Raw genomic sequence first — 57,671 nt, 5'->3', positions numbered from 1 at the left:
TTGGATTGTATGGCCATTCTGGATACTCTGACTCTATTTCAAATGTAGCACCAACTAATTCAGCAATATATTTGATTTCTTCTGCAACATGTTGTTTTAAACTACTTACAGAACTTCGCACTTCGTTACGTAATTTAATTTCATCTTGCAACGTTTCAATAACGCCTAAATTTGTTGAGCTTTCTACAAGACCTTTAATATCCATGCTCATACTTTGAATGCCATTTGGAATTAAGAATAATGATGAAATAAGCTGCTTTTGTGTCTCTTTAGCAAATACTTTTTCAACTGTTTCATCCAATTTTGTCAGTGTAACATGAACATCTGGATCAACAGCACGCATTTCTTCTTGTAATACACGTGTCCATGATTCTAGTTTTTCTTCTACTTGTCCTACATCTTCTGTACGAATTAAAATTGTAGCTACACTTTCACGCGGAATTGCATTCGTTTTTAATCCGCCGTGAACTTCACTTATGTTAAACTCCGTATGTGCTGATAAATCACGTAATACTCGTCCTAATACTTTGTTCGCATTACCGCGTTGTTTATCAATTTCCATACCAGAATGTCCGCCTTTTAGACCACCAACATATAGACGGTATGCATCCATATTCGCTGGCGTTTCATCCCAAATTACGGGAATTGTTTCAACAGCTTTCGCACCACCTGCACTACTTACAAGTAATTTATGATCTTCTTCAGAATCAATATTTATAAATATCTTTCCTTCAAAATGATTTGGATCAATAGCAAAAGCCCCATCCATTGTCGTTTCTTCTTCAGTAGTGATAACGACTTCAAGTGCTGGATGCGGAATTTCTTTTGAATCTAATAACGCTAATGCATACGCAACTGCAATACCATTATCAGCACCTAGAGTTGTTTGATTTGCATATAACATGTCCCCAATGATTCGTAATTCAATTGGATCTTTTTCAAAATCATGTACTGTTGCTTGATTTTTTTCGCAAACCATATCCATATGACCTTGAATAATAATAGCTGGTACATTTTCATAACCAGCTGTTGCTTCTTTTTTAATAATGACATTTAATGCTTCATCTTGAATGACTTCTAAGTTACGCTCTTTTGCAAAGCCCACTAAATAATCACTAATTTCCTTTTCATTACCTGATCCTCTAGGAATCTTTGAAATTTCTGCAAAATGAAAAAATACAGGGTGCTTTGTTAATTGTTCTAAAGTAGAATACATTTTTCAAGCTCCTCTCAAAATGAAAAAATAATATGTAAGTCTCATATCATTATACCATGATTCATTATTTTATCTTTCTTTTAACTTTTATTGTTCATTTTATGTACAACACTCTTACAACATTGTAAGGGCGTTTAATCTACATCGATTTTTCTCATTTAATAATAGTCGTATACTTTTTAAAGAAACACATTAAAGGAGATAAAGAAAATGAAAAAGTTTTTAGCAATTATTACACTATGTTTATTATTTTTTAGTTTTACTATTGGCTGTGAGAGAGCGTCACTAAATAGAATTGGTAAAGATGTATATTACATGCAGATAAAAGGCGAAGGAACTATCGAAAAAGTAGATCATAGAAACTTACGAAACTATACGCTGTCCGCATTTGATGAAGATGGCGTCAAAAAACAAATTACATTTAGAAGTACAAAAAAAGAAAACAATCATAAATTAAATGAAGACGCGTTTTTACGCCTTTATGTAGATCAAGATGATAATAGCAACAATGAAATATCATCAATTGAAGTAAAGTCCTATGAAGAGATTCAGAAAACAGATTTACCTAAAAAAGTAAAAGATAAGTTTACTATTAAATAAAAAACAAAAGAAAATGCTCTATGCATTTTCTTTTGTTCTTTTCACCTGTATATATTTTGAACTACTATTATTCATCAGTTTCTCTAACCGATTTATATTCTCCGTTAATGCACCTTTCACAAGAGAGAAATCTGTATTGGATTCTTCTTTTTTTTCTTTAAAAAACGAAGACTTTTGTACATTGACTTCAGCCATCTCTTCTCCCCCTTTTCAAAAAGATACAACCTTTTATTTATATTATATAGCAAATGTAGAAAGAGTGTACACTTATGATTTTCTTTTTAATTCTTCTTCTAATTCTTCTACTTGCTGCAACGTATCCCCTTTTATTAAAGAGAAATCTGTTGTATCTTCGTTATCTTCTTTAAAAAAATCATTGTCATAATCTTTTACCACTACAATCACCTCTACATGCTAGTGTAGGAATGATTGTCCAATTTTATTCAACTTTGTCGGATTTTGTTTTTAATTTATGTATAGAAGAAAAGGACAGAAAAAGATTCTGTCCTTATTTACTAAAATAACTATGATGTATTGTTAAATTATATACATTTTCAAAATCCCGATCTTGCAGGTTATTTTTCTTTCCATCAATAACAATGAAAACGTCACTTACTATTTTTGCTGGTATAATCCCGACATTTTCCACTTGCACCGCTTTCTGCTCATTCAATTGCTCGATATGTTCTAACGGGACGATAATACTAAATTGTGAGCGAATACCACGAAAGTTTGTATTTAATTCCTTCGCAGCTTCAAAAACAACAATTTTCGCGCCAATCTTTTCCCCATATGAATCTAAAAATGCATTTAAGCTCTTTGTATATTCCTCTTCCGTATGCCATTCCATCGTACCGAATACTGCTGGATTAACATTTTGAATAATTGTCGTGTATATTTCTCCTCTTGCTTTAGATGCAATTAATGATCGTTTTATGGATTGAACTGTCTTGCCAATATCGCTAAATTTTGCACCCCATATTTCTGAAATATTAGGCGTTAAAATGAACGCAATATCAACAAAAATAATCATTGCAGTAAACATTAAAAGATTTTTCCAGAGGGTTAAATCGATTCCTTTTATCATGAAATACACGGTGACAGATATGATAAACAAACCATACCAAGTCTTTCTAATACGTTGCTTTTTCTCCTCGTACAACTCCTCATTTTTCCAATAAAAGAAAACAAGGACTACAAAGACAATCGCTAAAACAAATAAGCCAATTCGAATGTTAGAGATCATTAATCACATCACCCTCCATTCAAAAACTACTCACGATATCATTACATGCGCAAGCTGCTCTCTTTATGACAAAAGACGTGGACAAGCTTCTAAAATTAGCTACATCGCATATATATTAGAAAGTACCACGTCTTTTATCCTGTTATTTGTGGGAAATAAGACCCCCACTGATTAAAATTTCACTTTACCATGAGTCTATATTGTATATGTAGACAAGCATTCATTTCAAATTTTCGTATTAAAAAGAAATATGTTTCGGAATTTCCCCTTCAGGTACTTCTCCATCCATACTTAAATAATAATGACGAATCGGACGTAAGTTTTCGTCTAATTCATAAACAAGCGGAATGCTAGTGGGAATATTTAATGAAACTACACCATCACTTGAAAGGTTGTCTAAATATTTTACTAGCGAGCGAATTGTGTTACCGTGTGATGAAATAATTACTTTATTACCACTTTTTAATGTCGGCGCAATTTCTGAATGCCAATAAGCAAGTACTCTCTTCTCCGTATCCTCTAAACATTCAGTTAATGGAAATTCACCTTTTTTGAGTGTTTTATATCTTGGATCGATCGCTTCATATCGAGGATCGTCTTCAGTAAGGGCCGGTGGTCTTACATCAACACTTCTTCTCCAAATATGAACTTGCTCCTCACCATATTTTTGTGCAGTTTCATCTTTATTCAGCCCTTGCAATGCACCATAATGTCTTTCATTTAGCTTCCAAGATTTATGTATTGGAACCCAAGTAAGATCCATCTCATGAAGTACAATCCATAACGTCCGAATTGCGCGTTTTAATACTGATGTATAAGCCACATCAAAAGTATATCCGTTTTTCTTTAATATTGCTCCTGCTTCTCTCGCTTCACTTAATCCATTCTCTGATAGATCAACATCTGTCCATCCAGTAAAGCGATTTTCAAGATTCCATAAGCTTTGTCCGTGACGAATAAGTACAAGTTTTATCATTATAATTCCCCTTTCGGAAATGTGAATTTTATTGTTCCATTGCGTACACGTATAAAGTATCTAGTAATGTATCTTTTTATCCATTCACTCTATGACCAAATCATAGTTGCCAAATGTATGGATAAAATTTGTTCTTTTTCAAACGATAAAAACAGAAGTTTTTTCATTATTTTTGATCGACTGGTATTTCACGTTTCGATATCCAAGCATCAAAACCTGATCGGCTATTTGCCATTTCATTCATAACTTGGTGCCAATTGTCCTCACATGATTCACCAAATTTTGAAAAAATAGCACCCATTTGTTGTCTTTGTACATCACTCAGTTTTTTCTCTAAATCTGCACCTTTTTCTGTTAAAGACAACTGTTTTACACGTCGATCATGCATAGCTTCATTACTCTCAATTAAGCCCTTTTCCACAAGTTGACGTAGCGGTCCGTGGAGAGCTTGTTTACTTATTTCTAATAGTGATAGTAACTCATTTACACTTATCCCTGGAAAACGTGCAATAAAAAATAAAATTCGATGATGTACTCGTTGAATGCCATATTCTTTTATAATTTCATCTGGCTTTTCAGTAAATGTTTTATATGCAAAATAAAATAATGCTAATGCCTCATTCATCTGTTCTTCTTTATGTTGTGTCATCTACTTTCCCCCTGTATGTAAATTATACCACAATCTAGTAATGAATATTTTAATCAACGCATTAGAACTTATTTAGTCTATTGAAACATTCATTGCATAATTAGGAGATGATTCATTTGAAAAAACAATATACTATAAGTGCATATTTATTGGATAGACTACACGAATTAGGAATTGAACATATATTTGGCGTTCCTGGTGATTATAATCTTGCCTTTTTAGATGATGTAGTAGCACATGAAAATTTAAAGTGGATTGGAAATTGTAATGAATTAAATGCTGCATATGCAGCAGATGGGTACGCTCGCATAAAAGGAATCGCTGCTCTTATTACTACTTTCGGTGTTGGAGAATTAAGTGCTATTAACGGTATTGCTGGCTCATATGCGGAAAACGTGCCAGTTATAAAAATTACGGGTACGCCACCAACAAAAGTAATGGAAAATGGAGCAATCGTCCATCATACGTTAGGAGATGGAAAGTTCGATCACTTTTCCAATATGTATCGAGAAATCACTATAGCACAAACAAATGTAACACCTGAGCATGCTGCTGAGGAAATTGACCGTGTTTTACGTGCATGTTGGAATGAAAAACGCCCGGTTCATATTAATTTGCCAATTGATGTGTATAATAAACCAATTAATAAACCGACAGAACCTATTATAAATAAACCTATTTTAAGTAATAAAGAAGCATTAAATAAAATGCTTCTACATGCCATTTCAAAAATAAATAGTGCCAAAAAACCTGTTATTTTAGCTGATTTTGAAGTAGATCGATTTCACGCTAAAGAAAATTTACATCAATTCGTAGAAAAAACTGGGTTTCCCATCGCGACGTTAAGTATGGGAAAAGGAATATTCCCAGAAAAACAGCCTCAATTTATAGGGGTTTATACTGGTGATGTAAGTTCTCCGTACTTGCGAAAAAGAATTGATGAATCTGATTGTATTATTAGTATTGGTGTGAAGTTAACTGATACTATTACAGGCGGCTTCACACAAGGTTTTACAAAAGAACAAGTTATAGAAATCCATCCCTACACTGTGAAAATTATAGATAAAAAATACGGTCCAGTTGTAATGCAGGATGTTTTACAACATTTAAGTGATTCAATTGAGCATCGTAATAAAGATACCCTTGACGTTAAGCCATTTATTTTAGAATCATCACCTTTTACTGAAGAGTTCATTCCAAAAGCACAAATGGTCACACAAAAACGTTTTTGGCAGCAAATGTACCATTTCTTACAAGAAAACGACGTCTTAATTGTAGAGCAAGGAACACCTTTCTTTGGTAGTGCTGCTATCCCTCTACCTAATAACACTGCATATGTAGGACAACCGTTATGGGGATCTATCGGCTACACACTGCCTGCTCTACTTGGTACACAGCTCGCCAATTTATCACGGCGCAACATTTTAATTATTGGTGACGGTTCTTTCCAAGTAACTGCCCAAGAGTTATCAACTGTACTACGTCATAATTTAAAACCGATTATATTTTTAATCAATAACAACGGATACACTGTTGAACGTGCCATTCACGGCCAAAACCAACCTTATAATGATATACAAATGTGGGATTACAATAAACTATCAATGGTATTTGGGGCAGAAGAAAAAAGTCTAACATTTAAAGTAGAAAATGAATCAGAATTAGCAGAAGTCTTAACAAATATAACTTTTAATAAGAATCAACTTATCTTTATTGAAGTTATAATGAGCCAAAGCGATCAACCTGAATTGTTAGCTAAACTCGGGAAAAGATTTGGTCAGCAAAATTCTTAATATAAAAGCATAACCTAATTATACAATTGGTAGTGTAAAACTTGTTTTGAGAATAGTTTCGACACTCAAAATACATAAGGAAAAGGATGGAAAGCACCATCCTTTTCTATTTTAAGAGCGTTCTTCGACTAACGCCCCGTGCGACAAGCAAAAATTCTTAATCCATCTTTAACTTTATAGCTTTTGTCGCAATAAATGTTTTAATATGCTTATCTACTATCCTTGTTCCACCAAAATCATCCTCATAAAAACCTGTTATAGCAAAACCAGCTTCAATTTGACCTTGGATTTGGTCTTCTAAAGTATGCGCATATTCTATTGTTTGATTTGAATCGATGTAATCTTGAACTTCATCCTCTGGTAAATAATCCAATGTTGATGAAGGAATTGAATGTTTAACATCAAGAATACCTTTTGCTCTTGGTTATCATCAAAAATCCATAGTAACGGATTTGTAAATCCAGCAATAAGAACACCTTTATTCTTTAAAACCCTAGAAACTTCATTCCATACAAGATGAACATCTTTTACAAACAAATAAGCTACGCTTTTTCTTTTTTATTCAGCAAGAGTTAACTGCCAAGATACACCATACTTATCATTTAACCAGCCAAACTTTTTACTAAACGGATAAGAACCTAAAGGCATAAGAATTGCTCCATCCTGCGCTAGTTTATGAAAGACCGTATCAATTTCTTCTTCTGTCTCACAAGTTACATAAAGAGACATAGCTGGAGTGAATGTAAAATTATGATTTACATAACTATCAATACACATAAACTCTTGGCCATTTAGCGTAAAAGTTGCATGAATTACAGTTCCCTCTTTACCAGGTCCATTTTCATCATAGCGAGAAATACTTACAATTTCTGATTGATCAAATAGCGACGTATAAAAATTCATTGCTTCCTCAGCTTTGCCCTCAAACATTAAAAACGTAGTAATTTTTTGATTTGCGTTACTCATATGGAGACAGCCCCTTGTTATGTATTTATGTAAAACATACGTCACTCAAAAACCGAACGTATATTCCTATGAATATATTGTCTATAAAAACGATGAGTTTGTCAATTATCTACTTTATTATTTCTTCTTAAATAATGCTGTCCAAAGAAATGATTCTCCAAACATTTCATTCGGTTGTTTCATTTGTTTCATCCTTCTAATCTCAATTACCTCTAATTCTTTAAATATCTCTCTTAACTTTTCTTCCGAGTATGCAAGACCACCTTGTAGACTCCATTCTCTATATACGTCCCAATCTGTTATTTCTGATCCATTTCGCTCATCTAAATCGCCTGCTGCAAAACATGTTAATCCGAAATAACCACCCGATTTTAATGAGTTTTTAATTAAATCCACATAATTTATTCTTCTATGCGGTGGAATGTGATGCAAACAGCCCGAATCATATACAAAATCAAATTCGTTTTGAACCTCTAAATTAAAAATTGAATCACAAATAAAATGAATTTCTACCCCTTTTGCCAATGCCCTTTCTTTTGCCCAGTTAATGCCTTCTACAGATAAATCCACTGCTGTTACATCAAATCCTTCATTCGCTAGATAAATTGCATTTCTACCCGGACCACATCCAAGTTCTAATACTTTCCCTTTTAAAACTCTCTCTTTTTGTATATAAGAAACTAGATTCTCATCTGGAACATTTTCAAAAAACGGAACATCCTTTTCTCTATTCTCATAAAACTCATTCCAAAATGGTTCAGCAGGTCTTAATAATGAATCAAGCATTTTTAAAATATCTTCTTGTGTGTGTAACATTTCAGTTTTCATTAATACCCCTCCATAAATTAATAGTCAGAAAATTATTATATATCTTTTCGAACTTTCAAACAAAGAAAAAACTCCTATATTCAATAGGAGTTTTTGTCTTTAAAATCCGAGTACAGCTAACCATTTTAACAATTTCTCTTCTCGCGCTTTTAAATCATCATCCCTAAACTTGCCTAGTTGTATTTCACTAACAACTTCTCCGTCCTCCATAAAAAGAACTCTTTCTGTTTTCTCTGCTACCTATACAACATGAGTCACTTAAGAAGGTTACTTTGCTGAAAAATAAAGCCGATTTCGTTAAGGGATATTTTTGCTAACGCCTCTTCTTTCATACATGTTATTTCATACAATCATACTTTTCTAATAAAATAACGCTTTTGTTCACTTTTTTGATACATTTACGAAACATTCATGTGTTACCTTCATTAAGTTCTTTTCTTTTTATAATGTCGTGTGAGATATACCAACAGAGGAAGCCCTAGATCCCCTAATCCTAGGGCTTTTTTATAAGAATTTTATACATTTTATTATTTCCACTAACTCTTTAAATTGTATATACATAATATAAAATTTTCATGTTGTTATATTTTTTGATGGCCTCTTATCTTTCCTTAAAAGGCTTTTTTCAAATAACGCTTTTATTTAATTTATATTTAAAAAGTTCCTATTCATAAAGACTTCCCTTATATGCTATACTCATTCTTAAATAATTGTATAAGGAATGTTAAAAATGGATGATAGATCGTCAAGACAATGGAAATTGCGACAAAAGTTAAGAGCACTGAAAACCAAAAACAACAATGACACAAACCCTTTGTTTAGTGAATGCCTTGAATCCCTAGGAAACGAAACTCTCATTTTCTCCCAAGAAAAAAGCCAGCAGATTGCTATTATTTTAATGAATTCATTTCCTATAACTGTCTCGGGAAGAATAGATTGGGAACAGATAGATAACCAATTCATAGCTTCGAACAAAGAACAACTAATTTCCCTTATTAGAGCAAACCAACTAGATTTTGACGAACAGATTTTTATAATATGGGATAACTATGAAATCCCTGTAGTAAGTACAAATCTTGATAAAGTATTCCAATCACTAGTTGACGTTGATGCAGTCAGTTTTTATTACTGGATATTAGACAAAGAATATAGATTCGTAATTGAAATAAATGATAAAGAATTGATTAGGATTGGGTTTCGCTAATACTCTAAGCATATTTCCTCATTCTACTGATCTGCAAAATTTAAATTGTATTATTTATCAAAGACTTAAAATATACGAATGTCACGTAAACCGATTGGTGTTAATCATGTTTATGTTTATAATTACGTTGATTTGGATAACTTGCATTTATAAAATGTAAATGTTTTACAAATTAAAGTTAAACAAACATTGTTATATCAAGGTTTGTTTGACCTAACATGTTATATTCTTGATACTAAGACGGTTTTTATGAGCATTTCGTATAAGTGTGATTTAACTGATTAAGACTATTTTTAAAAACGACATATCAGCGATAATTTATGTCTATTCTGTATAAGTGTTAGCAAGATCGTTTGCAAACTTGTTAGCACTTTTTTAAAACTTAAACCAGAGGAGATTCATACAATTTAGTAACAATGTAAAATTGTATTTATCAAGGATAAACCATTTAACAAATAGTTTGCAGCACTGAATGATTTACAAAAGAATACCCATCGATACACTACGAATAAAAATAATCAGCTAATCGAGGGAATATAATTATTTTTATTTAATTCGCACTTGTACTTCTTGTTCTTGTATTACTTGAATGATTAACTCCAATACAATATTTTGTATTAACTGATGCTCATTATCATGAAGTTTACTTTGTTCTGATATGTATTCAATACATTGATATATATACCCTTCTACCAATAAGCTCCCTTTTTCAACTGTAAGTGTATTTTGCTCATTCTTTTTTACCTTTGGTATTAAAAATTCGGTTTTTGTCAAAATAATCTCCTGTTCAACCTCTTTTATTCCAATCACTTTTTCTTTAAATACAACCTTTTCTAGCAAACTAATTTCACCTTTATATCTTCCTATTTCTATTGGTAGTTTCGCTGTAATAAAATTATTTACGTCTTCCCCATTTTCACTCTCTAATATTATACTGTGAATAGGAATCCATGAAGATGCCTCTACCTTATTCTCTTCTTTATTCCCTTTATTTTTTTGGTTATATAATTCAAAATGAATTCTCTTCTCATGAAGATTTAAAGAAACTAATTTACAATAACTATCCGAATAATATTGTTGCACTGTAGTTAATAACTTACAATCTAATTCACGCCCTTCTACACCTTTTTCATTCCTAAATACAAATGCTTCTTGATTTTTAACATTTATTTTTGGAAATATTTTAAAACTAGTTACTTCTGAAAAAATAGAAAATGGAGTTTTGACCACCAGTGAGCGTATTAAAGGCCCTATTTGTGATCCAGACGCTTTACCTTCTTTCTCTAATTTTGATGCTACATATTCTCCCTTTAATTCAGGTGGTATTTCTTCTTTTCCCCCTCTTTTTTCGTGTAAATTATCTTGTATATTCAGTTTTTTATACTTGTAAATTTCATCCCATATCCCCTTACCAATCCATGGATTTTTCATCACCATCCCCCCGTCTGATGAAATTCAAAAAATTTGTTTTTTGTATGTGACCATTTCATCATTATATATGTTGTATAAAAATAAAAAAGAAATTGTCTTTTTAACAAAGACAATTTCTTTTTATTTTTATAGTGCTACTTGTACTTGTTGTACTTGTAAAACTTTTAAAGTAAGATCTAGTACAATTTTTTCACGAAGCGTATCAAATGGTTCGTTTAGGTTTGTAGGACAAGGTGAAAAGTCTAATTCAAAAAATTGAGCGCTTACTAATTCACAATATGGTTGTTCGTTATAAAAAACTGCATTTTCAAAGAAATATTTGTCTAGACGTGGTAAATCACCGTTTTTAGGATTTATAAAATGAGAAGTAGTGTCCGAAGAAGAAGCTACTAAAGCTAATGATAGAAAATCACCTTCTGTCAGATCTGCAAAACCAGAAAATGGAACATTTGCAATACGATCATATAGAACTCCATTACACTCGTCATTTGCATATTCAATATTTTTACGAATATAGCCTTGTACAAATAATTTCGCTCTTGTAACTCGTCGGTAAGGTGTACCTGGTACTGGTACGAATGCTACAGGCACTAACTTACATTGTGTTAAAAATACGTTTTTTAAGATGCGTTTAATTTCGACTGCTGGAGGCTCTAATGAAATATCGGACTCTACAACAATTTGAAGCGTTCTTTCAGCTAATACAACTGGAATCTTTACAATAGGTGCTCCTGGAGTAACAATTGGTGTTGCAGTCTCATCACTTAATGGTGTTTGGGTTTGTCCCGCTACCTGACATGGTACATTAATTGGACATTGTTCGCTCATGTTTTATGCTCCTCTTTTTATAAGATTTTAGAGTTTATGAAATTTTCAAACTCATAATACTTGTATATGTCTTTCTTCTACTAATGTTTGGGTTCTATAGTAGCCTTTTTAATCATTATCATTAAGTTAGTATAATCTAATCATTTTTATTGAAAATTCTGAAAATTAATATTTTTAGAGGAATACAAATTCTGTTTTCAACGTATCTCGCAGATTCGGTAAAATTATGAAGTCTTTATTACATGAGTTATCTTGAATTTAATTTTGGATATCACGATATGAACATGGTTACCAAATGATGATTTTTATTTTTATCAAGCTATATATTCGTAAAAAATCGCTTTACATATACTGAAGTTTTATTTGTTGTTACATAAAATCTTTTACCTATTCAATTTTGAAATATACATTCAAGACAGTATACTCCAAAATAAGAAATTATTTTAAATTAGAATATTTTCTTTGATAAATGTGTGTTGATTAATTTCATAATCAGTAGTTCTATCCACTCTCCCTTAAAAATTAGCATAGTTTTTATGAATTCTATATCTAGTAGAAAGCTCTCTATCATATAAAAGTATAATAATAGGTTAATAAACAAGCAGTTTTTTTACTAAAACATAGAATAATACTGACCCTAATTGAAGGGAGGCATAAAAGATTTCCTGGAATAATGATTGCTGAAAATTTAAAGACAAGCACCATTGTGATGACGATAAATTTAGATATATTATTTAAATAATTTGTGTTATAGTTTCAAATGTTAATTAATTACAATATTTTTCAAAAAGAGTATACATAGTCATATAAATCATGTTATTTTGGATAGTTTGTTCTTTAAATTAGGAATTAAATAAAGAATTATAAAAACGCGCTAGGTACAACTAAGAAAGAAACAGGATAAAGAATAAGTCATATTACCTGTAGTAATAACACTAAGTGAATTGCACCTCTTATAAGTGACTTGTGTATCTCTTACTGCGTTTGAAGTTAATTGCCAATATTTCGTGTCGTTCTTCTACAAGACATTGCGTAAAACCATTTGGTTACCAATTCCACCAACGTAATCTTCAACATCTTTCATTCACTTCATTAAATTGTCCTGTTGCTTGATTTTGTGCTTCTTGAACTTTTTTATTCAACTCTGTTTTTGTGGTTTCAATATCTTTGTTGACTTGCTCTAAGGTATCTTCCTTTACTTTGTCCATATCAGGAACAACCGACTCCCAATTGCCATTCTTCCATAATTTGAGGATGCCAGGCTTGCCGTTTGAAATATCTAACCATAAGGTTTTTCCATTTTCTAAACCGATTGTCGGTGGTTTTGCGCTTTCAATAATTTTTGTTTGATAATTTTTAAGGTTTTCTTGTACTTTTTCTGCTAACTTTTTTGCTGCTTCTGATTCCTTTTTCACAACATCAACTTGTTCATTTGTCTCTTTCACAAGTTCTTCCAACTTATCTAACAAGCCTTTATTTGCTTTTCCAGCTAGACTGCCCATAACTTGGGCATACATGTGATCTAACAGACTTATCGTATCTTCTACTTCTTTAAAATCAACAAAATAATATTTATCATTTGCCGCATTTGTATCACATTCATCCGCTGCGATAAGACGTGCTTCTAAAAACAAAGGTGGCGTAAATTTTGTATCTTTGAAATGGACAATATCGCCCTTATTTACTTTTTCATGAGATAAACCAAATATCTTTTCTAATGCAATTGGAGTTACTTCATACTGTACAGTGCTATTAATACGTTTCTTTAGTTCCGCTTCCGTTAGTTGTTTTAATCTTTCGGCTGACATATTTTGATCTTCTGTTTGTGGACTATAGATGTCATATTTGTGTGAACCATCTTCTGTCCAACGTTGTAAGGCATCTGCATCAGCGACGTATAACTTCCCACCGTTAATCTTTTCAAAAGTTAGATACTCACCTGTTTCTTCGTTTACTTCAACAGTAAAATCCTGTAGCGGTTCTTTTAAACTTTTCCTAGCCACTCCGCCATGCCATGTACTACCTGCACCAAAGTTATCTATAACAAAGCGCTCACTATCTGACTTTAGAGTTCCTGTGTTTTCACCTTCGTTAGTGTTTGGACCATTTTGATTCCAACCAACCATTGTTTTCATTTCATCGTGCATAACAAGCTGTTCTTTCTCGACTGTTCGTTCTTCCACAGAAACAGGGTATCCCATACGAAAATGTTGAATTTCTTCTTCCTTTTTTCGTGAAATATCAATAAAAGTAGAGGGAGTTTCTACCTTAACTATGAACGTAGGATCAGAATATTTACTCTCATTATTCAATATATTTGTAATTAATCTACTTCCTTGTAATTTGAAATCTATTTTTCTCCTTGGGCCTAGTTTATAAGGCATTGGACAAATGAATTTTAAGGTGCCTTTTCCTAAACTCATAAAATTATCAACATTAAAATCTTCATCAATAACAGCTATATATGTTCTATCTAGTTTTGTATCAAAAGTTAGCTCGGTTGCTTGTTCAGTAATTAACCATGTCGCTATTTCTTCTTTTAACGTTTCTAAATCTGTTCCATCTGGAACGATAATTCCCACAGGGACAGAAAGTCGACGAGGATCTGTTTCCATTCCTAATAATCTTGCGCCTGGATATCCAGGCGTGTTTAAGAATTTACGTTTTAGAGGTTCCCATGTTGGCGGGCTCCATCCTCTTTCTAGTTGGATATATTCTTTTCGTTGATTGTTGAATGTAAAAGAGCTCATTTTGACACTCCGTTTTTTTATAAAATAAAAGAAACCCAAACCTAAAAGGCTGAGTTTCTCTTTTCTTCTCTTTCTTGATACTCGGTTGTATAGCCGATAAGTACCGCGTGCCACGTCTCTTCCTTCTAAATTTACGGGTACTTCAATAAATCTCCACCAAGCATTGGAATAACTCCACCGCCAGATGATCCGAAAGAATTATTAATGACTTGATTTGATACACTATTTGTCATGGCTTGTCTACTGTTTGACATACTTCCATATACACCACTCATGACGGTCTTTAATCCTCCTAATTGGCTTGCGGAAGTAGCCATCATACGGCTCATATTATCCATTAATTGATTTTATAGATTATAAAGGTATATTATGAGTTGTGTTTTCCGCCACTTCTCACAATACAAATATATCACGTTAACTCCAAAACGACCGGCACATTTCCTGCCAAAAAACGACCATAACCCTTTCACTTTTTATTATCTGATTTACATATAATTACAATAAAAAATGCAATTATGCTCACAAAAGAAGGGATTATTTTTAATCCCTATCTTTTGTGATTGTAGTATTTATGAAATTAGAGCTATCAAAGAGATGTATATCAATAAAGGCTGATGTTAGTTTTCATCTTTATCATTTTCTGATTTCGTAGCAGTATCTTTAAAAAAATCACCTGCTAAATTAAGTAGTTTCTTTCCACCTTCACTATTCAAAAGATTCATTAAAAATACCGGATCTTGAACCTTTTGAATAAGAGCTTGCATAAATACGGATTTAGCAACACCTAATATCTCTGTCGAAGTTATTTTTATATTAAAATATGGAATATTAATTTGGAATGGCGAATAATCAGATGAATTATTTTTCTGTTTTTTTAATGTTTCATCAGTCGTTCCATTGATTGCTTCATTGGTTGTTTCATTATTCGTTTTGGAAAGTGTAACAGCTTCGGCCGCTATTATTCGACTTTTCTTCTGAGTTACTTCGGTTATTGGAATAGATGAAGTTTGATACGAAACATTTTTATTAAAATATGGGCTAGATCCCATTTTTTTCTCCTTTCATAACGAACACATTATATATTCTAAACATATATTAAACTATATTAATGAAGGATTACTTCACACTACGTGAAGCAACCCTTTATTTATTCTTGGTGATATAAGAAGGTTGTTACTTAAAAACCACCATATCCGCACCAGCTTGCACCAACGATAATAAGCAAGATAAACAATACGATTAGTAATGCAAATCCTCCGCCATAACCACCACAACCACTTCCATATCCTTTTTCTGCAGCCAAGATACACTCCTCCTCTCTAGAAAAAAATGAAGTTCATAAACTAGCAAAAACAAGCAGCGCCAACGATAATAAGCAAGATAAACAATACGACTAGTAATGCAAATCCTCCGCTATAACCACAACCACTTCTATATCCTTTTTCTGCAGCCAAGATATTCCCCCCCCGATCCTATAACAAAGATGCGTTTCATAATAACTAACAGAAGTTCTATTAATTTAACTCGTAATGAAAACAAGCTAACAGAAAAATGATTTTTCATTGCAGTCATGTTGTACTTGCTTATCACTACACTGACACTATATGTATTGGGCTGTAAACGGTTATGTGCTTTTATATCAACTTTTCCATTTTTGAGGAAAATGTCATTGACCATTTTTAAAATCGTTATATTTATATTAATAATTTTATAACCCCCATTTGAATTTAATCATTCGTATCTTTTTCTCTACTTTGACGATTTGAAATCATTATCTTCTTAATCCATACTATTTTCACAAAGTAATTAATATATCATTTCAAGTTCTCTATGACTTACCTATATCTTATATTGTGTGTAACTGCCCCCTTCGCTGAATCCCTTGGTATCATTGAATTTCTAATACTTTCTTTTTTGAGTTACATAGTACAAAATTTATGAGTAACTGTAAGGAGTACCACCACATTGCTATCAAGCTAAGAATATGAATTTTATTAATCCATCTTTTTCTTTTGCATATTGGCTAGTATAGAACAAAAAGGTTATCAAATGCCGAGCGAACTCTCAGCAGATGATAACCCTTTGGACTAGCGTATCAATGATTTAATTAGATAACCTCACAAATATATTATTGAACCACTCCAAATACATTAATTTCAGCGGCACTTGTCCATGGATTGTTGTTTACCTCGCTTAATGCACGTAGTTTAATATAACGACCTGTCTTGTTTGCAAAGCTGACCTCTTTCAAGTTAGTATTGTTTGCAAAAGCACCTATGGATACCGCTGTTCCCCAGTTTACTCCATCACTACTGACGTAAAACTCATAGTCCTTAATCGTTCCATTTATTTGGCCGTCTTGCCTTGGCAAGTAGCTGAATTTGGAGAGGTTATAAGTTGCACCTAAATCAATTTGAATCTCGTGTGGCATTGGAGCTACAGGGCTCCAGTTTGTATGCCAAAATGTGTCTTTGTTTCCATCAAAGGCATACGTACCTAAATTGTACCAATTATAGCTATCTACATATTTTAGTGTCCAGTTTGTTTGCGGAATTAAGCTAGCTTCTTTTGTTGTGACTGCTACATTCATAGCAGAATTACTTGTACTTGTCGTTGTAATCGTTACTCCTGTTTTTTCTCCCGTGTAGGTATTACTATTCGGATTAGTGTCTGGACCAAAGGTAGCAGCATGATTTTGATTCGTGTAATAGAATGGGTCTTGGTATTCACTGACTGATTGCTCTATATCAATGAAAGGATGCGGATCACTGGAATTATTATTCATAGATTCATCAATATGCCAAACCGCAATACCACCAGAATTTGTTGGTAAGCTCGCATCATACCCAACCTTTGCGCGATTCTCAACTAAAAAATACGTATTATCCTTTAAAGGAATCTTTAACACATTATAGTTATTTGGGATTGCATTTAGAGTAAAGTTATTAGTGGTATTTACTACAGTTGGTGTTACAAAGCCCAGTTTTACCTTTGACCAAGCATCCATATGATCTGGGGTAGTTCCATACTCTTCCCCTTGAAGACTATTCCAAGCTCCATTCCCCATTATACTTAGACTACCTACACGGTTATTGTCACCATATAGATCTGGAAGACCAAAAGAATGCCCTAACTCATGAGCAGGTATACCAATTGTCGCCATATGACCATATTGTTTTTCACCCTGCGCTGTATACATGCCTGATACTGTAACACCATCGTGGTTTGTATTAGGAGCATATGACTGATGCGCCCAAATGTTTGGAAGTGGCCCCCCACTAGCCTGTTCATTACCAGCAAGAAAACTTACAATGTAGAAGCCATCTTTAGAGTCAACGACTTGATCATTATTAGTATCAAGACTAGCAAAATTCACTTGAGAATCAGCTTTAGCCAGTGCATCTGTTATAACCGTACCCATACTTTTTCCCGATGTACTCGGATGAGCGTAATCTAATTTCACTTTAACCACTCCATCATTTTGAGTACCATATGTTTCAGGAGCTGGAGTTATCTGTACTTTTCCGTTACTTACTTCATTATAGTAATTCTTAACTGACTTTTGATTTGTAGAAAAGAATTTGTTACTCCAATCGTTATCGTTATATGCAATATCAACATCTGTAAACCCAATTAACAAAACAAGTAATTTTTTGTTTCCTAAAACTGGAGTGACAGTTCCATCAATATTTTTTGGTGATTCTTTTTGTAATTTATTCATGTGCTCCTGTTTTTTCTTTGCTTGAGGGTTGTAATTCTTTATCCATTTGTTCAAATTGTTCTCATTTACCGCCATTGAAGGCTTCTTATCAATTTTATATTTTTTCCCCGTCGATTTCAGTTCATCTGATGTAAGCTCCACGTAATTCCAATACCCCTTCTGATCTTGTAAAAGTACGTCGCCATCCTTTGTACTTACCCAATGGAACCATTCATCTCCATGTAACGTGCCCTCAAAAGATTCGCCTGAAGGCTGCTTCATTTTGACAACTCCCTCGTATGCTGGTGCGGCAAAAGCATTCGTTTGAACATACAAAACACAAATCAAAGAAAAAACGGACATGAACAGGAATTTTAAAATTCTTTGCATAAACTTTCCCCCTTTTTCAATGGTGTGTGGAATATTCTGTTGATTGCCAGACTAGATTCATACATGGAATAGATCGACAGATACATTTGTATAACACTAACAGAATACCTTTAATTATAATTACAGGAAATTGAAAAAATGTTAATTTTTTATTCAGATAAATATTTTCTCAAGATTATCGAACAGGAGTGATGATGATAGTTCTTCAGAGAACTAATATTTTTCTGCCTAAAATGGATCTTAACGTAACCTGCAAATCTTTTGCTGTGGTGATCCCGTCCCAATCAGACTAAGAATTTAAACTATCCTAAAAGAAAAAGTAATGATTAAATTTTAAACCTAGTCATTGCCTTATCCATTGCATCTTGATTTACACCTATATAACGTAACGTGACTTTCTCTGACGAGTGATTAAATATCCCCATGAGCAATGCTATGTTTTTTGTTTGCATATACATATGATACCCATATGTCTTTCTCAACGTATGTGTCCCTATTTCATCTAACCCAAACTCTGCCGCTGCTCCGCTTAATATCTTATATGCCATGCTACGACCAATTGGACGATTCTTACCTTGTCTGCTTTGCAATAAATACTCATTATCTTCTCTTTCTTCAATAAACCATTTAAGTTCTCTTTTCAGTGCTGCAGTAATTTGTATTCGTTTCTGTTTCCCTGTTTTCTTTTCCCGCATAGATATATGACTACCTTTGACATCTCCTACCTTCAATTTCAAAATGTCCGAGATTCTCAGGCCTGTATTGATTCCCATAATGAAGAGAATGTAATTACGTAAGCACTTTTCTTTAAAATATTCTTTAAGCTGTTGTATTTGCTCTGGATCACGTATTGGCTGAACAAAATTCATTATTCATTACCTCCAGTTTCTTCTGTCTCGTAAACTTCTAATCTAAGAGCAAAAGCAAGTTTATAAAATACTCTAGCCTTAACACGTCGATAAGTACGCTCGCTCATGCCGATTTCGTTATATACCATATAATTACATACATCTTCATCTTCTAAATAACGCTTAATGATGATGTCTCTTTGATCCTTTCCTGCACGTCCATTACCCAAACGACTAAGAAACTGGTCAATACGAAATGATGTTTGCTTAATCCACTCTTCTCTTTTACTTTGTTGAATATTAGCCATCGCTATATCTTCTAGTGGCTTCCCTATATCATTTGTAGGCCCGTGATATCCAATTTCATAAGAAGGAGTGACTTTCATTTCTTCACGCATCATTCCAAACTGCCTATACAAACGCACACTTTCCAGAACACCTTCTAATTTTTTCTGCGTTGCTACTATATCAATTTTTGGTAAGAAAAATAATTGTTTATTCATGTAAGACCACTCCTTTTTATTTTTAAATTACTTTTGTCTTATTGCTCCGCGTCTTCGTTCATAACAAGGTCTATGCATCCCCATTAAATCCCCAATTTCACGAGTACTTAATTTCTCTTTTTGTTTTTTCTTATTTTTCTTCTTTCCTTGCTTGGATTGCTTTTTCCACTCGCGTAATTGTTCTTTTAGTGCCTTCATATTTCTCCATCCCTCTTTTCAAAATAAAAAGGACACCTATTCCTAAAACAGCTTTAATTGCTGCTTTAATGAATTGGTGCCCTCTAGTTTTCTAGCCGGACTATATTCTGTTTGTTTTACTTTAAAAGGATTATTTTGTTAAAAAATTCATTCTAATTTATAAACACTATCTTTTCCTTATATTTCCCATTAAAATTTAATAGAAATATTCCGATAACAAAGGAGCAACCTATGAAACATAATATAAATCTATGGTCCTTTATTTTTTCATTCGTTTGCATTACTTTTTTTCTTTTATATCTTGAAGTATGTACACCTGAAATAAATGCATCTTTTATAAACGCCGTTTATTTTTCGTACTCATTTTTTCAATAGGAACTTTTTTTGCTGGTATTAAAGGATTCTCTAAAATAGATAATTGGATATCAATGCTTAGAAGCATAGTAACAGTTCTACTAACACTGTTATTATCAGTGTTTTTAACACTAACTTTTATTATGGGCTATGCATTAAGTTAATCGTAGTTCCTCACGAATAAAAACCAATATTCCGTCAATACTGTAGACACATGGTTATCTTTCTCCGATTTCCTTATATGAGCAGTTAGCTTTTGCTAGCTGCTCTTTATTTGTACAAGGTACTCAATTGACTGGCGCACATATAATATCCTGAGTTCCTTTCTTTATAAAATAGTCGTTATAAAATGAGACTCGTCACGAGAGCACTTTACTAAGTGCTCTTTTTATATTCCAACTTAATACAAAATGAAAGTTTGATTAAGCTTATTTTTACTCCCGCATAACATGTTTAATTCTGCTTATAATATAGTTGTAACTTAAAGTTACATATCATTTACTTGTAGGGCCTAATTTTCTTTTGTACAACAAGCAGTTAGCTAATTAAGCTGGCTGCTTTGTTGTGCAAAATGAAGTTTTTATACGATTTTAAACACATTTAAAAATAAATTCATATGATATTATTCCTCTCTTTTACAAAATGGATTTTGGTCAGAAGAGCACTTTTACGAAGTGCTCTTTCCCATGGAATTAAAGCTCTACAAAATAGCGTTTTTGTTCAAATTAACGATCATACAATTGGACGGATTTACCAGTATTTTTACCAAAAAATTCATGATATGGTTAATTAGTCGAGTACGTCATTACTTGGCACTTACCCTTAGAAGCCCCGCGGACAATCGGGGTTTCTTTTATCAATATATATTTGTCAAAATAGTTAGTTGATTGTTAAAATATCATAGATTCTCCTTAGGGAGTTTTCATGTAATTAAATAAGAGTTTACAAGTTCTCGAATCTTAGCCCCTTGGAGTGCCCTTCAAGGGGCTGAACTAATTAAAATAACGATTTTGTTCACTTTTTTGATACATTTATGAAACATTCATGTGTTATCTTCAGTACGTTCTATTCTTTTTATAAAATCGTGTGAGATATACCAACACAAGAAGCCCTAGAGCCCTAACTCTAGGGTTTCTTCATTTAAATAAAGATTGTATTAAATAACTGAATAAAATTAAATATTCCGTCAATAATAACCACAATACAATCTGCTTCTTACCCAGGTTGTATCGAATGGAGCAGTTAATGCAAATGACTGCTCTATTTTAATTTTCATTACATAAACTTGATATTTTTGTCCATACTATACAAAACTCACGAAATATTTATACTCCTTAAATTCGTAGATGTAATGTTCTTATAGCAGTTAGCCTATGCTAGCTGCTCTTTTGTATTTAGTTAAAAATAAGTTTTAGGTTTTAGGTCTTATTCCTTTTCTAGATCATATAATTTTAACCTAAACATCCAGCTCAAAGTGTTACCTCCTATCTTAAAGAGCACTTATGCATGGTGCTCTTTTTTATTTTTTTTTTCACTTCTGAATAACATTTTTAACCCTGTTCATACTATTTTTGTAACTTAATGTTACAAACTATTTCTGTAAGCGCAGCGTTTCTTTTGTACAACAAGCAGTTAGTTTTATTAACTAGCTGCTTTGTTGTGCAAAAGAAAGATTTGCACATGTATTAAGAACATACATAAAATATAATGTGGTATTCTTTTTCAATTTTAGTTTTGGTCATGGAGCGCCTTAAAAAGCGCTCTTTACATTTGCAAATAACCATTTCGTTCAAACATACACACGATTTATATAAACTAAACATATATTTACATAGACAAGACATAGCTTTTACTATACATGTACAATTTTTGTGCATGTTTTTTATATAACAAAATAACCATTTTGTTATATTCCTTACACTTTTAAATAAGGCAAGCATATGTTATAGTGTTATGTTTCATCACATTCCTTTTTTCAAGAGTACATATCGAATATGTACTCTTTTTGCATTACTATAAAATGAAATTTTTGTTTAGTTTTCTTTCATACATAACATTTTTAAATCTGTTTATACTATAACTGTAACTTGTGGTTACAATTTGCGTATTCATGTGGAATAGTATTTACAGCAAGCAGTTAGCTACTTCAGCTAGCTGCTTTGTTGTGCAAAATAGCGTTTTTATTTTTGTTTTTGTTTTTGTTTATTTTTTCATTCTACCAAGTTCATAACATATTCTTTTCCCCAATAAAATAATGATTAGGTGTCCCATGCGCATTTTATCCACTGGAAATAATACCTTTCACGTACTTACGTATTAGAAACTTCATTTCCGCTTCTTCTGCAATAGCAATTTTGTTCACTTTTTTGATACATTTATGAAACATTCACATGTTATCTTCAATATGTTCTATTCTTTTTGAAAAACCATGTGAGAATACCAAAACAAGAAGCCCTAGAGCCCTAACTCTAGGGCTTCTTGTTTTCAAATAAGGATTTTGTTAAAAACTGCACATTTATTAAGAACATGCATAAAATATAATGTGGTATTCTTTTTCAAGATTATTTTTTATCCGAGAGCGCCTTGAATGGCGCTCTTTAATTTCTAAATAACATTTTCAGGTAATTACGAGAGCGGATTTTATTATGTCGTACAAGCACTACTTCACTTTATTAAATAGACTATATAGATATCTAAAAGAAGGGAGCTTTAAATTCATATGGCTGATTACTTTTATAAAGATGGTAAAAAATATTATAAAAATCAATCGCATTCCAACAATCAAAAAAACAACTGTTTTATTGAAACTCATACGATAGCTGGTTCTGCAGAAAATGCAAATGGAAATATACCTGTATCTGTTTTCCTTGAAACCACCGCTCCACAAACTGTATTTGAGGATTTTACAAACAATCATAATAAAACATTAATTCAGTTATTCGTTGTCGGTATGAGTGCACCCGTTCAAGTAACTATTCTAACAAGAAGATCTAACGTACCAATTACTACTACATTACAACCTGTTCAAACGAAAATATTTCAAGTTGAAGATTTTCAAAGTCTTACTCTTACAAAGCAAGAAGGTTCTACTAGTGTAGTTAGTTTATTTGTTCAAAAAACATTCTGTATATGCTGTAACGATAATAACGATTCATGTGATGAATATTACCACGAATGTAATTGATAGATTAAATCACCAGAAGAACCCTTTATATAAAGGGTTCTTTTCCTTTCACTCCCCCTCATTTTCCGGTTTTTATTAAAATAACTATTTTGTTAAAAATCTTTCTTCATTCTTTTTAGATCAAGTAACATATCTTACTAGATAAGGATATATTCCACAAAATTTTGAAAGGAAGACTTTTTATTAACACTACTTTAATTTCTCATTTTTATAACGAAGAGTATCTGCTTCCGTGGTGGTTAATGCACCACACAAAATTATTTGATTATGGCATTCTTATTAATCGTGGGTCTACTGATCGTTCGGTTGAATTATGCAAATTATTTGCACCTCATTGGGAAATCCGTGAATCAAAGATACTAGAGTTTGATGCCATTTTAGTTGATCAAGAAGTAATGAACATAGAAAAAGAAATTACGGGATGGAAAATGGTACTAAATACCACTGAATTTCTTTGCTGTGTTGATAAGGAAGCCTTTTTCTCATCTCTTGCCAATTTAGGGCAAAACATGTATGCTATTAGAACTATTCTGATGGTGGATGACCCTGCTCACGGTTATACCAATCTCAGATATGGAATTCCCCTTGTCAAACAGCGTTATCATGGGAGAATAATCCCTCCTAATCCACCTGCTCCATACTATGGCGGTAGATTAATCCACCATTATTCGCATGGTAACTATTGGGCAGGGCGACATTGGTCACCTCATCCATTTATCGTTTACATGTATCCTGCTTTCATTTTAAAATTCTTTTACAGTCCCTGGAATACTGCTATGAAAAACCGAAAATTACAAATTGGGTCTACTCTTTCTAAACATAGCATCCAGCGTGGCTTAGGTACTCATCATCTGGCAACACTAGATAAATTAGAAAAAAATTATATACACTTTACAACCTCAACTACTGATCTTCGGTTAAACCCGGAATATCAAGTTTTATTTCCAGATTTATGTTTTCCTAACTTACAGTAATGTCCTTAAAAAACATTCATATATATTTATCAGATGCACTTTGAAATCCCAGAGTATCGAATACTTTTATGAGTCGACTGACCAACAATATTCGATTTATCTTTAAAAATTTATTAAAAATAACTTAGATACAAAAAAGCTACGTTTTATATAAGATAAAAAATTTTTTTACGCAAAGGAGCTTGATTATTTGTGAATTTCCAAAATGATAACAACTCTAACATTCACAAACCTTGTTCTTGTCCATCCCCCACGGCTAACAGTTTAAATGTTGTTCAAACTACCCCATCAATAGTTTCTGTAAATTCCGCGATTCCACTAGATACCGTGGTAAATTCTAATGGTACGGCAATTTCGTTCGCACCACCAACAACTGTTTTACTTGAAGGTGGAAGAACCTATTTAGCAATCTATGAAGTGCAAGTTATCATTCAACCAGGAGGTAATTCGGCAGGTATCACTATGTATCTGAATAATAATCCAATCATTGGATCTGGTACTTCTCTGGGATATACTGCAGGATTCACTTCTGTATCAGCACCCGCAATTTTCACTACACCTTCAGGTATAACAAGTGCTCTTACTGTTAATGTAGGACCATATTCTAATACATTAAATACGTTGGGCTTGACTCTTGCTGTTGTAGCATTAACATAGTTAAATCTAATACTTTCTAAAATAAATTTCTTTGTCCTTTAACTGCGGTTTGGAGTTAACCTCTTAGAACTCACTATAACTACATATAGAAAAAGATTATTATCTAGATCAATAGTATTGGGTGACTCGGCTGACACAATTGCTGAGTCACCCATTTTTTATAATAAATTAACGCTTTTGTTTAGTTCTAATTTTTATAGTTAGATTAGATAAATTTGTTTCTTATTATCTCAAAATACAATCACACCCAATTCATATCATGCATCTACTGGATATAATCTGATATTCTTAGAGAGGATGATATACATATGTCTAGAAAAGACAAATTTAACCGTTCACGTATGTCTAGAAAAGACAGATTCAATTCACCTAAAATAAAATCTGAAATTTCAATTTCTCCCGACCTAGTCGGGCCTACTTTCCCACCAATCCCATCATTTACTCTGCCTACTGGCATTACCGGACCTACCGGCATTACTGGGCCTACTGGCAGCACCGGGCCTACATTTAACATTAATTTTCGTGCAGAAAAAAATGTTGCACAGTCTTTTACTCCTCCTGCAGATATTCAAGTATCGTATGGTAATATAATATTTAATAATGGTGGAGGGTATTCTTCAGTAACGAATACATTTACAGCCCCTATAAATGGTATCTATTTATTCAGTGCCAGTATAGGATTTAATCCAACTTTAGGTACGACTTCTACTCTAAGAATAACTATAAGAAAAAATTTAGTATCCGTTGCTAGCCAAACAGGAACAATTACTACTGGTGGTACACCTCAACTTGAAATTACAACTATTATTGATTTATTAGCTGGCCAAACAATAGATATACAATTTTCTGCAGCAGAAAGCGGAACTTTAACTGTAGGCAGTAGTAATTTTTTTAGTGGCGCATTATTACCATAATGAAAATCTTAAAATATAATAGCTACAACAAATCTCATACATATAGGAGGACCTTAATGATCCTAGCTCAAGAAAAGAACATAAAATTAATTATGTATTTTCTTACCTTATTATCTTTTTTTATTCTTATTTTCTTTAGCATCACAATTTTTTATATACTGTTGATTTTTTATTTTGTATACAAATCACAAAATATTCAAAAAAAATATCCTTGAAGCTGTGTTTTATCAACTATTCATTTGGATAATTACAGTAATTTGGAATCTTTTCGCAATAAGAATCTTAATGCTATCCTTGTCTAATTTAGACTTGACTTCAAATAATACTTTGATTATTTTCGGCATAGCTCCTTTATATCTAATACTATTCCTTTTGTTAATTTTCGGACCTATAAAAGGGATTTTATATGCGCTACAAGAAAAAGAGTTTCATTATCCTATTATTTCTAAATGGATTAACAAATAAAATCACGTGTAGAAGAATTCAGAGTTTTACTGAATTCTTTTTTTATGGACCTTTCAAAGTCTTTTACATATTCCCCCGTTCCTTCTTTTAAATAAAATCCAAATCCCATACCAATTAATTTACTTAGATTTAATTTTTTGGGATTTCATGATAATATTTACCTATAAAATCATTACCCTTATATAAGGAGCCATGAGCCTTTCCACTCATGGCTCTTTTTTATTACGATTTTCATTTCACATCTACACGATTTTGACTAGCTTCTCGACTAAATCCGTCTGGATATCTTGTTGCTAATTTAGATATATTCATTTGAGCAATATCTCCTAGGGTATATCCCCTTTCGTGAGACATGATTGAAATGTAGTACAAGATGTCCCCTATCTCTAAAGCGATTTTATGTGTATTTCCTTCTTCTCCTGGACAATAAGCTGGATCAAATCCATGACCATGAAAAATTGCTTTTTTTACAACATCAGCAACCTCACCAGCTTCTCCCGTAAGCCCTAATGCTGCATTTAAAACACCTCTACCAAAATCGTTATTTGTATTCCATGTACGTAATGTCGCTTCTTGATATTGATCTAATTCACAAATTTGATTGATATTCATTACAGCTTGTCCTTCCATTGATTCACTAACTAATCTGGTTGTTTCATATACATCGTTTTCCATAGCGTTCATTTTATTTTCCCCTTCCTATTTAGCAAATTCCTAATCCTTTTTGAGGTAAGTTCGATGACTGGTATAAATCTTCAAATTCATTTATCTAATTTACATCTGTTAACTGAAATTCAATAAGATATTCTCTTTCTCCCAAATTTCGTTTTAATCTTTCTAAGTCTTCATTGCTTATTACAAATCGCTTTGAACTAACGATTGATGGATTCATTTGAACATTATGAACACATGCTGATATCGTAAATTCTTGTTCTATATTATTTTTTATAATTCATATTTCATCTCCAATATGCAGATTGTATTTTTGCATAAAATAAATCGGTACACCTATTTCCCCTTTACTAATCTGTATCACTTTATTATTTAAATCTAATAAAAAATCAAAATTAGCGTTTTGTTTCACGGAACTAATATCTATTACGCTATTATGTTCGCCTTATTTTTATTTTGTATAAAAATGTTATACCCGTTTACTTGTACTTGGATCATCTCTGCCGTTTGCTACTTTTTTACAAAAGGAGTTTTTTCTACAAATGAATCCATTGACTTTTGATTTATTTCTCCGGTATGAATCTGTACGACGTGCGGTGCGCTTGATACTTTAAACAATCGATCATAGATTTATAACGTTACTTGAAGCACTAGCCATTAAAAACTTGATAACTTGATAAACATAAATAAAATGATAATTATCATTTTATTTTTAGAGAAATCTCTTTTTAACATTCTCCTAAGCATATGAAGCTAGTTCCCTTCATTTCTTAATATTTTCTTCGTCACCACCGCTATTATTATCATAATGAAACTAATAGAAAATATAGGTAAATAAATTTTCGTACTGAATCCTTCAAACATAAAACCATATACGACTTGCCCAATTGGTGCCATACATTGAGATACCGCTGTTATAAATGCCATCACTTTTCCTAGATTTTCATTTGGTGTTTTCTTTTGGACTACAGTAATCACATAGATGGATACAATTGTCATAATCATTGCGATTAGAAAAGAAGAAAGTATAAAGAGGATAAATGGTGGATAATATCCTAAATTAAGAATAAACGGTGTAACTGATAGTGCCACTGGCATTACTAATAAAGCTATGATAAGCATCCAATTATATAATGTTTTCATCTGTAACTTTTTAGCAAAGAAACCGATTGACAATGCCCCTAATATGGTTGCAAAATCAATTAATCCCATTCCAATTCCATACATCGTATCGCTACTCTGCATAGTTACTCGTAATAGAATAGGTCCTCCAACAACAAATAACGGTGTCAAAATTAAGTTTAGTAAAGCTGCAAGTAACATAGCCTTCAAAATAAAAGGTTGCTTTAAAACATAAAGAAAACCTTCTTTCATATCTTTTATAATTGTCGGTATGATATGGCTTTCTTGCGCTCTTTTTATAAAAGGTATTGTAATAAACATTTCTAAAATTGCAGATAAAAAGAAAGCAAGACAACTTATTATGACGAGCATTTTCAAACCAATTATGCCATATAATATTCCTCCTAGTACAGGTGCAACTATATTAGATAATGCTTGCACACCATTTATGATACCGTTTGCTTGTTCTAACTTTTTCTCTGGAACTAATTGCGGAATACTTGCCATAACAACTGGTGAGTACATTGCACTAATGACTGCTAGTAAAAACATAATTGCTCCAATCAATAAAATCGATACCGATTCAGTTAATAACAAAACTATAAAGCTTAATACAATAGCAGCGTTTATAAAATCCAAAATGACCATTACATTACGGCGGTTGAAACGATCTGCTATCGCTCCGCCAAGAGGAGCTAACAAAAACGGGATACTCGTTATGGCATATAACCCTGCAAATATATCGGCACGTCCTGTTATATCTAGCACATATAAAGACAGTGCAAAACGTAATAGTGTTGAACCTAAAATAGTAATAATTTGACCACTTACCATTAAGTGAAAATCTTTCAAGGAAGATTGAATACTTGCTGGCATCCTCATCACATCCTTCATTTAGTCTAGACCGACTGCCGGTCTATAACACCCAAACAGAAAAAAGCTATTTCTGTTTCATTAAAACCTCGATCATATAATCAAAGGACCCTTCTTTCGCTCCAACACATACTTCCATCATTTTAATATAAGCCTTAGCTCTTCTCATCATTTCTTCCGGTTTCCACTGGAATAAACCATCATCAAATATGACTTGTGCTGAAGAGAGTAATAATTCAATTGTTTCTTGTGGGTATGGAGTATAAAATATGCCTTCTTCTATTCCTTGCTCTAAAACTTCCGTTAATACAGGAGATAAATGTATAATAGATTGCACTAAACTTTTCTGATGCATTTCTGCATTATTTGGTTGATGGAATTGTTCAATCATTTTTTCTTTGACATCTCCTGATTTTGGTGATTGTTCCATTAAAATTTTAAATAACTTATCTAAAACGGGGATATCGGGATTGGAGACAATCCTTTTCGCCTTAGTGACATCCTCTTTAATAATTCTCATAATGATTTCATCCATTACTTCCTCCTTCGACTTAAAATAATGATAAAACGTCCCCTTTGCTATACCAATTTCTTTTAAAATATCATTCACGGTTGTTTTCGTATAACCTTTCGTAAGAAACAAACGCTCAGCTGTTTCTAAAATTTCCTTTCTACGCTCCTCATACTCCTTTACAATTCGCATTCAAGTTCTCCTTCCCACCAGACCGACTGTCGGTCTATTAAAATTATATGTTTAGTTTGCAAAAAGTTTCCTATTATCGTACATATACAACACCATACTTTCTATTTCCTTTATAAATTTTTATTTTTTAACGTCCGCTCAATTTGTTTAAAACGTATCTCATGTTTCTTATCGTCACCTTTCATTTTAGGAAAAGAACGATGCCTCCGTTCGATCTATGTACTTATCAATGGAGTATTTTGTTGAGTTCCAATATGTAATATTGCATATTTCGCACTTTTAATTTTTTATATGTGATAATTTATTTATAAAAATATAAATTATTAATAAGGGTGATTTATATGAGCAAGTTCCGAAAGAAGATGATTAAATATTTGCAAACATTTTGGGGATGCTTAGCATTTGGTGTATTAATGTTTGCTATCTTCTTAATTACGGATTTAACAGATGCATCTTTAAATACATTAGGCTGGAGAGATTGGCTAGGTTCTGTAGCAGGCGCAACCATTTTATCTGTTGGAATATTTACTTTAAATAAATTGAATTTAAAATAAATATTCGGTCAATACTGAATGTAGGCTGTATGCCAACATTCATTTAAAGTAGTCTTCTCTGTATCTCCTTGTATTGAGCAGTTAGCTTTTGCTAGCCGCTCTTTTATTTTGTTCCGGTTCTTGCCTCTTAAAGAACTCTTTATCTACTTTCCCCCTAATAAGTACACATATCTTATCTATTCCCCATTACTACAAAATGAAATCTTTATTTTGTTTTACGCGTCGCTTCTTCAATCAGCCAAGATACAATATTAAAATCATTAGCATCACCCTTTAAAGATGTTCCGTTCCAAAAGCATTCTTTCATCACTTCAAGTAATTGTTCAACAGCTTCAATTCATCTCATATTCATTTTCCCTTTCTTCCAAATAACTATTTTGTTTTACTAATTAGCTGATTAATTTCACAAACACCTTTATCAAACTTTCCACGTTTCTTCACCCCGTGAATATTTTTCAAATAAAAATACATACTATTTTCAAGCCGCCGTGTCCACGGCTAATACCTCTTTCTTTTGCTGTACATTTTTTAAGAAATCGAAAATAATACCAACAAGCTGTTTGAACTAGCAGCATCACTCTTCTCGCAATGGGGATGCAAATTATCACAATTAGCTAACTCATTGAACTCACTGGCAGACAACCAAAATCGTTGTCTGCTTTTTGTATGAGATTTTTCGTTTTACATATACTACTTTTGAACCTGCAGACCAATACGAGCCATTTTGGTGCTTGGGATTTCCCTTCCGGGGATAAGTATTTTTTACTTATCCCTTTTTTGTATAGACACGTATATTTAGGGTAAAACTAATTACAAGCAGATTTTCTGTTTATGCGTAGTTCTAAACAAGATTACTTTTTCTCCTATTAAAGGACGGCAGGTACGACTGCTAGTCCTTTTTTCTTATTTCGCATATTATCACTACATTACCTTCATCGTCGTAAGCAATTTCCCCATAAGGATGGCAGTGGTGCTTCTCGAGTTCCTCATCGATCAAAACTAACAAATTAATTTTCCAGTTTCCAACGATCGTACCCCAATACGAGTTTAATCCTTCATAAACTTCTCTTGTTCTATTTCGATAATTGCGGAATGTATAATGAAAATACTCGCTCGCTTCAATACCTTTTCTTTTAACCAAAGTGTTCTGCTGAATGACAGTAATACCCTTGCTCTACTGGTTTTGAACTATAAAATTTCCTTTATAAATTTCAAATACGGTGAATGAAATTTTTTCTTGCCATCATCCTTGTTGTATACAAACAAAAAAAGAGCCACAATATTCCGGGACTCTTTTACAATTATAACCATTTAACGACCACGTCTTTGCTGACCTTGCTTTGTACTACCTTTTTTATTACTTGGCTTATTAAATGATCGGTTATTTTCATTTCTAGAACTATTTCTCGAACTATTTCTTGAATCACTTCTTGAGCTATTTCTCGAATCACGTCTTGATTCACTTCTTGAACCTTCGCGGCTATCTCTTTGACGATTTTGACCTGATTTCTTCGGAGCCGGCTTTGGTACCGGTTTTCCATTTTCATCTACACGTTTTATCTTCGGTTGTTCGATTATTTCTCTTTGTATTGGTGCACCAAGCGTTTTTTCAATTTCTTCTAAATGTTTTTCATCTTTCGCTGCAACGAACGTAATTGCAAGACCTGATCCACCTGCACGTCCTGTTCGGCCAATGCGATGAATGTAACTTTCTACATCTTCAGGGATATCATAGTTAAATACGTGCGTTACACCATCTACATCAAGTCCACGAGCTGCTACATCCGTTGCGATTAAGTACTGAATTTTAGCTTCGCGGAAACTCTTCATAACTCTTTCACGTTTCGCTTGAGGTATATCACCATGAAGTTCAGCACAATTATAACCTAGTCCTTTTAAATTATCATAAAGCTTACTTGCTCTAACCTTTGTACGACAGAAAATAACAGCTAAAAATGGCTGATCACGATCCATAACAAAACGAAGTGCATCTGGCTTTGCACGATCTGTCGTCTCAATGACACGCTGCTCAATTGTATCTACCGTTACTTCTTCACTTTGTACTTGAATCATTTGCGGCTCATCCATATAACGCTTCGCCAATTTTTTAATATCTTTTGGCATCGTTGCTGAGAATAACATCGTTTGTTTACTACCTGGTGTCTCATCTAAAATATTTTCAATATCATATAAGAAACCAAAATAAAGCATTTGATCCGCTTCATCTAGTACAATCGTTGAAAGATTACTTAAATCAATTGTTTCACGTCGTATATGATCTAATAATCGTCCTGGTGTTGCAACAACAATATGTGTATTACCTTTTAATTTTCTCAATTGTTGTGCTACATCTTGCCCACCATAAATCGCTAGTACATTAATATCTTCTCTTTGAACAAGCATTTTTTTAATTTCAGTTGTAATTTGCAGAGCTAGTTCCCTTGTTGGTGCAACAATTAAGGCCTGAACATCACTAGACTCTGAATCGATTTTTTCTAAAATCGGTAACACGAATGCTAACGTTTTACCCGTTCCTGTTTTCGCCTGCCCAATAATATCTTTACCTGACAGAATAACTGGAATTGCCTTCTCTTGAATTGGTGTTGCTTCTGTAATTCCATTTTCACGTAATGTATGATTAAAAGTTTCACTAATTCCTAATTCTAAAAAGTTTTTCAAATAGACCACTTCTTTTCCTTATTTTTCACATTAGCTTTCATTGTACCATTTGTTTCGCCAAATATGAAAAATAAAAAAATTCTTATCTTCTTTTTTTATATTCATCGTGTACTAGATGAACAAATTCTTTTTGCTTTTTCTCGGATTTTATTAATGTTTCCATTGTAAAAGAATATGAAATGAATTGTAAGGAACATATACTTACTCCTACAAAATTCCCATTCGAAATTCACGAATTTCAAGGGTACATCTATAACGATTACTTAAACCTCCAATACTACAATGAAGATATTAATGGGATTTTAAAAATCACTGTTTCACCAGTTCAAAATAAATTAGGCTTCTATGTACATAGGGGAGCTAAGTTCTACAGTTTAAAAAATAATATGAACGCATTATATAATCCTCATTTTGATTCAGCATATGAACTTATCTTTCAGAAGAATGGTTTTCAATATACAATTGCAATTGGTAACAAACGCTATATACAAGGAAAACATAACGTAAAGGATTTAATTAAAATTGCAGAATCTATGAATTAAAAAAACGATCTTTTCGATATAGGAAAGATCGTTTTTTTATTATTTTATACAGTAAGCTTTCCTCCATGATAGCAATAATACTGCGCTGCTTTAAGACTTTTAATCTTATTTAATGACTCTTTTGCTTTTTCTATATCCAAACAAAAATTCGGATTAGCTATAACTAACTCTCGATTCTCTTGAACCGCTGCGTCTCCTGTAATTACACAGTCTAAATTCGGAAAATATAATGAAATATGCCCCGAAGTATGTCCTGGCGTCGCTACTATTTGACATTCATTATTCAAAATCATTTGACCATCATGTACTTTTTCATCGACGGAAATATGTTTTATATTTTTTAACTGTTGTATAAACCATTTACCAAATTCTTTTTCTTCATTTGGCATACGTTCTAGCATTTTTTCAGCTTGAGCCAACCTCTCTGATTTTATATCACCACTAATATAGTTAGATTCAATTTCACTAGCAATAATATTAATTTGAGGATATTTCAATTTGAAATCATATAAAGCCCCTAGATGATCATCATCATAATGGGTAATAATTATATTCTTTAAGTTTTTCATCTCATATCCATGTTTTAACATTGCATTTTCAATTAAAGGTAAAAAGCTTGGATATCCTGTATCGACTAACGTTAATTCATTATGTACTATAATTAAACTTGGATAAATACATTGTTTTTGCCCATTAAATTCGAATTCAATTGGTAGTTCTATTATTTTCATTTTCCTTCCCCCATACCGCTTATAAAATGCATAATAATAACTAAATCACCCACATACATCTTACAATATATATACTATGTAACGGAACACTGTAAATCGTTGCATAATCCAAATTATATTATTTTGAACAGGTATTCCCCTATTTTTATGGAAATATATAATTAAGAAAAACAATAAAATTGATTAATCTCTCACTTCTTTGTCCATCCTTTTAAAAAATCTATGTTTTTGTAAAAGGAGTGTTTATATGGAGAAACAGACACTTTGGAAAAAGTTCAAAAAAAGCTCTGTAAACCTCGGTAAATCCAGCGTATATGAAAGTATTATTTTATTCTACACAATGAAAAAGAAAGAATTACCTACTAAAGCGAAATTCATAATATTAGCCGCTTTATCTTATTACGTATTAGCAATTGATTTCATTCCAGATATAGCTGCTATTATTGGGATTGGCTTATTAGATGATGTTTTAGCAATCGCTGTAGCGCATAAATACGTTATGAGACACGCAGATGCTGAAATTCGAGAGAAGAGCAAATTGAAAATGGAGTCATTATTTACTTCAGCACAAGCATAATTAAACTATCTAGTCATTTACCATGAGAGCATTGCAGAATAAATTCCTAAACAGTAAAAGAATTTCTCTTAGTCCTCAAACTGTAAACAAATAGGGTGTCAGCACTTATTCCTAAGTTCTGTCACCCTATTATTTGTTCTTATATCTATCTGTTATACAGTTGCACGTGTCCCCCTATACAAAACTGCTATTGCCGCGACTATAAGGATCACACCCATAAAAGCAGGTGCAGCATGACCAAGCGATACATAGATTTGCCCTCCAATAATAGGACCAATCATTCTTGCTAAAGCTTGAATAGATTGGCTTCCACCTTGAATCCTTCCTTGTTCACTAGAACTAACAGACTTTGAAAGCATCCCGTTGAATGAAGGCCCGAAAATTGAATCACCAAAGCCGAACATTAACATTCCGACGATAAGTAGTGGATACACCGAAAACAAAGCTGATGCTGCAATAAAACTGTAGCCTATAATCTCCGAAACCATCCCAAGAATTGCTATTTGTTTATCACTAAGCTTGATTAAAAGCTTTGGCATGATAAAACTTTGTGAAACAATGTCTTGAAAGCCCAAAATTGAAAACATAAGTCCGATTAATGCAGGTTTCCAACTGAAAGTATCCATTGTAAATTGTGTAAAAATTGCTTGTAAAGATCCGTTAGGTATCCAAAGTAAAAACGCCGAGACAAGTAACCACTTTAAATTTTTCATGGAAAGTATGTTTGCTAGCTGTACAAAAGGATTTAACCTTACAAACGTAATCTCTTTCAACCTATTATTTTTTTCAAGGCTCTCAGGCATATATTTGATCCCATATACAACATTTATTAACGTTATGATTGCACCAAAATACATAGGTACAGTATCACCAAACTTGGCAAGTACCCCCCCAATGGTTGGGCCAATGATAGTTCCCGCACCTACAACTGCACTCACCCATCCAAAGTATTTCGTTCTCTGCTCTTTTGGAATGATGTCTGCAAAATATGCGAAGATAGTACTTATGCTCCCACCTGTTATACCTTCTATTATGCGTCCAGCAAATAGTACCCATAAAGCTCCTCCTATTCCCAAAACTAAGTATCCAATTGCAGAACCAAATAAGCATATTAAAAGTAATGGACGACGGCCATACTTATCGCTTAAAGCTCCGAGTACTGGTGCAGTTAAAAACACGCAGGCCGCATATACGGAAGGTAGTAGTGTAACAACCAATGCTTGTTCTTCCGGATTACTTGTATATGGCTGTACTAAGAATGGGACTACAGGCATGATGATACTGAAACCTATACCACAAAGAAATACAGAAATAAGTCCGAATAGTAAAGCATGTTTATCTATGCTTTTTTCAGTTCCCCTTTCATTTTTCAATCTAAATATAGACATTTAACTTCTCTCCTAAAAAAAATTGTTGCTTTGTCAACAAAATAATAACTCTATTTTGTTGATTAGTCAACAAAAAATAAAATAATAAAAAAGCAGCCTATTCTCATTAGAGTAAGGCTGCCCGTAAAAGCCCGATTGGTGAGGGCTGATAATCAGTGGAGATGAAGCCCCCCACTGATTAAAGTTTCACTTTATTATTAAAATATATTACGATTTAATATGTATACCTTGTTTCTTTATTTCCGCATCCAAATGTCTACTATACTTTTCCACAAAGCTAATTATACTGTTGAATTCTTCTTCAGTTACTTGTTCAAATACAGCTTTATCTCGCTCTTGAAACTCTTTGTGCAGATTTTCATGGATTTTATAAATTTCTTTCCCTTGTTCGGTAAGCCTAAAATAAATCTCTTTCTTATTTTCTGACTTTTGGTAGCTTTCAACAAGGCCTTTTTGTATGAGCTTCTTAGTCATTCTACTTATAGCACCGCGAGTCACATAAAAAGCCTCTGCGAGTTGTGTCACGTTAGAATCTGCATTGTTTTCAATATATTCAATGCAGTGGACTTCAGAAGACTTAAAACCTTTAAGACCCTCTTCCATCTTATCTTTATTAAGCCAAACCAGCTTATTATATAATTCCCTGAAACCGTTCATGACCTGTTCTTCTTTATTCATGCCCTACCCTCCTCACCGCTCATTAGCACATTAAAACTATTATATTAAATTTCTGCTTACGTTTCGACAATATTGAAATAATTATTATAACATTAAAGATATGTGTAAAAATAGGCGCGTAAATAAAATAATTTTTAAACAGTAAATTTTGCAAGTTTATTTCTACTTACAGTAAACGGTAGACAAAAAGTAAGAGCTAAGATCATTTCTCTTAGCTCTTCTTTCATAAAACTATTTCACTTCATTAGCGACAAAAAAGTGCTCACATACACTTGATATGCGCTGTAAGTCCACGTTCCCACCAGATATAACAGCCACTACTTTTTTCCCTTTTATATAACTATCAACTTTTCCTGCAAGAAGTGCAGCAGTTGCTAATGCACCTGCACCTTCTACAACAGCTTTCCCACGTTGTAATAAATCTTTCATCGCTACTTCCAGCTCTTTTTCTGATACAGTTACAATATCATCTACTAATTCTTTTACAATTTCAAATGTTAATTCACCTGGTATTTTAACTGCGCAACCATCTGCAATAGTAGGCGCCTCATAGTGTTCTACGATTGCTCCTTTATCGTAAGATGCCTTCATTCCATGAACATTATCTGCTTGGACACCAATTATATTAATGGATGGATTAAAAGATTTCAATGCTACAGAAATGCCAGAAATAATTCCGCCTCCACCAATTGGTACAATGACAGTATCTACATCCCACATATCATCAAGAATATCTAATCCAATTGTACCTTGACCAGCCATTACCTCTACATCATCATATGGATGTAAGTATGTTTCACCTGTTTCTCTTATAATTTCTTCACATTTTGCCTTTGCATCATCAAAGGTTTCACCATGTAAAATCACTTCAGATCCATATCCTTTAGTTGCTTCAACTTTCGCCTGCGGTGCAGAAATTGGCATAACAATTTTACTCTTAATACCGAGTAAATGAGCAGATAATGCAACTCCTTGTGCATGATTACCTGCTGAACATGCAATTACACCTCTTTCTTTTTCTTGATCCGTGAGCCGCGACATTTTATTAAATGCGCCACGAAATTTAAAAGAACCCGTTAATTGCATATTTTCTAATTTCAAATGAATTTCTCCACCCGTTTTACTAGTCAAGTAAAAAGATTTTACTAATGGCGTTTTACGAGCATTTCTATCTAGAATTTTGTGAGCTTTTTTAATATCGTCTATATGTAATGGTAGTTTTCTAGTTATCATACTGACACCTCTTCCAATGTTCTATTCCTAAGTTTTCGTAAGTCGTAGCTCCTTTATACGAAAAGAAAAAGTCTTTATATATGTACCCCACTCTGAAATAAACACATTTGCAAACAATTTAACATCCTCTTCATATCGCGTTCTTTATAATGATTTAAACATGCAATTTGGATCCAATTATTCTTTTGTAAATAAGATGACTCATAATGAACGATGTATCCTTGTAATGCTAATGTATCGCCTACTACTTTAGAAGAATAATCTTCGCTCAATACAATAGTAAGTATAATTGGCGCGGCATGTTCTTTAGGTGAAACAAGCCTTAAACCCATATCAGTAATAACTTCTTCAACATAATCATATGTCTCTTTAATTTTTACAAATGCCTTTTCATCTTCAAATCTCTTCAACGCTTCTTGCAATGCATAAATTAAATTCCATGATTGTGAGTATGGAATACTTTCATTTTCTTCATACATGCCAATGTCCATATAGGCCGGCACAGCCTCGTTTATTTTTACAATGTGGTTATGAAAAACGAAAGAAATTCCTGTATATGATTTAATCGCTTTACCGCTAACACCACTTGCAAAATACACATCCTTCAAGTCTAATGGTATTGCTCCAATTGAGCTTATGCAATCTACACACAGTTTCATTTGATTCTCGTTACAAAGAGTATTTAGCTCGTTTAAATCGTTTAACATTCCAGTAGATGTTTCATGATGAACAAACCAAATCCATTCATAATTTCCAGTTGTCATAATTTCTTCTAATTCGGTATAAATAAATGGATCTCCCATTTCCTTTTTATAAGTATCAAAATGTAACCGTGCTCGTTTTGCATGTCCAACTAATCTATTACCAAATTCCCCATTTGTTAATACTAGTCCTTTCCCTTTTAAAGAACGTAACTGTAAAGCAATCGCATCATTTGCTAACGTCCCTGTTCCTAACATAAGCTGTACATGTTTTGCTTTTGTCATGTGAAGTAACCGTTTTTTCACATTGTCCATCATCACTTGAAATGACTTAGAGCGATGGGAAATAGGTCGCGTAGAAAATGCCTTTCGAACGTTCTCTTCAATATCTACTGGACCAGGTAAAAACGTATATTCTTTCGTCATAATCCCCCCAACACTCGACTCTTCAAACATAGCAGGGGTAACATACATTGGCTGGAAGGCTGCTTCTTCTGTACCAACTAACGTATGGAAAAATTTGAATCCCATTTGCTCATATAAAGCTAGTTCACGTGTTGTTGCAGAAATGAGTGCTAATTCATATCCATTTAGAAGCAAATAACGATGTAGAAAACGAATTAATCCTAACAACGCTCTTCCATTTCTATATTCACGTTCTACTGAAAGTAAACGAATTTCATACACTTTTTCTCCATGCTCTTGCAAATAAATATCTAAATTTGAAATTTTATAATCTAACGAGAATGGTCGTTTTCCCCGCACTGCGACCATACCTACTAATCTATCCTCATCTAAACAAATTAAATATGTATTTTCTTTATGAAACCGATCTATACGAAACCGTTCTTTCGTTTCTTCATGTTGTGGTATCTCTTCTACAAAAGTTTTATAATTCAATTTATGTATACTTTCAAATTCCCAATCTTGATCAGCAACTTTATAAATTAACCCCATGCCTTATCTCCTTTATCTATTTAATAAAAAATGATAAGTGGAGATTATCCCCACTTATTAAACACTCATTTTATTCTCGATTTACATATAGAATAAGTACAATAATTATTCCACTTAATATAGTGGTAACAATAGAATAAGAATAAAGAATCATACAAATTGGTAAACAAGCAATCGTAATTAGTCCTGGCTTCGTAAACCCTTTAAATATTAAATAAAATACAATAAAAATGCCTAAGAGGGTAAGCGCTATCAAATAATCAAACGCGATTAGTCCTCCTATAAATGTTGAAATACCTTTACCGCCCTTGCCTTTAAATAAAACTGGATAAATATGTCCAATAATAACGGCCAATAATGTTAACATTACGAATGTAGGATCTTCAAAAAGATATTTTGCTACAGCAACAACGATTGCCCCTTTAATTGCATCACCTAAAAATGTAGCGATGAAATACCCTTTTCCATATACGCGCCCCATATTTCTTGCGCCAGGATTTCCGCTTCCTTCATCCCTAATATCAACGTTATGTCTCAATTTTGTTACTATATAAGCGGTCAATATGTTTCCAATTAAATAAGAAGCCACCAAATATAAAAACTGCATACTATTAATCATGTAATCATTCACTTTCTACATGGGAATACATATACAATATTCAATTACTACGTATATTGTACGTTTTTAACATACATCCCTTTATACATTTTAACATCATATTTTTACAAATCATACAAAAATTCTCATACCTATTTTTAAAAATATATATCCCTCATTAAATAATATGTTCCTTTCACTGCCATTTCTGCTTGTGATACGAATGTAATTTCTTTCATACTTTCTTCACAGCATTTCTTAAATACAGCAAATATTTCAGGAACTAAACGCAATATACTGCCACTTGCTGCAATTGGCGTTGAGTGCTTAAAGTTCAACTTGTTATAAACATTTACTGTAATCCTTGCTAATTCCTTTCCAGCTTGCATCATAATTTCATGCGCATCATCATTGCCATCTCTCGCTTCCTGAATAACTAATGGGGCGATTGCTGCAATTTTATCTTTAGAAGAAGTATATACTAAGCTTTTTATATGAGACGGTGTCAAAAGTTGAAACTGCCTTTGAATATTCAAACTCAATGGACAAAGACTGATTCCTTGATCGAACTGAATTGCCATTTTCTTTAAAGCTTGTAATGCAATCCAATATCCGCTCCCCTCATCTCCTAAAATATGTCCCCATCCACCGCTATACTGATATACTTCTCCTTTCATTCCTATACAAATTGCACCTGTACCACCTATAGTTAATATTCCATCCTTACCTTTTAAAGCAGCTGCATGTGCGATCATTGCATCATTAAAAATTTCAATTTTTGTTCCGTATTTCTTTTTTAAACGTAATGTTAATTCATTTGTATTCGCTCCGCTTATACCAGCTAATCCTAAACAAACACAAACGCAATGCCCATTTATTAAACTCTTCTGGCATTGATTAATTGCTTCCATAATATGCACAAGAGCTTCTTCAAAATCTATTAATATGTTTCCAAAACCACTGGTAGCTCTTACAAGTTCATTTCCGTCTTTATCAAATGCAATTGCCTCGGTCTTCGTTCCCCCGCCATCTACTCCAATCATATACTTCATATGTTCGCCTCATTTTCATCTGCGTATGGAGGGAATGTTATATTCCCTAAAATTACGGAATTCTTAGCACCTGTTGCGCTCGGCACATTACTCGGATTACGATGATACGTTTCGTTTGCTAAAATAGCAAATGCAATTGCTTCTTTCGCTGCTGAAGAATGACCAATATCTTCTTGTATACATATGCTACATTTCTCTTCTCTTAATCCATTCCGTAACATTTCAACAAGTGTATTATTATAACTTCCACCACCACCTAAAATCACCTCATCAATTTCATAATACGGCAAAATAAACGCCTTATAATGATGAACAATTGAACATGCTGTAAACATCGTGACAGTTGCCAATATATTTTCTTTACTATGCTTTTTAAATCGATTCAATAATTCAGTCACAAACGCTTCTCCAAACTGTTCTCTACCTGTTGTTTTTGGTGGTTTCATGTTCAAAAATGGATGGTTCATACAGTATGTTAAAATTTCATCTACAACTACCCCCTGCTTTGCAATCCAACCATTTTGATCATATGGTACATGAAATAATCTTTGACATACTTCATCGATTACCATGTTGCCTGGTCCAGTATCGAAAGCAATAACACTCTCTTTACTTCGTTTACTTGGAACCACTGTAACATTACCAATCCCACCAATATTTTGTAGTAGTCTATTTTTAGTTTGATGCCGATATAAAATAATCTCTGAATATGGTACAAGTGGTGCACCTTGTCCCCCTGCCGCCATGTCCATCGTTCGGAAATTCGAGATAACCGTCGTGTTCGTTTCATATGCTATTACTGCTGGTTCCCCAATTTGCAATGTTGAAGAAATAATATTCCCTTCTTGCTTTGGCTGATGATAAATCGTTTGTCCGTGAGAGCCTATTAAATCTAATTGTCTCAAAGGAAAATTGGCCTCTTTACAAACTTCCTTTACAGCATTGGCGAAGCATAAACCAAGTTTAAAATTTAAACTACATATAAGTTGGACATTCGAAGTTTCAATTGATAACGCTTGTTGGATCTCATTTTTCATATCATTACAAAATGGAACAGTAGTAAAATGGATGAGTTGGATTTTAGAATCTACACCACTTCCTTCTATATGAACGAGCGCTACATCTATTCCATCTAATGAAGTACCAGACATTACCCCTGCAATATACATAACGTGCATGACCTCCTATTTACTAAAAAACAATCATGTAAGTAACGAACGTACAACCAATCGAAAACAATATAAATCTAAAAAACAACTGAGCTTTCGATGCAAACGATCCATCAATGAAAGAAACAACTACCGTAAGCAAAACGCTTGCCGCAATACTTGTAACAAGCCAGATACTATGCATTTGTGATAGATTTAGCATGCCTAATAAAGGGACAAAAAGTAAATTTGCACAAATCACTCCAAATAATAATAAAAATACGCCTTTATAACTAAATTTTATATTCATTCTATTTCCCCCTTTCTAGTTTTAATGTGAAAGAAGTGATAGACAAAAAGTCTATCACTCAAAATAACAGCGTGCAGATTAAGGATTAACAGATTCCCCGTCACCATTTTTTTCAATTTCAAGCATATTTTTGTCGTACATTTTAAAGAATGGTAAATAAATAAGGAACGATATTGCTATATTTATAAAAACTAATACAATCGCACGCCAATCTCCACCTGTTGCTAAATATGCACCAATTGGAGCAGGTAGTGTCCATGGCGGCATAATATGCGTTGGTGTTACAAATCCCATCGCAGTTGCTGAATATGCAACAGTTGCTGTTACAAGTGGTGTAATGATAAATGGGATAATTAAAATTGGATTTAGTACAATCGGTAATCCGAATATGACTGGTTCATTAATATTAAAAATACCCGGAACAATACAAGTTCTTGATAATGCTTTCGAATATTTCGATCGACCAAATACAATCATAGCTAATACAAGCCCTAACGTCGCACCAGAACCGCCAATCCATATAAACCATTGATATAACGGCTCTGGTGAAATAAATGGCAACTGATCTGCTCCACTAGCAACTGCTTCACCATTTTTCCCTAGGTATACTTCCCATAATGGCCGAGCAACAGTTCCAACAACCGACACACCATGGATTCCGAATGACCAAAAAAACGTAATTAAAAACACTGGAATCATTACACCGAAGTAACTATCCCCAGCTTTTACTAATGGTGCTGCTAATTTATCAACAACATGGTGTAAATCAATGCTAAAAACGACAGTTACTAGACTCATTATAATAATAACGAATGCTGCAGGTATAAGTGCTTCAAATGAACGCGATACAGATGGCGGTACTTGTTCTGGCATTTTAATCATTACATTTTTCTTCTTACAAAACCTTAAAATCTCTACGGATAAAATAGAAACAATCATCGTCACAAATAATCCATGACCTCCGAGATTTGTCATCGGAAGCATGAATCCTTTTTTATCAATTAACTCAGGCGTTAATGTTAAAAGTAGTGAACATACCGCGAGCTGTGCTCCTGATAAAGCATCTAATTTATAACTTTTCGCTAAATTATATCCTATTCCAAATGCGATATATAAGGACATAATAAACATGGTTAAACGATATGGTATCAATATACTTGTTTGATTCTTTAATGCCCAAACTGATATAAAACTATCTTTCGGCAGTGGTGGAAATGCTACTATTAAAAAGAAGCTTCCTACTATAATAAATGGTAACGCCGAAATAACTCCATCACGGATTGCTTGTAAATGTCTCTGCTCAGAAAGCCTTGCCATCGGTCCAGATAAGTTTTTATCAAGAAACGTGACAAACTTATTCATAACGTTTCCCCCTAACTGATTAATTCATTTACAGTTTTTAATAAAGTCGGGCCGCCAAGCGGTGTGTATGCTTGCGGCGGTATGATGCCACACGGAATAGATTCCTCCTCTGCAATTTTTTTTACAGAGTCAAATCGGTGTCTTATTTGAGGTGCCACCATTACGACATCCCAGCCATTCTTTACTTCTTCCTCTACCTCATTCGTTCCAATTGCATGCACTTCCATGTTCACACCATTTTTCTCCGCTTCTTTTTTTAAAGCGTTTACAACAATTGCACTGGACATTCCTCCAGAACAGACGAACAAAACTTTCATTTATTAATCCTCCTATACTTATAATTTATTACCCTTCAAATGAAAGGAAGTTTCACTTTACTAACAAGCATATGAAGTAGTAAATGAATTTAGTTATAATGAAAGTAAATTTCATTAAAAATATTTTTCCTATTAAATTAATGTTTCAATATGCAATTTTCTCTATTGCAAGGTCAACCTCGCCTCAGATATTATTTTAAATAATCATATGATAGGGAGGCTTATAAATGATCGTTAAACGTTTATTAATGATATGTTGTATCGTTATCTTGTTCATCCCTTTCTCTTTCATTCCCCCTCACTCTACTTATGCTGAAGTAAATACTACGTACAAAAAACATGAATTACGTGCTGTATGGATCGCATCAGTTCTGAATATTGATTGGCCCTCAAAAACTGGCTTACCTATTGAAAAACAGAAGCAAGAATTTATAAGATTATTAGACGATGTAAAAAGCACTGGTATGAATGCAGTTGTTGTACAAATTAAACCAACCGCTGATGCTTTCTATCCTTCAAATTACGGTCCTTGGTCTGAATACATTACAGGAACACAAGGAAAAGATCCTGGTTATGACCCGCTCGCATTTATGATTGAAGAAACTCATAAAAGAAATATAGAATTCCACGCTTGGATTAATCCATACCGAATAACGATGAATCACACCGATATAAATCGATTATCAAATAATCACCCTGCAAGGCAACATCCCGATTGGGTTGTCCCTTATGGCGGAAAGTTATATTACAATCCCGGTATTCCGGAAGTGAAAAAATTTATAACAGAAGGCGCTTTAGAAATCGTACAAAATTACGATATTGATGCGCTGCATATGGATGATTATTTTTACCCATATAAAGTAGCCGGTGAAGAATTTCCAGATCAGAAAACGTACGAAACATATAATAATGGTAGATTTACAAATATAGAAGATTGGCGACGTAACAATGTAAATGAACTTGTAAAAGATTTAAATACTGCTATAAAACAAGAAAAATCATATGTAAAGTTTGGTATTAGTCCGTTCGGCGTATGGCGAAATATAGCTGACGATCCCACTGGCTCTAACACAACCGCAGGCCAAAGAAACTATGATGACCTTTATGCTGACACACGTGAGTGGATACAAAAAGGATATATTGACTACATTACACCGCAAATATATTGGAATATAGGTTTCACCCCAGCTGCATATGACATATTAGTAGATTGGTGGGTTAAAGAAACAAATAACAAACCGATTCACCTATACATTGGTCAAGCGGCCTATAAAATTAATAATAACTCCGTCCCTGCTTGGTCTGATCCAGAAGAATATCCAAAACAAATTGCATTAAACCGGCTATATCCTGATATAAAAGGTAGTATGCATTTTAGCTTAAAAGATATTAATAACAATCCACTCGGAGTTAAAGATAGACTTTCAAAAAACATATATAAACATCCTGCATTAATCCCGCCTATGCCTTGGCTTGATCATGATCCACCAAAACAACCGACTTTAAAAGGCGCCATTCCAAGAGATGAAGGTATTGCAATCGGTATCATTGACAATAGAGATAATGATTCTGCTTATTACGCTATTTACCGCGTGAATGGGAAAAATGAAGTGGATATACAAAATCCCAAAAATTTACTTACTACTGTAAGAAAAACAAAACTTGGAGAAATTTATGTAGATAAAACCGCTATTTCCGGAGAAACGTATACCTATGTCGTAACTGCAGTTGATCGATTGCATAATGAAAGTGTGGCTTCTAGTAAATCTACTATTCAAGCAAAATAAAAGTAAGAGCCCCCATTTTTTTGAATGCGGGCTCTTACTTTTATTTTCGTAGTTCACTATATTGAATATGAATTCTATTCTCAGGGTTTTTATCTACTGTGTAAAGTACAAATAAGAAGAACCATTCTAGTGGCTTCATTAAAATATAAACAAAATCAGCCGACCATTTCGTATTAATATGTTTACTAATCGGATAACCGTATTTATCATAAAAATTACGAATAACTTTATGACATTTTGGTACCCGCTCCTCAATTACATTTTCAAAAGCGTTCGCAATTAATAACTGTCGATTGACTGTAATTCTTTCCCCATGCCTAATTCCTGCTCGTAATGGCTTAACGATGTTTTTATGGCCTTTCACAGAAACTGTACATAAATAATGCCCATCCCCGGAGACAATTTGAGGGCTTGGGACAGGAATCTTAGAATAATTATAGCTACTTGTTTCCATAAACACTCTTATAAAACTATCTGGTTTTTGGCCAAACAGTATTAAAATGAATTGAATAATTAACAGTACAGGAAATAAACTTATCATCCAAACTGTAGCCATTTTTTGATATCCAAAAGAAATACGATACAGAAATAATATAATTCTGTTGCTCTGCTTATAATCTTTCTCATGCTGAGATTGTATGAAGTAACTTAATGAATTTCTTAACTTAGCTATGAATAATAGACTAAATGCAAGCATCCCAACTTGAATACAAAAGACTGGAATGTATCTCAATCCTCCGAGTTCCGTATAAAAGGCAAAGCCTGTATGGGTAATATAGATGAATGTATATACAATGTTTACTATCATTAAAGTACTATAAAAAATATAAAATATTGGTGAAAGTTTTGTTAAGCCTTTCGTTAATCTCCAATACGAAACCGCACCTAAAATAACTAAGAGAACTACTATAGCAATGTGGTCATGTGCTAAAGAAGCATATTGATCAGACATCATTCCGTTCTTTTCAAATTTATGTAATGGTATTCCTCCTCTTACATCATTTGCATTCCACATAATGCCTAAACCAAATATAAAATAACTCAAACATATTGATAATATTTCCTGTGGCTCGAACTTTAGTATACTTGAGGAATTTTCCTTCTTCGATTGGAAACTATCCCAAGCTTTACTAATGGGATAGCCCAGAAATAAAAATAAAATTACAAATAGGATGACTAACTCAAATAACACAATACCATACCCCTTTTATAATAATTATTTACACAAAGTACAAAAAACCACTCTATATTTTACCATTTATTTACGTTTGCATATACAATTTTACAAAAGATTAAACGCTCTCAATTTACAAAAAAAAACGCCTAAAAGCTGAAACATTCAACTTTTTAGGCGATCTCTTCTATTTATTCTTAAACTTCTCAGTCGCTGCCCTCATCTTCACATTTAAATCGTGATCAATCGAGTCGCGAATATCTCGCTCTACTACTTCCATTTCTTTTTTGAAATTTTCCAAGTAGATCTTCAGTTCTTCTTCCTTCTCTGGTCTTTGTGAAGGTGGTAATTGTACTACCAACGATAACATGGCCGTTAAATCTTTCATTAAGAATGTTTCAAGTTTATGTTGTTGTTCAAACATGCGTTGCTCTTGATAGTACGGAAGTGCATTTAATACCGAAATTGTAATATCATCAACCGTTCTTTGTAATGAAGGATTTATTGAGCGTTTATACGCTTGAATTGTATTTAATGCGTCTGGATAACGGTCATAAAAATACAATTTGTAAAATGATAAGTCTGTCGGTTTTACAGTTTGCTGCGTTTCTTGTCTTAAGAAATCTTTCACTTTCATCGCAGCCACATCAATATCTTCATTCGTAAGCTTTTTCGTAGTTTTTGCCATTACATGCACTTTTTTCTGCTTTTCTTTCGGTAACATCGAGAAGACTTGCTCTCTCGTACGTTGACCTGATGCACAAAATAGAGTATTTAATGTATTTTGTTCTTTCTTTCCTTCGGTGCGAATCCAGCGATAAAACAGTGGATGTTGTGTAAATTCTTGTAGAAACGGTATTGATTTGTTTGATATCTTATCTAGAGAATCTTGCGCTCTTTTATATGGCTTCGTCCATGAAAAATACAGTTTCCGCCCGAAGTATACGACTAAAACAACGACAGTAAATGCTATTAAAAGCAATGTACCGAGTAGTAATAGTACTGTTTGAATGAAACTCATTTGTTCACCTCCTCTAATAATCCGTTATTTCCTTGGACGCTGAATGAGTTTCTGCTTCATCTCATCATTAAATGTGTCTAGTTCAATAACGAACTTCTTGCTTGACTCAATAATACGTTCTGACGATTTTTCAGATGCTTCAATTGCAGCGAACACATTTTGGAATGATTCACGTAATTTATCCATGCTAATAGCAGGGTTTTCAAGCAATTTCGTCGTTTCTTCTGTATTTTGTTTTAACGCTTGAGAATTACTTAATACCATCGATTCAATTGCTTCATTCGTCGCATTTACGGCATCAATTGTTTTCCGTTGATTCGTTAATGCAAGCTGAATAGCAGCTGAAACTGTTACAACGTTTTGTGTCATCGTAATCGCATTACGTATCGCCTCTGTTAATTTTTCATTATTTTTCTTAATGATGTCTACAGAAGCTATAGATTGTAATAATACACTTTTCGCTTGCTGCATATTACGTGTACGTACAAGTATCTTTTCTAATGCATCGTTAATTAACGGAATATCCCTTTGACGCTCTGGGTTTTGTTTCTCAGCTTCAAGCATGCCAGCAAGCTTTTTCCCTAAGTATACTTGTTTATCAAGAGCATGAATTTTATCGTGCGATTGTTCTTTTAACATTTCAAGACCAACTGTATCCTCTTGTAAGTTATCACGACCAATTAGAAGGGATCTAATAATTTCCTCAATTTGCTTATCTATAGATTGATATTTATGCACGTATGTTTCAAGTGGATTTTTCTTAAATACTTTAAACATAATTTTCTTCATACCACTTGCTTTTAATGAATTCGGATCAAGCTCTGATACTACTTTGCGTAATTCTAACAATGTATTTGGAATTTCTTCATTCTTTCCATTCATCATCGCTGTGACAGGACGTTTTAATGCTGATAACGTTTGTCCTGCTGCTTGTTGTTCTTTATCCCCCAAATCTCCTAGCTGCGACAATACTTTCGATAAATCTGTATTTTGCTCGCTATTTAACTTTTGTACATAAAGATCGGCTTCTTTATTTAATTCATCAAGTTCTTCATCTTTTATAACTGTATCAACTACTACTTCTACATTATTATCTTTCACAATTGATACGGGTTCTTTTTTCTCGAGTTCAGTCAACAAAATCGCTCCTTTATTTATATGTGCGAATTTATGTGCACTATATTTCATCTAATATATTGTATTTCATTTGCAAACAGCCTATATGAAATCAATTTTCAAGAAATACCTGCTTATGCAGTCATTCCCTGTTTCTTACTATAAGTATACCTGTAATCAACATAATTTTCCTCAGACTTAAGACCTAGAGAACAACATGCTGAAGGCGGATTCTTCATATATTTCCTAAATAATTTACGTTCTTTCAATCGTGCTACACTCAATCTTTTGACATTCACCCGTTTTCAATGTGATAATTCTATTACACTCACTTCTATTTATTTTTGCGAGCTACAAATGCTCCCTTTTGAAACGCTAATAACACCGTTTCAAACGTATCATCTTCTTCAATCATTTTTATAAACTCATCTAATTCACTCGCATGAGAAGTTGCATTATCAACAACAAGAAAACCTTTTGGTTGTAACATACGTTTTATATGCTCAAACCACCACATGTATTGCGTGCGCTCTGAATCTAGGAAAATAAAATCAAATGAATGATCTAATTGGGAATCTAAAAATGCCCCTGCTTCTTGATTATGAATATCGATTCTTTGTAACAGGTTTGCCTTTTCAAAATTGACAAGTGCCTCTCCAACTCGTTCTGAAGAAAGCTCTACAGTTGTTACATTTCCATTTGTTTCTTCTACCGCATTAGCTAACCACAATGTAGAATAACCATTAGAAGTTCCAATTTCCAAGATATTTTTTGCATTACACCCTTTTACTAAAATTGATAAAAATTGCCCCATCTCACGAGAAATATTCCGTAATTTTTCTTCCCGTATTTTTTTATTCCGATCATGCTCTTCTCCATATTGTTCAAGTTGAAGTAATAATGAATCTAACGTATCCATTCTTTTCATCGCCTTTCCAAGCAATATGATGAAAAAGCTCTTGCTGCCCGTCTACTTTTATTATATGCGAAACGAAATCCTTTTTCCCGTTATATGACAAAGATTTATAATTTTTTATAGCATATTGTTTCGTTTTTTGGTAAAGTTAATTTCTACGTGCAATTATTCCATTCATATTATTTCATATAAAAATTGCAGTTATTAAATTATATAAACCCCATTTAAATGAATCGGTATTTCAAATTCAATTAAGCGCCCTTTTCGGACGCATTTTCTTTGTTTATATATTTCCAGAAGAAAGGATGCTTACAAATGAACGTGATTAGCTTAGATGCTGCTCGAAAACGAAAGCAGCATAAAAAATTAATGATTACTATACCGATTATTACACGTATTTATGAAGAAGACGGGGAAATTAAATTTGAGGTAGCTGGCGAAAAAGATGTACCTCTTGAAATGTTAGAAAAATAATAAAAAAACGCATTTCTAAAGAAATGCGCTTTTTTATATTTTTACATTTAAATGCATAAGTTTTTCAGGATTAACCATCATATAAATATTTGAAATCTTCTCATCCTCAAATGCAAACGAAAGAACATACGTTACTTTATTATTTATTGTAACTATAACTCCTGGTATACCATTTACCATTTTAAAATCAACAGTGTACTCTTCTGTCAATCGTTGTGCAATCCCAAAGAACAAGCGAATAATTCGATCTGCAGAATAAATCGGATTGATCGCAGTTGTAACTTTACCGCCACCATCAGCTTTGAATATAGCATCTGTTTTTAATACTTCCAACATACCTTCCGTATCTCCACACTGTAATGATGCTACAAACTTTTCAACATAAGAAGCCATTTTCTCCGTGCTTAATTTTGATTGCTTCGGTTTCTCCAACATGCTTTTTCGTGCACGTTGAAAGATTTTTCTACAGTTCACACTACTCTTATCAACAATTGAAGCTATTTCTTCGTGTTCATAACTGAAAACCTCTCTTAATATGAAAACAATCCTTTCTACCTCAGATAGTTGTTGTAAAAGTAATAAATATGCGGTGGAAAGGGATTCTTTCATTATAAATGACTTTGATGGCTCATCACTCTCGTCTACAAGTGGCTCTGGTAACCACATCCCTACATACACGTTACGTTTATGCGCTGCCGATCGTAATTTATCAATTGAACGATTTGTCGCCATCTTACATAAATATGCTTTCATATTTTCTATAGATTGAGGATCTTCTATATTATTTAGCGAGATAAATACATCCTGAACGATATCCTCAGCATCCATAACACTCCCAAGGATTCTGTATGCTAACGAAAATAATAATGGTTGATACGCTTCATATAACTGCTCCGTTTCCATGATGAACTGCCCCGCTTTCATATTGCTTTAAAATGTGTAACGCTGCTCGTTTCCCGCTTGCTACCGCAGCATCAGCTAATATTTCATCATGCCCTGCCCAATCTCCTGCAACATAAACACCTGGCATTTCAGGTATATTAGGACCCGGCTTTTCAACACGGTCAATATGAGGAAAATCATGTACTACTGTTATTTTCGGTAAATATTGCTGTGCAACAACTTCTCTTTTCCAATTTGGATGTAACAACTCCATCGTACTTTCCAACTGTTCTTTATCTTCATGAATATGATTCATCTCTAGCACAGGATTATGGTACTTAATTAGACTCACTGCAATTGATCCATCTTCACTTAATTTAGCTGCTCTCGATTGATTTGTGAAAAATATAGGTTGATCTAATCCTAATACAAATTGATGTGTAGGATTGGGTAATTGTCTCAAGCCAATATCTAATGCACCAACAGTAACCGGTACCGATTGTTCATTCCATCTATGCAAACTTGTTCCTTCTGCACCTTTTATTATTTTACAAGCTTCTTTCGGCGGAGTCGTCACGATGACTGCGCCTACTTCAAAAACCTCATCATCAACACAATGTATTCTTTGTTTACCTTCGGAATGCTCAATTTCCACAACATGCTTTTTAGCCAAAAACTGCACCCCGATATCATTTGCTATAGCTCTTAATTTTGTTATTATCGTCTCCCAACCACCATCTACATAAAGCACTCCTTCTTTTATAGAAAGCTGTATTTGCTTTAGTACAGATGATGCTAATTGTATTGTAGGAGCAAACGTATATGTTGTTGTCCGGCATAGCGCATAAAATATATTACGAACCATTGGATCTTTTATTTCATTTTCTGCCCATGTAGTTAGACTCATTTTCGGAACTTCTCCTACATCTAAATTTCCTAAACGAATCATAAGACGTGAGAATTGTACTTTTGCAGACCACGAAAGTAGTGGTGTTGATAAAATTGAGCGAAAATCTGTTGGGATGGTGAATATATCCCCTTTCCATATTCCATGTGCTTTTGTAGATGGTATTCCACCTGGAAGATTCAAACCGAGCTCATTAAAAGTTATAAACGCTGCCCCGCCTCTATATAAAGCATGTGCACCAAGATTCATGCAGATTCCATTTTTATTTATAGTCATCCCTCGGCCACCGAATTGACTGGATTTTTCTAATACAATCACTTTCTTTCCAGCTTTCGCTAAATATATAGATGCTGTTAATCCAGCAAGCCCACCGCCAACAATTGCTACATCAAATGTATTCATAATAAAATCCCTCCTTATCGTTCTACATACAAGACGAACGATTAAGGAGGGATGTGACATGAAAATAAATTTTTATTACCCTACTTTATTTCATTACTTTTTAATTCGGTCATATTGCATACGAAATAACTCAATTGCAAATGGAATATCCTCTTCACTCTTTATATAATAACTGATCCATCCTGATTCGGGTAATATGTGATGTGGTTTTACCAATCCTCGGTTCACTAATTCATCTCGCTTTAACTTCGGAAATGGTAAATCAGCTAATTTATCACCATGAAGATGGCCAAGTTCTTTCTTACCATAATTTATTTCAATACCACCAAATCGATGCGGTTTTTCAGAAACACCCGCCCAGCTGAGCACTTCATTTCTAATCATTTCACTAAATGACATGAACATTCACTCCTTATAAATGATTGATGTACTTTTAAATTAACATTTTCATTACTTTTTTCCATCAATCCAAAGTATGAATGGGAATACGAATATAGTTTAATCTTAATACTTTATTCTTTATGGAATAAGTGAATTTATTAAGCTACCTACAACAGCACAAAACAAAGACTAGACACATATCCTAATTTTGTAACCTAACTTACCTATAGAAAGGTGGGTAATACAATTGACTGCCAACATCGACTATACCTCCCCCTCAACCAATTTTACTTTTGATGTAAATAAAAGTAATTTTTTTCGAAAAGATGCCCAAAATTATATAAATGTACTTGGCATTAAACAATTAAATACTTTAGAAAATACTTCTTTATTAGATATTTATTTAAGTACAGGAAATGTTGTAGAACCACATATTCATCAAAATGCAGCTGAACTTGTTTATTGTATTTCAGGGTCTGCTGTTGTTTCTTTACTTAATCCATTTACGAATCAAATATTAAACTTACCGATAAAACCGGGGCAAGTTGCCAACATTCCACAAGCGTGGTGGCATTATGAAATTGCTACAGCAGATAATACTCATTTATTAGCTATTTTCAACGCTCCAACTCCAGAAGTTATTTTCGGTTCTGACATTTTAAGATTAACTCCAGCTCATATGATGGCCCATACTTACTGCCTCAATGAACAACAATGGAAACAAGCGGTTTCCCCTATTCAATCAACTACTGTAATTGGTCCTCCGGCAAACTGCAATCAAAACCGTGGAATGAAAAATTACCCAACCCAGCCCCTCCCTCAACAACATAATCCGTATCACCAAGATTCTTATTACTTTCCTCTTTACTGGGGCTATTAATTTGTAAATTTTTAAAAGAATCATCATTTATCTCCTAGGAAAATACCGAGGAGATTTTTTTATTGTATGTTCTCTTCCTATTAATAATAGTAACAATTGATAGTGTACATACATATAATATTTATATATTAAATTGGAGGTGATAGTACTATGAGTAATTATAACTATCGAAAAAACTACTCTTATAATAAAAATAGTAGCTCTTCAGCATCCTCTCAATCTTCCAATTCTCAATCTTCCAATTCCCAATCGCAAAGAGACTTAGCCGAGCAAGGCTATATAAAGAAAAAAGGATGTAACTGCAATAAAAATAAATAGTTTATTTTATGGATGAATTCTTTTTTAAAAGAATTCATCTTTTTTTGCTGATCGGAAATTTTTAAAGTTACATAACTTATGCCTTAAATGAGAAAGGGTAAATTATACTTTTTTATACGAACTTAACAAAGAGTAATTGTTCAATGGATTTATTACTTATTTCTCAAAAAAATATAGTCCTTCCTAAATTTATTAGGAAGGACTATATACAAACCCCTGTTTAATTTCCTACTAAATGTAACAAATTAAACGATATTAATACCTGCACTTACAAATCCAGCAACTGCAGCTATTGGACTTGCTGCTGTTAATGAAACATATAACAGTATTTTGTCCCCAGCTGCTACTGGAATAGCTTCAGGTATGATTCCTGATGCTGTAGAACCAATCGCTATTGCGGCAAATGCTGGTGTTAATAAAAGAGGTGCGCCTTGTACTGTAAACGTATTGCTTGCTGCAGGTGCAGTTAATATTTGTATTTGCACTTGAACAGGTGATAATGGAGCTAATGCAGCTGTTGCACTAAAGAAACCTGCTAATGACGTAATAACCCCTGCTCGTGGTGCTACAAATGCATAATCACCTACACCTAATGCTAATGTGATACTTGTTCCACCCGTTAATGCTATACCAGGCTGACTAAATCCAAATCCAAGAAGAGTTCCTGTATTAGCTACTAACGCATTAACTAACGCTGCTGGTGTTGTACCTGAAGCAAACGGAATAATAGCTCCGCCACCAGTTGCACCCGTTGCTCCTGTTAAGCCTGTTGCTCCTGTTAAACCTGTTGCTCCCGTTGGGCCTGTTGCTCCTGCTGGACCTGTCGCTCCTGTTAAGCCTGTTGCTCCTGTTAAACCTGTTGGACCTGTTGGACCTGTCGCTCCCGTTGGGCCTGTTGCTCCTGTTAAACCTGTTGCTCCACCAGTACCTGCTGGACCTGTCGCTCCTGTTGGGCCTGTTGCTCCTGTTGCTCCTGTTAAACCTGTTGGACCTGTCGCTCCGCCTCCTGGACCTGTTGGACCTGTTGGACCTGTCGCCCCACCTCCTGGACCTGTTGGACCTGTTGGACCTGTTGCTCCGCCTCCTGGAGTAGCACCAATTAATTGAGTTAATAAGTTTAATAAAAGTTGTAAACTTGCAGGGTCAATAATTAAAGAGAAGAAGAATGGTGCAAGAGCACTGTAGAATTGTTGTAATAAAGAAAGTAATTGACTTAGATTTGGGTTAGGAGATTGTAGTAAATTAATAATACTTTGAATTAATTGTTTTAAGAAATTCCCTTCTGGAGAAGGTGCTAATTCATTTAGTAAGTTCAATAGTTGAGTAAACAAATTGAGTAAAGCTAATCTGTTTGCATCACTTGGATTTGCAAAAAACGCTGCAATAGCCGCTATTAAAGAGTTTAGTAAAGTAATTAATCTACCTAATTGCTCACTGGTAATTGGAACTGTTTGTGGATTGTTACAGCAATCTGGAGTGAAAACAATCGGATTATTGCAGTGGTTATGACCAAAACAATTATTGTTTGTCATTTATGTCCTCCTTACTTGTTTTATATTTGAGTTTTTCCTATTATAAGGATCATAAAGTTGTAAAAAAATATGTTATATATTGACTTAAAATAGGAAACATGAAATATAATTAAACTTACAAACGCTATTTAATTATGTTCATGACTCACATATTAATTATATGTTTTTAATAATTGACTGCTTAGATTAAATACCTAAACTTACGGGTTTATTTTATTTTTCCACGTTTATCTCTTAGGTTTAAATACACATATTAATTTGAATATACTCAACAATTAACAGTGCCATTTTTTTATATAAATATACATTATTTCTTTACTAAGATTGTGTTCTCTTTTTAAACATGAAGCCGTTTGTATTATAGAGAACTCTCATATAATATATTGAAAAATTCATTTTATATTTTATTCCAATACACTGTGAAAAGGATTGAAGTTAAAATCCCTATCATTCAACCATTTATGACAGCTAGAAATTGAATGTACCTTCACTTAATTTTAACTATTTAAATATAAAACAAAAAAAGACAGATTCCTTTTCATTAAGGATCTGTCCTTTTAATTAATAATGATAAATTGTAATATAATTGAAGATCCTTGCGATGGAGGTTGAGTATCCAATAAAGTTAATTTACCAGTACTCACCTCATATAATGGCTGTGGTTGCATTATTCCATTAATAAATAAATTAATATATGAAACTTCACTAGGCGATAATATATTCGTTGTACCATATTGAGGTATCCCATCGGCATCTGTATATATAAGTTTCTCTCCATCTGCAAAAGTATAATATAACAAATTGGTTGTTGTTATAGGGCCAATCCCCCCGGTAGGACCTGTTGCTCCGGTTGGGCCCGTTATTCCAATTGGTCCCGTTTCTCCGGTTAGCCCGGTTACTCCAGTTGGGCCCGTTATTCCAGTCGGGCCCGTTTCTCCAGTTGGACCTGTTTCTCCGGTCGGGCCCGTTATTCCGGTTGGGCCTGTTATTCCGGTTGCTCCTGTTATCCC

At 33.3% G+C, this 57,671-nt stretch carries 54 protein-coding genes and 7 pseudogenes (1 of these 61 running past the window's edge); 15 read left to right on the top strand and 46 right to left on the bottom strand.

Going from position 1 to position 57,671, the window contains the following annotated elements; genetic code table 11:
* Positions 1-1,216: the 5' portion of a beta-Ala-His dipeptidase gene (gene pepD, locus DN404_RS28775; RefSeq protein ID WP_149215770.1), read on the bottom strand. 254 nt of this gene lie to the left of the window's left edge; only the first 1,216 of its 1,470 coding nucleotides appear in the window; it begins with the start codon at positions 1,214-1,216; its stop codon lies beyond the left edge, outside the window.
* Between the two features lie 210 nt (positions 1,217-1,426).
* Here pepD and DN404_RS28770 point away from each other — a divergent pair, with 210 nt between their 5' ends.
* On the top strand, positions 1,427-1,816 hold the full coding sequence (locus DN404_RS28770; RefSeq protein WP_000713865.1) for a YxeA family protein: 390 nt from the start codon (positions 1,427-1,429) through the stop codon (positions 1,814-1,816).
* A gap of 18 nt (positions 1,817-1,834) precedes the next feature.
* On the opposite strand, the gene spoIISB is transcribed toward DN404_RS28770, so the two are convergent.
* The 5 genes from spoIISB to DN404_RS28745 all read right to left on the bottom strand — a co-directional run bounded on the left by spoIISB (position 1,835) and on the right by DN404_RS28745 (position 4,687).
* A complete protein-coding gene (gene spoIISB / locus DN404_RS28765) occupies positions 1,835-2,011 on the bottom strand; it encodes a stage II sporulation protein SB (RefSeq protein ID WP_000852629.1) in 177 nt (58 codons plus the stop codon).
* A gap of 72 nt (positions 2,012-2,083) precedes the next feature.
* On the bottom strand, positions 2,084-2,212 hold the full coding sequence (locus DN404_RS28760; RefSeq protein WP_000237818.1) for a hypothetical protein: 129 nt from the start codon (positions 2,210-2,212) through the stop codon (positions 2,084-2,086).
* Between the two features lie 112 nt (positions 2,213-2,324).
* A complete protein-coding gene (locus tag DN404_RS28755; protein WP_149215769.1) occupies positions 2,325-3,062 on the bottom strand; it encodes a type II toxin-antitoxin system SpoIISA family toxin in 738 nt (245 codons plus the stop codon).
* Between the two features lie 238 nt (positions 3,063-3,300).
* Complete coding sequence (gene gpmA, locus DN404_RS28750; protein WP_088339127.1) at positions 3,301-4,038, bottom strand: 2,3-diphosphoglycerate-dependent phosphoglycerate mutase; 738 nt, start codon at positions 4,036-4,038, stop codon at positions 3,301-3,303.
* A gap of 166 nt (positions 4,039-4,204) precedes the next feature.
* Positions 4,205-4,687, bottom strand: a complete 483-nt coding sequence (locus DN404_RS28745) for a MarR family winged helix-turn-helix transcriptional regulator (protein WP_000191886.1) — start codon at positions 4,685-4,687, stop codon at positions 4,205-4,207.
* Positions 4,688-4,794: 107 nt separating this feature from the next.
* Here DN404_RS28745 and DN404_RS28740 point away from each other — a divergent pair, with 107 nt between their 5' ends.
* Positions 4,795-6,480 carry an alpha-keto acid decarboxylase family protein gene (locus DN404_RS28740; protein ID WP_098906236.1) on the top strand — a complete coding sequence of 562 codons (1,686 nt, stop codon included), beginning with the start codon at positions 4,795-4,797 and terminating at the stop codon, positions 6,478-6,480.
* Between the two features lie 157 nt (positions 6,481-6,637).
* Here the strand turns inward: DN404_RS28740 and DN404_RS28735 are convergent.
* The 4 genes and pseudogenes from DN404_RS28735 to DN404_RS31380 form a co-directional block, all read right to left on the bottom strand.
* Positions 6,638-7,026 (bottom strand): annotated as a pseudogene (locus tag DN404_RS28735) (SAM-dependent methyltransferase); the annotation flags it as partial.
* A gap of 12 nt (positions 7,027-7,038) precedes the next feature.
* The gene (locus tag DN404_RS28730; protein ID WP_000063587.1) at positions 7,039-7,446 is read right to left on the bottom strand and encodes a VOC family protein; all 408 of its coding nucleotides are present in this window, start codon (positions 7,444-7,446) and stop codon (positions 7,039-7,041) included.
* 117 nt (positions 7,447-7,563) lie between these two features.
* Positions 7,564-8,274, bottom strand: coding sequence for a class I SAM-dependent methyltransferase (locus tag DN404_RS28725; protein ID WP_000846112.1), 711 nt, complete (start codon positions 8,272-8,274; stop codon positions 7,564-7,566).
* Positions 8,275-8,373: 99 nt separating this feature from the next.
* A pseudogene (locus DN404_RS31380) lies at positions 8,374-8,514 on the bottom strand (ABC transporter ATP-binding protein); the annotation flags it as partial.
* A gap of 490 nt (positions 8,515-9,004) precedes the next feature.
* Here DN404_RS31380 and DN404_RS28715 point away from each other — a divergent pair.
* Complete coding sequence (locus DN404_RS28715; protein WP_000342724.1) at positions 9,005-9,478, top strand: CDI toxin immunity protein; 474 nt, start codon at positions 9,005-9,007, stop codon at positions 9,476-9,478.
* Positions 9,479-10,024: 546 nt separating this feature from the next.
* On the opposite strand, the gene DN404_RS28710 is transcribed toward DN404_RS28715, so the two are convergent.
* The 11 genes and pseudogenes from DN404_RS28710 to DN404_RS30695 all read right to left on the bottom strand — a co-directional run bounded on the left by DN404_RS28710 (position 10,025) and on the right by DN404_RS30695 (position 20,126).
* Positions 10,025-10,909, bottom strand: a complete 885-nt coding sequence (locus tag DN404_RS28710) for a BC_2427 family protein (protein ID WP_149215767.1) — start codon at positions 10,907-10,909, stop codon at positions 10,025-10,027.
* Positions 10,910-11,035: 126 nt separating this feature from the next.
* Positions 11,036-11,737: a CsxC family protein gene (locus DN404_RS28700; RefSeq protein ID WP_001294982.1), complete on the bottom strand. Its 702-nt coding sequence runs from the start codon at positions 11,735-11,737 to the stop codon at positions 11,036-11,038.
* A gap of 1,070 nt (positions 11,738-12,807) precedes the next feature.
* Positions 12,808-14,487 (bottom strand): distal tail protein Dit, encoded by a 1,680-nt coding sequence (locus DN404_RS28695; protein ID WP_149215766.1) that lies wholly within the window; start codon positions 14,485-14,487, stop codon positions 12,808-12,810.
* A gap of 41 nt (positions 14,488-14,528) precedes the next feature.
* Positions 14,529-14,834: pseudogene (locus DN404_RS28690) on the bottom strand (phage tail tape measure protein); the annotation flags it as partial.
* A gap of 270 nt (positions 14,835-15,104) precedes the next feature.
* Entirely contained in the window at positions 15,105-15,536 is a 432-nt protein-coding gene (locus DN404_RS28685; protein ID WP_000535863.1) for a hypothetical protein, read from the bottom strand.
* A 128-nt stretch (positions 15,537-15,664) separates the two neighbouring features.
* On the bottom strand, positions 15,665-15,790 hold the full coding sequence (locus DN404_RS28680) for a YjcZ family sporulation protein (RefSeq protein WP_000718599.1): 126 nt from the start codon (positions 15,788-15,790) through the stop codon (positions 15,665-15,667).
* A 40-nt stretch (positions 15,791-15,830) separates the two neighbouring features.
* Positions 15,831-15,941: a YjcZ family sporulation protein gene (locus tag DN404_RS28675; protein ID WP_080117658.1), complete on the bottom strand. Its 111-nt coding sequence runs from the start codon at positions 15,939-15,941 to the stop codon at positions 15,831-15,833.
* 674 nt (positions 15,942-16,615) lie between these two features.
* Positions 16,616-18,577: a M6 family metalloprotease domain-containing protein gene (locus DN404_RS28670; RefSeq protein ID WP_071740199.1), complete on the bottom strand. Its 1,962-nt coding sequence runs from the start codon at positions 18,575-18,577 to the stop codon at positions 16,616-16,618.
* A gap of 326 nt (positions 18,578-18,903) precedes the next feature.
* Complete coding sequence (locus DN404_RS28665) at positions 18,904-19,446, bottom strand: site-specific integrase (protein ID WP_001012153.1); 543 nt, start codon at positions 19,444-19,446, stop codon at positions 18,904-18,906.
* Positions 19,446-19,928: an ArpU family phage packaging/lysis transcriptional regulator gene (locus DN404_RS28660; protein WP_071740198.1), complete on the bottom strand. Its 483-nt coding sequence runs from the start codon at positions 19,926-19,928 to the stop codon at positions 19,446-19,448. The genes DN404_RS28665 and DN404_RS28660 overlap by 1 nt, the downstream gene beginning before the upstream one ends.
* A gap of 27 nt (positions 19,929-19,955) precedes the next feature.
* The gene (locus DN404_RS30695; protein ID WP_071740197.1) at positions 19,956-20,126 is read right to left on the bottom strand and encodes a hypothetical protein; all 171 of its coding nucleotides are present in this window, start codon (positions 20,124-20,126) and stop codon (positions 19,956-19,958) included.
* Between the two features lie 231 nt (positions 20,127-20,357).
* Between DN404_RS30695 and DN404_RS31115 the strand changes: the two are divergent.
* The 6 genes and pseudogenes from DN404_RS31115 (at position 20,358) to DN404_RS31110 (ending at position 26,674) form a co-directional block, all read left to right on the top strand.
* Positions 20,358-20,644: pseudogene (locus DN404_RS31115) on the top strand (hypothetical protein).
* Positions 20,645-23,199: 2,555 nt separating this feature from the next.
* Complete coding sequence (locus tag DN404_RS28645; protein WP_114556227.1) at positions 23,200-23,664, top strand: exosporium protein D; 465 nt, start codon at positions 23,200-23,202, stop codon at positions 23,662-23,664.
* 242 nt (positions 23,665-23,906) lie between these two features.
* Positions 23,907-24,638 carry a glycosyltransferase family 2 protein gene (locus DN404_RS28640; protein WP_239502901.1) on the top strand — a complete coding sequence of 244 codons (732 nt, stop codon included), beginning with the start codon at positions 23,907-23,909 and terminating at the stop codon, positions 24,636-24,638.
* A 192-nt stretch (positions 24,639-24,830) separates the two neighbouring features.
* Positions 24,831-25,295: a hypothetical protein gene (locus DN404_RS28635; RefSeq protein WP_071740195.1), complete on the top strand. Its 465-nt coding sequence runs from the start codon at positions 24,831-24,833 to the stop codon at positions 25,293-25,295.
* A gap of 341 nt (positions 25,296-25,636) precedes the next feature.
* Positions 25,637-26,209 carry an exosporium leader peptide-containing protein gene (locus tag DN404_RS28630; RefSeq protein ID WP_149215775.1) on the top strand — a complete coding sequence of 191 codons (573 nt, stop codon included), beginning with the start codon at positions 25,637-25,639 and terminating at the stop codon, positions 26,207-26,209.
* A gap of 56 nt (positions 26,210-26,265) precedes the next feature.
* A pseudogene (locus DN404_RS31110) lies at positions 26,266-26,674 on the top strand (magnetosome magnetite crystal formation protein family).
* A gap of 231 nt (positions 26,675-26,905) precedes the next feature.
* On the opposite strand, the gene DN404_RS28620 reads toward DN404_RS31110, so the two are convergent.
* From DN404_RS28620 to DN404_RS28600, 4 genes and pseudogenes are all read right to left on the bottom strand, one after another.
* Entirely contained in the window at positions 26,906-27,358 is a 453-nt protein-coding gene (locus DN404_RS28620; protein ID WP_149215765.1) for a nucleoside triphosphate pyrophosphohydrolase family protein, read from the bottom strand.
* Between the two features lie 25 nt (positions 27,359-27,383).
* Positions 27,384-28,093 (bottom strand): annotated as a pseudogene (locus DN404_RS31105) (ABC transporter permease); the annotation flags it as partial.
* Between the two features lie 6 nt (positions 28,094-28,099).
* Positions 28,100-29,344: an MFS transporter gene (locus tag DN404_RS28605; RefSeq protein ID WP_149215764.1), complete on the bottom strand. Its 1,245-nt coding sequence runs from the start codon at positions 29,342-29,344 to the stop codon at positions 28,100-28,102.
* A 64-nt stretch (positions 29,345-29,408) separates the two neighbouring features.
* Complete coding sequence (locus DN404_RS28600) at positions 29,409-30,044, bottom strand: TetR/AcrR family transcriptional regulator (protein WP_149215763.1); 636 nt, start codon at positions 30,042-30,044, stop codon at positions 29,409-29,411.
* A 341-nt stretch (positions 30,045-30,385) separates the two neighbouring features.
* Between DN404_RS28600 and DN404_RS28595 the strand changes: the two genes are divergently transcribed.
* Positions 30,386-30,598, top strand: a complete 213-nt coding sequence (locus DN404_RS28595; RefSeq protein WP_000033157.1) for a hypothetical protein — start codon at positions 30,386-30,388, stop codon at positions 30,596-30,598.
* A gap of 1,311 nt (positions 30,599-31,909) precedes the next feature.
* Here the strand turns inward: DN404_RS28595 and DN404_RS28585 are convergent.
* Positions 31,910-33,286, bottom strand: coding sequence for a DEAD/DEAH box helicase (locus tag DN404_RS28585; RefSeq protein WP_149215761.1), 1,377 nt, complete (start codon positions 33,284-33,286; stop codon positions 31,910-31,912).
* 149 nt (positions 33,287-33,435) lie between these two features.
* Between DN404_RS28585 and DN404_RS28580 the strand changes: the two are divergent.
* Positions 33,436-33,819, top strand: a pseudogene (locus tag DN404_RS28580) (hypothetical protein); the annotation flags it as partial.
* Positions 33,820-33,863: 44 nt separating this feature from the next.
* Here the strand turns inward: DN404_RS28580 and DN404_RS28575 are convergent.
* Positions 33,864-34,550, bottom strand: a complete 687-nt coding sequence (locus tag DN404_RS28575) for an MBL fold metallo-hydrolase (protein ID WP_000691166.1) — start codon at positions 34,548-34,550, stop codon at positions 33,864-33,866.
* Between the two features lie 247 nt (positions 34,551-34,797).
* Between DN404_RS28575 and DN404_RS28570 the strand changes: the two genes are divergently transcribed.
* Positions 34,798-35,127, top strand: a complete 330-nt coding sequence (locus DN404_RS28570; RefSeq protein ID WP_000415083.1) for a YkvA family protein — start codon at positions 34,798-34,800, stop codon at positions 35,125-35,127.
* A gap of 152 nt (positions 35,128-35,279) precedes the next feature.
* Here the strand turns inward: DN404_RS28570 and DN404_RS28565 are convergent, their stop codons facing one another.
* The 10 genes from DN404_RS28565 to DN404_RS28520 all read right to left on the bottom strand — a co-directional run bounded on the left by DN404_RS28565 (position 35,280) and on the right by DN404_RS28520 (position 44,871).
* Positions 35,280-36,515 (bottom strand): MFS transporter, encoded by a 1,236-nt coding sequence (locus DN404_RS28565; protein ID WP_149215760.1) that lies wholly within the window; start codon positions 36,513-36,515, stop codon positions 35,280-35,282.
* 207 nt (positions 36,516-36,722) lie between these two features.
* Entirely contained in the window at positions 36,723-37,193 is a 471-nt protein-coding gene (locus DN404_RS28560; RefSeq protein ID WP_001030904.1) for a MarR family transcriptional regulator, read from the bottom strand.
* A gap of 231 nt (positions 37,194-37,424) precedes the next feature.
* On the bottom strand, positions 37,425-38,426 hold the full coding sequence (gene tdcB, locus DN404_RS28555) for a bifunctional threonine ammonia-lyase/L-serine ammonia-lyase TdcB (RefSeq protein ID WP_000632955.1): 1,002 nt from the start codon (positions 38,424-38,426) through the stop codon (positions 37,425-37,427).
* Between the two features lie 74 nt (positions 38,427-38,500).
* The gene (locus tag DN404_RS28550) at positions 38,501-40,084 is read right to left on the bottom strand and encodes an aminotransferase class V-fold PLP-dependent enzyme (RefSeq protein ID WP_016122503.1); all 1,584 of its coding nucleotides are present in this window, start codon (positions 40,082-40,084) and stop codon (positions 38,501-38,503) included.
* Between the two features lie 70 nt (positions 40,085-40,154).
* Positions 40,155-40,703 (bottom strand): glycerol-3-phosphate 1-O-acyltransferase PlsY, encoded by a 549-nt coding sequence (plsY, locus tag DN404_RS28545; protein ID WP_000610870.1) that lies wholly within the window; start codon positions 40,701-40,703, stop codon positions 40,155-40,157.
* A 137-nt stretch (positions 40,704-40,840) separates the two neighbouring features.
* Complete coding sequence (locus DN404_RS28540; RefSeq protein ID WP_016122502.1) at positions 40,841-41,734, bottom strand: BadF/BadG/BcrA/BcrD ATPase family protein; 894 nt, start codon at positions 41,732-41,734, stop codon at positions 40,841-40,843.
* Positions 41,731-42,903, bottom strand: coding sequence for an anhydro-N-acetylmuramic acid kinase AnmK (gene anmK / locus DN404_RS28535; RefSeq protein ID WP_149215759.1), 1,173 nt, complete (start codon positions 42,901-42,903; stop codon positions 41,731-41,733). The genes DN404_RS28540 and anmK overlap by 4 nt, the downstream gene beginning before the upstream one ends.
* Before the next feature lie 22 nt (positions 42,904-42,925).
* Complete coding sequence (locus DN404_RS28530; protein WP_001021963.1) at positions 42,926-43,192, bottom strand: hypothetical protein; 267 nt, start codon at positions 43,190-43,192, stop codon at positions 42,926-42,928.
* 78 nt (positions 43,193-43,270) lie between these two features.
* The gene (locus DN404_RS28525; RefSeq protein ID WP_001032280.1) at positions 43,271-44,554 is read right to left on the bottom strand and encodes a PTS sugar transporter subunit IIC; all 1,284 of its coding nucleotides are present in this window, start codon (positions 44,552-44,554) and stop codon (positions 43,271-43,273) included.
* An 11-nt stretch (positions 44,555-44,565) separates the two neighbouring features.
* Positions 44,566-44,871 (bottom strand): PTS sugar transporter subunit IIB, encoded by a 306-nt coding sequence (locus DN404_RS28520; RefSeq protein ID WP_000865908.1) that lies wholly within the window; start codon positions 44,869-44,871, stop codon positions 44,566-44,568.
* 227 nt (positions 44,872-45,098) lie between these two features.
* Here DN404_RS28520 and DN404_RS28515 point away from each other — a divergent pair, with 227 nt between their 5' ends.
* Positions 45,099-46,658 carry a glycoside hydrolase family 10-like protein gene (locus DN404_RS28515; RefSeq protein WP_149215758.1) on the top strand — a complete coding sequence of 520 codons (1,560 nt, stop codon included), beginning with the start codon at positions 45,099-45,101 and terminating at the stop codon, positions 46,656-46,658.
* A 40-nt stretch (positions 46,659-46,698) separates the two neighbouring features.
* Here the strand turns inward: DN404_RS28515 and DN404_RS28510 are convergent, their stop codons facing one another.
* The 4 genes from DN404_RS28510 to DN404_RS28495 all read right to left on the bottom strand — a co-directional run bounded on the left by DN404_RS28510 (position 46,699) and on the right by DN404_RS28495 (position 50,897).
* On the bottom strand, positions 46,699-47,850 hold the full coding sequence (locus tag DN404_RS28510) for a DUF6688 domain-containing protein (protein WP_016124556.1): 1,152 nt from the start codon (positions 47,848-47,850) through the stop codon (positions 46,699-46,701).
* 169 nt (positions 47,851-48,019) lie between these two features.
* Positions 48,020-48,853 (bottom strand): DUF3974 domain-containing protein, encoded by an 834-nt coding sequence (locus DN404_RS28505; RefSeq protein ID WP_000008372.1) that lies wholly within the window; start codon positions 48,851-48,853, stop codon positions 48,020-48,022.
* A 24-nt stretch (positions 48,854-48,877) separates the two neighbouring features.
* Complete coding sequence (locus DN404_RS28500) at positions 48,878-49,990, bottom strand: toxic anion resistance protein (RefSeq protein ID WP_000137402.1); 1,113 nt, start codon at positions 49,988-49,990, stop codon at positions 48,878-48,880.
* A gap of 313 nt (positions 49,991-50,303) precedes the next feature.
* Entirely contained in the window at positions 50,304-50,897 is a 594-nt protein-coding gene (locus DN404_RS28495; protein WP_076876553.1) for an O-methyltransferase, read from the bottom strand.
* Between the two features lie 303 nt (positions 50,898-51,200).
* Here DN404_RS28495 and DN404_RS30690 point away from each other — a divergent pair, with 303 nt between their 5' ends.
* The gene (locus DN404_RS30690) at positions 51,201-51,359 is read left to right on the top strand and encodes a hypothetical protein (RefSeq protein WP_001100984.1); all 159 of its coding nucleotides are present in this window, start codon (positions 51,201-51,203) and stop codon (positions 51,357-51,359) included.
* 33 nt (positions 51,360-51,392) lie between these two features.
* Here the strand turns inward: DN404_RS30690 and DN404_RS28490 are convergent, their stop codons facing one another.
* The 3 genes from DN404_RS28490 to DN404_RS28480 form a co-directional block, all read right to left on the bottom strand.
* A complete protein-coding gene (locus DN404_RS28490) occupies positions 51,393-52,262 on the bottom strand; it encodes a sigma-70 family RNA polymerase sigma factor (protein ID WP_149215757.1) in 870 nt (289 codons plus the stop codon).
* Positions 52,240-53,550, bottom strand: coding sequence for a phytoene desaturase family protein (locus DN404_RS28485; RefSeq protein WP_149215756.1), 1,311 nt, complete (start codon positions 53,548-53,550; stop codon positions 52,240-52,242). The genes DN404_RS28490 and DN404_RS28485 overlap by 23 nt, the downstream gene beginning before the upstream one ends.
* A 93-nt stretch (positions 53,551-53,643) precedes the next feature.
* Positions 53,644-53,949 (bottom strand): luciferase domain-containing protein, encoded by a 306-nt coding sequence (locus DN404_RS28480; RefSeq protein WP_048656582.1) that lies wholly within the window; start codon positions 53,947-53,949, stop codon positions 53,644-53,646.
* 229 nt (positions 53,950-54,178) lie between these two features.
* Here DN404_RS28480 and DN404_RS28475 point away from each other — a divergent pair, with 229 nt between their 5' ends.
* Positions 54,179-54,811 (top strand): cupin domain-containing protein, encoded by a 633-nt coding sequence (locus tag DN404_RS28475; RefSeq protein WP_000126309.1) that lies wholly within the window; start codon positions 54,179-54,181, stop codon positions 54,809-54,811.
* Between the two features lie 563 nt (positions 54,812-55,374).
* Here the strand turns inward: DN404_RS28475 and DN404_RS28470 are convergent.
* A complete protein-coding gene (locus DN404_RS28470; protein ID WP_149215755.1) occupies positions 55,375-56,661 on the bottom strand; it encodes an exosporium glycoprotein BclB-related protein in 1,287 nt (428 codons plus the stop codon).
* Positions 56,662-57,218: 557 nt separating this feature from the next.
* On the bottom strand, positions 57,219-57,671 hold a 453-nt coding region (locus tag DN404_RS28465; RefSeq protein WP_149215754.1), incomplete at its 5' end, for a DUF4183 domain-containing protein.

The organism is Bacillus sp. TE8-1, from assembly GCF_008368855.1.
In the GTDB taxonomy this organism is placed as follows: domain Bacteria; phylum Bacillota; class Bacilli; order Bacillales; family Bacillaceae_G; genus Bacillus_A; species Bacillus_A cereus.
This window is presented reverse-complemented; position numbering and strand designations above follow the sequence as displayed.

What these genes read in the sequence shown, in the direction of transcription:
- DN404_RS28770 (WP_000713865.1), top strand. Translation starts at nt 1,427, where the DNA reads ATGAAAAAGTTTTTAGCAATTATTACACTATGTTTATTATTTTTTAGT.
- spoIISB (WP_000852629.1), bottom strand. Translation starts at nt 2,011, where the DNA reads ATGGCTGAAGTCAATGTACAAAAGTCTTCGTTTTTTAAAGAAAAAAAA.
- DN404_RS28755 (WP_149215769.1), bottom strand. Translation starts at nt 3,062, where the DNA reads ATGATCTCTAACATTCGAATTGGCTTATTTGTTTTAGCGATTGTCTTT.
- gpmA (WP_088339127.1), bottom strand. Translation starts at nt 4,038, where the DNA reads ATGATAAAACTTGTACTTATTCGTCACGGACAAAGCTTATGGAATCTT.
- DN404_RS28745 (WP_000191886.1), bottom strand. Translation starts at nt 4,687, where the DNA reads ATGACACAACATAAAGAAGAACAGATGAATGAGGCATTAGCATTATTT.
- DN404_RS28740 (WP_098906236.1), top strand. Translation starts at nt 4,795, where the DNA reads ATGATTCATTTGAAAAAACAATATACTATAAGTGCATATTTATTGGAT.
- DN404_RS28730 (WP_000063587.1), bottom strand. Translation starts at nt 7,446, where the DNA reads ATGAGTAACGCAAATCAAAAAATTACTACGTTTTTAATGTTTGAGGGC.
- DN404_RS28725 (WP_000846112.1), bottom strand. Translation starts at nt 8,274, where the DNA reads ATGAAAACTGAAATGTTACACACACAAGAAGATATTTTAAAAATGCTT.
- DN404_RS28715 (WP_000342724.1), top strand. Translation starts at nt 9,005, where the DNA reads ATGGATGATAGATCGTCAAGACAATGGAAATTGCGACAAAAGTTAAGA.
- DN404_RS28710 (WP_149215767.1), bottom strand. Translation starts at nt 10,909, where the DNA reads ATGAAAAATCCATGGATTGGTAAGGGGATATGGGATGAAATTTACAAG.
- DN404_RS28700 (WP_001294982.1), bottom strand. Translation starts at nt 11,737, where the DNA reads ATGAGCGAACAATGTCCAATTAATGTACCATGTCAGGTAGCGGGACAA.
- DN404_RS28695 (WP_149215766.1), bottom strand. Translation starts at nt 14,487, where the DNA reads ATGAGCTCTTTTACATTCAACAATCAACGAAAAGAATATATCCAACTA.
- DN404_RS28685 (WP_000535863.1), bottom strand. Translation starts at nt 15,536, where the DNA reads ATGGGATCTAGCCCATATTTTAATAAAAATGTTTCGTATCAAACTTCA.
- DN404_RS28670 (WP_071740199.1), bottom strand. Translation starts at nt 18,577, where the DNA reads ATGCAAAGAATTTTAAAATTCCTGTTCATGTCCGTTTTTTCTTTGATT.
- DN404_RS28665 (WP_001012153.1), bottom strand. Translation starts at nt 19,446, where the DNA reads ATGAATTTTGTTCAGCCAATACGTGATCCAGAGCAAATACAACAGCTT.
- DN404_RS28660 (WP_071740198.1), bottom strand. Translation starts at nt 19,928, where the DNA reads ATGAATAAACAATTATTTTTCTTACCAAAAATTGATATAGTAGCAACG.
- DN404_RS30695 (WP_071740197.1), bottom strand. Translation starts at nt 20,126, where the DNA reads ATGAAGGCACTAAAAGAACAATTACGCGAGTGGAAAAAGCAATCCAAG.
- DN404_RS28645 (WP_114556227.1), top strand. Translation starts at nt 23,200, where the DNA reads ATGGCTGATTACTTTTATAAAGATGGTAAAAAATATTATAAAAATCAA.
- DN404_RS28640 (WP_239502901.1), top strand. Translation starts at nt 23,907, where the DNA reads ATGCACCACACAAAATTATTTGATTATGGCATTCTTATTAATCGTGGG.
- DN404_RS28630 (WP_149215775.1), top strand. Translation starts at nt 25,637, where the DNA reads ATGTCTAGAAAAGACAGATTCAATTCACCTAAAATAAAATCTGAAATT.
- DN404_RS28620 (WP_149215765.1), bottom strand. Translation starts at nt 27,358, where the DNA reads ATGAACGCTATGGAAAACGATGTATATGAAACAACCAGATTAGTTAGT.
- DN404_RS28605 (WP_149215764.1), bottom strand. Translation starts at nt 29,344, where the DNA reads ATGCCAGCAAGTATTCAATCTTCCTTGAAAGATTTTCACTTAATGGTA.
- DN404_RS28600 (WP_149215763.1), bottom strand. Translation starts at nt 30,044, where the DNA reads ATGCGAATTGTAAAGGAGTATGAGGAGCGTAGAAAGGAAATTTTAGAA.
- DN404_RS28595 (WP_000033157.1), top strand. Translation starts at nt 30,386, where the DNA reads ATGAGCAAGTTCCGAAAGAAGATGATTAAATATTTGCAAACATTTTGG.
- DN404_RS28575 (WP_000691166.1), bottom strand. Translation starts at nt 34,550, where the DNA reads ATGAAAATAATAGAACTACCAATTGAATTCGAATTTAATGGGCAAAAA.
- DN404_RS28570 (WP_000415083.1), top strand. Translation starts at nt 34,798, where the DNA reads ATGGAGAAACAGACACTTTGGAAAAAGTTCAAAAAAAGCTCTGTAAAC.
- DN404_RS28565 (WP_149215760.1), bottom strand. Translation starts at nt 36,515, where the DNA reads ATGTCTATATTTAGATTGAAAAATGAAAGGGGAACTGAAAAAAGCATA.
- DN404_RS28560 (WP_001030904.1), bottom strand. Translation starts at nt 37,193, where the DNA reads ATGAATAAAGAAGAACAGGTCATGAACGGTTTCAGGGAATTATATAAT.
- tdcB (WP_000632955.1), bottom strand. Translation starts at nt 38,426, where the DNA reads ATGATAACTAGAAAACTACCATTACATATAGACGATATTAAAAAAGCT.
- DN404_RS28550 (WP_016122503.1), bottom strand. Translation starts at nt 40,084, where the DNA reads ATGGGGTTAATTTATAAAGTTGCTGATCAAGATTGGGAATTTGAAAGT.
- plsY (WP_000610870.1), bottom strand. Translation starts at nt 40,703, where the DNA reads ATGATTAATAGTATGCAGTTTTTATATTTGGTGGCTTCTTATTTAATT.
- DN404_RS28540 (WP_016122502.1), bottom strand. Translation starts at nt 41,734, where the DNA reads ATGAAGTATATGATTGGAGTAGATGGCGGGGGAACGAAGACCGAGGCA.
- anmK (WP_149215759.1), bottom strand. Translation starts at nt 42,903, where the DNA reads ATGTATATTGCAGGGGTAATGTCTGGTACTTCATTAGATGGAATAGAT.
- DN404_RS28530 (WP_001021963.1), bottom strand. Translation starts at nt 43,192, where the DNA reads ATGAATATAAAATTTAGTTATAAAGGCGTATTTTTATTATTATTTGGA.
- DN404_RS28525 (WP_001032280.1), bottom strand. Translation starts at nt 44,554, where the DNA reads ATGAATAAGTTTGTCACGTTTCTTGATAAAAACTTATCTGGACCGATG.
- DN404_RS28520 (WP_000865908.1), bottom strand. Translation starts at nt 44,871, where the DNA reads ATGAAAGTTTTGTTCGTCTGTTCTGGAGGAATGTCCAGTGCAATTGTT.
- DN404_RS28515 (WP_149215758.1), top strand. Translation starts at nt 45,099, where the DNA reads ATGATCGTTAAACGTTTATTAATGATATGTTGTATCGTTATCTTGTTC.
- DN404_RS28505 (WP_000008372.1), bottom strand. Translation starts at nt 48,853, where the DNA reads ATGAGTTTCATTCAAACAGTACTATTACTACTCGGTACATTGCTTTTA.
- DN404_RS28495 (WP_076876553.1), bottom strand. Translation starts at nt 50,897, where the DNA reads ATGAAAAGAATGGATACGTTAGATTCATTATTACTTCAACTTGAACAA.
- DN404_RS30690 (WP_001100984.1), top strand. Translation starts at nt 51,201, where the DNA reads ATGAACGTGATTAGCTTAGATGCTGCTCGAAAACGAAAGCAGCATAAA.
- DN404_RS28490 (WP_149215757.1), bottom strand. Translation starts at nt 52,262, where the DNA reads ATGGAAACGGAGCAGTTATATGAAGCGTATCAACCATTATTATTTTCG.
- DN404_RS28485 (WP_149215756.1), bottom strand. Translation starts at nt 53,550, where the DNA reads ATGAATACATTTGATGTAGCAATTGTTGGCGGTGGGCTTGCTGGATTA.
- DN404_RS28480 (WP_048656582.1), bottom strand. Translation starts at nt 53,949, where the DNA reads ATGTCATTTAGTGAAATGATTAGAAATGAAGTGCTCAGCTGGGCGGGT.
- DN404_RS28470 (WP_149215755.1), bottom strand. Translation starts at nt 56,661, where the DNA reads ATGACAAACAATAATTGTTTTGGTCATAACCACTGCAATAATCCGATT.